The organism is Deferribacter autotrophicus, assembly GCF_008362905.1.
Lineage (GTDB): Bacteria > Chrysiogenota > Deferribacteres > Deferribacterales > Deferribacteraceae > Deferribacter > Deferribacter autotrophicus.
In genome coordinates this window covers 57,672-115,342 of record NZ_VFJB01000001.1, presented here as the reverse complement: position 1 = coordinate 115,342, position 57,671 = coordinate 57,672, and the positions used below count along the sequence as shown (strand labels likewise).

General features: G+C 30.9%; 56 protein-coding genes and 3 tRNA genes (2 of these 59 cut by a window edge). 38 read left to right on the top strand and 21 right to left on the bottom strand.

Going from position 1 to position 57,671, the window contains the following annotated elements; all coding sequences use genetic code 11:
* A protein-coding gene (locus FHQ18_RS00530) for a biotin transporter BioY (protein WP_149265217.1) crosses the window boundary here: on the top strand, positions 1-258 show its 3' end. It extends 273 nt beyond the left edge of the window; only the last 258 of its 531 coding nucleotides appear in the window; its start codon lies beyond the left edge, outside the window; it ends in the stop codon at positions 256-258.
* Between the two features lie 213 nt (positions 259-471).
* Here FHQ18_RS00530 and FHQ18_RS00525 read toward each other — a convergent pair whose 3' ends face one another.
* A complete protein-coding gene (locus FHQ18_RS00525; protein ID WP_149265216.1) occupies positions 472-3,906 on the bottom strand; it encodes a pyruvate carboxylase in 3,435 nt (1,144 codons plus the stop codon).
* Positions 3,907-4,251: 345 nt separating this feature from the next.
* On the bottom strand, positions 4,252-5,124 hold the full coding sequence (locus tag FHQ18_RS00520; RefSeq protein ID WP_149265215.1) for an Mrp/NBP35 family ATP-binding protein: 873 nt from the start codon (positions 5,122-5,124) through the stop codon (positions 4,252-4,254).
* 135 nt (positions 5,125-5,259) lie between these two features.
* Between FHQ18_RS00520 and surE the strand changes: the two genes are divergently transcribed.
* The 13 genes from surE (at position 5,260) to rarD (ending at position 21,355) form a co-directional block, all read left to right on the top strand.
* Positions 5,260-6,024: a 5'/3'-nucleotidase SurE gene (gene surE, locus FHQ18_RS00515; RefSeq protein ID WP_149265214.1), complete on the top strand. Its 765-nt coding sequence runs from the start codon at positions 5,260-5,262 to the stop codon at positions 6,022-6,024.
* Positions 6,012-6,140 (top strand): hypothetical protein, encoded by a 129-nt coding sequence (locus FHQ18_RS12805; RefSeq protein WP_281285434.1) that lies wholly within the window; start codon positions 6,012-6,014, stop codon positions 6,138-6,140. The genes surE and FHQ18_RS12805 overlap by 13 nt, the downstream gene beginning before the upstream one ends.
* On the top strand, positions 6,137-8,761 hold the full coding sequence (locus tag FHQ18_RS00510; protein WP_149265213.1) for a tetratricopeptide repeat protein: 2,625 nt from the start codon (positions 6,137-6,139) through the stop codon (positions 8,759-8,761). The genes FHQ18_RS12805 and FHQ18_RS00510 overlap by 4 nt, the downstream gene beginning before the upstream one ends.
* Positions 8,762-9,367: a MotA/TolQ/ExbB proton channel family protein gene (locus tag FHQ18_RS00505; protein WP_149265212.1), complete on the top strand. Its 606-nt coding sequence runs from the start codon at positions 8,762-8,764 to the stop codon at positions 9,365-9,367.
* Between the two features lies 1 nt (position 9,368).
* The gene (locus FHQ18_RS00500; protein WP_149265211.1) at positions 9,369-9,770 is read left to right on the top strand and encodes an ExbD/TolR family protein; all 402 of its coding nucleotides are present in this window, start codon (positions 9,369-9,371) and stop codon (positions 9,768-9,770) included.
* A 65-nt stretch (positions 9,771-9,835) separates the two neighbouring features.
* Positions 9,836-10,507 carry a hypothetical protein gene (locus tag FHQ18_RS00495; protein ID WP_149265210.1) on the top strand — a complete coding sequence of 224 codons (672 nt, stop codon included), beginning with the start codon at positions 9,836-9,838 and terminating at the stop codon, positions 10,505-10,507.
* A 2-nt stretch (positions 10,508-10,509) separates the two neighbouring features.
* The gene (locus tag FHQ18_RS00490; protein ID WP_149265209.1) at positions 10,510-11,637 is read left to right on the top strand and encodes a class I SAM-dependent methyltransferase; all 1,128 of its coding nucleotides are present in this window, start codon (positions 10,510-10,512) and stop codon (positions 11,635-11,637) included.
* Positions 11,638-11,671: 34 nt separating this feature from the next.
* Positions 11,672-12,628, top strand: coding sequence for a cytochrome-c peroxidase (locus tag FHQ18_RS00485; RefSeq protein ID WP_149265208.1), 957 nt, complete (start codon positions 11,672-11,674; stop codon positions 12,626-12,628).
* On the top strand, positions 12,625-14,664 hold the full coding sequence (locus FHQ18_RS00480) for an EAL domain-containing protein (RefSeq protein ID WP_149265207.1): 2,040 nt from the start codon (positions 12,625-12,627) through the stop codon (positions 14,662-14,664). Before FHQ18_RS00485 ends, FHQ18_RS00480 begins: the two co-directional genes overlap by 4 nt.
* 111 nt (positions 14,665-14,775) lie before the next feature.
* Positions 14,776-16,032: a TolC family protein gene (locus FHQ18_RS00475; protein WP_149265206.1), complete on the top strand. Its 1,257-nt coding sequence runs from the start codon at positions 14,776-14,778 to the stop codon at positions 16,030-16,032.
* Positions 16,029-17,174, top strand: a complete 1,146-nt coding sequence (locus FHQ18_RS00470) for an efflux RND transporter periplasmic adaptor subunit (RefSeq protein WP_149265205.1) — start codon at positions 16,029-16,031, stop codon at positions 17,172-17,174. Before FHQ18_RS00475 ends, FHQ18_RS00470 begins: the two co-directional genes overlap by 4 nt.
* Complete coding sequence (locus tag FHQ18_RS00465) at positions 17,167-20,253, top strand: efflux RND transporter permease subunit (protein WP_149265204.1); 3,087 nt, start codon at positions 17,167-17,169, stop codon at positions 20,251-20,253. Before FHQ18_RS00470 ends, FHQ18_RS00465 begins: the two co-directional genes overlap by 8 nt.
* A gap of 250 nt (positions 20,254-20,503) precedes the next feature.
* Complete coding sequence (gene rarD, locus FHQ18_RS00460; protein WP_149265203.1) at positions 20,504-21,355, top strand: EamA family transporter RarD; 852 nt, start codon at positions 20,504-20,506, stop codon at positions 21,353-21,355.
* Between the two features lie 397 nt (positions 21,356-21,752).
* Here rarD and FHQ18_RS00455 read toward each other — a convergent pair whose 3' ends face one another.
* Both FHQ18_RS00455 and FHQ18_RS00450 read right to left on the bottom strand, forming a co-directional pair.
* Positions 21,753-23,267 (bottom strand): B12-binding domain-containing radical SAM protein, encoded by a 1,515-nt coding sequence (locus tag FHQ18_RS00455; RefSeq protein ID WP_149265202.1) that lies wholly within the window; start codon positions 23,265-23,267, stop codon positions 21,753-21,755.
* Between the two features lie 225 nt (positions 23,268-23,492).
* A complete protein-coding gene (locus FHQ18_RS00450) occupies positions 23,493-24,536 on the bottom strand; it encodes a metallophosphoesterase family protein (protein ID WP_149265201.1) in 1,044 nt (347 codons plus the stop codon).
* A 98-nt stretch (positions 24,537-24,634) separates the two neighbouring features.
* On the opposite strand from FHQ18_RS00450, the gene FHQ18_RS12560 reads away from it, so the two are divergent.
* Both FHQ18_RS12560 and FHQ18_RS00445 read left to right on the top strand, forming a co-directional pair.
* Complete coding sequence (locus FHQ18_RS12560) at positions 24,635-24,784, top strand: hypothetical protein (RefSeq protein ID WP_188020301.1); 150 nt, start codon at positions 24,635-24,637, stop codon at positions 24,782-24,784.
* A gap of 625 nt (positions 24,785-25,409) precedes the next feature.
* Positions 25,410-26,198 carry a tetratricopeptide repeat protein gene (locus FHQ18_RS00445; protein ID WP_149265200.1) on the top strand — a complete coding sequence of 263 codons (789 nt, stop codon included), beginning with the start codon at positions 25,410-25,412 and terminating at the stop codon, positions 26,196-26,198.
* A gap of 15 nt (positions 26,199-26,213) precedes the next feature.
* On the opposite strand, the gene FHQ18_RS00440 is transcribed toward FHQ18_RS00445, so the two are convergent.
* The 3 genes from FHQ18_RS00440 to FHQ18_RS00430 are packed head-to-tail and all read right to left on the bottom strand — an operon-like array spanning position 26,214 to position 27,548.
* A complete protein-coding gene (locus FHQ18_RS00440; RefSeq protein WP_149265199.1) occupies positions 26,214-26,633 on the bottom strand; it encodes a protein-export chaperone SecB in 420 nt (139 codons plus the stop codon).
* Entirely contained in the window at positions 26,633-26,971 is a 339-nt protein-coding gene (locus FHQ18_RS00435) for a hypothetical protein (RefSeq protein WP_149265198.1), read from the bottom strand. Before FHQ18_RS00435 ends, FHQ18_RS00440 begins: the two co-directional genes overlap by 1 nt.
* Position 26,972: 1 nt before the next feature.
* On the bottom strand, positions 26,973-27,548 hold the full coding sequence (locus FHQ18_RS00430) for a hypothetical protein (RefSeq protein WP_149265197.1): 576 nt from the start codon (positions 27,546-27,548) through the stop codon (positions 26,973-26,975).
* Positions 27,549-27,762: 214 nt separating this feature from the next.
* Here FHQ18_RS00430 and FHQ18_RS12800 point away from each other — a divergent pair, with 214 nt between their 5' ends.
* From FHQ18_RS12800 to FHQ18_RS12555, 3 genes are all read left to right on the top strand, one after another.
* Positions 27,763-27,894, top strand: coding sequence for a hypothetical protein (locus FHQ18_RS12800; protein ID WP_281285433.1), 132 nt, complete (start codon positions 27,763-27,765; stop codon positions 27,892-27,894).
* 245 nt (positions 27,895-28,139) lie between these two features.
* A complete protein-coding gene (locus tag FHQ18_RS00425; RefSeq protein WP_149265196.1) occupies positions 28,140-28,376 on the top strand; it encodes a hypothetical protein in 237 nt (78 codons plus the stop codon).
* A gap of 62 nt (positions 28,377-28,438) precedes the next feature.
* On the top strand, positions 28,439-28,591 hold the full coding sequence (locus FHQ18_RS12555; protein WP_188020300.1) for a hypothetical protein: 153 nt from the start codon (positions 28,439-28,441) through the stop codon (positions 28,589-28,591).
* A 28-nt stretch (positions 28,592-28,619) separates the two neighbouring features.
* On the opposite strand, the gene FHQ18_RS00420 is transcribed toward FHQ18_RS12555, so the two are convergent.
* Positions 28,620-28,711 (bottom strand) — tRNA-Ala (locus FHQ18_RS00420).
* Positions 28,712-28,765: 54 nt separating this feature from the next.
* On the opposite strand from FHQ18_RS00420, the gene FHQ18_RS00415 reads away from it, so the two are divergent.
* A complete protein-coding gene (locus tag FHQ18_RS00415) occupies positions 28,766-29,788 on the top strand; it encodes a phage integrase (RefSeq protein ID WP_149265195.1) in 1,023 nt (340 codons plus the stop codon).
* Positions 29,789-29,795: 7 nt separating this feature from the next.
* Here the strand turns inward: FHQ18_RS00415 and FHQ18_RS00410 are convergent, their stop codons facing one another.
* The 6 genes from FHQ18_RS00410 to FHQ18_RS00385 all read right to left on the bottom strand — a co-directional run bounded on the left by FHQ18_RS00410 (position 29,796) and on the right by FHQ18_RS00385 (position 34,426).
* Positions 29,796-30,347 carry a hypothetical protein gene (locus tag FHQ18_RS00410; RefSeq protein ID WP_149265194.1) on the bottom strand — a complete coding sequence of 184 codons (552 nt, stop codon included), beginning with the start codon at positions 30,345-30,347 and terminating at the stop codon, positions 29,796-29,798.
* Positions 30,348-30,616: 269 nt separating this feature from the next.
* Positions 30,617-31,147, bottom strand: a complete 531-nt coding sequence (locus FHQ18_RS00405) for a hypothetical protein (RefSeq protein ID WP_149265193.1) — start codon at positions 31,145-31,147, stop codon at positions 30,617-30,619.
* 963 nt (positions 31,148-32,110) lie between these two features.
* The gene (locus FHQ18_RS00400) at positions 32,111-33,259 is read right to left on the bottom strand and encodes a hypothetical protein (RefSeq protein WP_149265192.1); all 1,149 of its coding nucleotides are present in this window, start codon (positions 33,257-33,259) and stop codon (positions 32,111-32,113) included.
* Between the two features lie 36 nt (positions 33,260-33,295).
* Positions 33,296-33,598, bottom strand: coding sequence for a hypothetical protein (locus tag FHQ18_RS00395; RefSeq protein WP_149265191.1), 303 nt, complete (start codon positions 33,596-33,598; stop codon positions 33,296-33,298).
* Between the two features lie 225 nt (positions 33,599-33,823).
* Positions 33,824-34,210, bottom strand: coding sequence for a hypothetical protein (locus FHQ18_RS00390; RefSeq protein ID WP_149265190.1), 387 nt, complete (start codon positions 34,208-34,210; stop codon positions 33,824-33,826).
* A 15-nt stretch (positions 34,211-34,225) separates the two neighbouring features.
* Positions 34,226-34,426: a hypothetical protein gene (locus FHQ18_RS00385; protein ID WP_149265189.1), complete on the bottom strand. Its 201-nt coding sequence runs from the start codon at positions 34,424-34,426 to the stop codon at positions 34,226-34,228.
* Positions 34,427-34,575: 149 nt separating this feature from the next.
* Here FHQ18_RS00385 and FHQ18_RS00380 point away from each other — a divergent pair, with 149 nt between their 5' ends.
* The gene (locus FHQ18_RS00380; RefSeq protein WP_188020299.1) at positions 34,576-35,649 is read left to right on the top strand and encodes a helix-turn-helix transcriptional regulator; all 1,074 of its coding nucleotides are present in this window, start codon (positions 34,576-34,578) and stop codon (positions 35,647-35,649) included.
* A 235-nt stretch (positions 35,650-35,884) separates the two neighbouring features.
* Here the strand turns inward: FHQ18_RS00380 and FHQ18_RS00375 are convergent.
* The 4 genes from FHQ18_RS00375 to glpK all read right to left on the bottom strand — a co-directional run bounded on the left by FHQ18_RS00375 (position 35,885) and on the right by glpK (position 39,601).
* Positions 35,885-35,957 (bottom strand) — tRNA-Ala (locus tag FHQ18_RS00375).
* Between the two features lie 40 nt (positions 35,958-35,997).
* Positions 35,998-37,107, bottom strand: coding sequence for an NADH:flavin oxidoreductase (locus FHQ18_RS00370; protein ID WP_149265187.1), 1,110 nt, complete (start codon positions 37,105-37,107; stop codon positions 35,998-36,000).
* A gap of 30 nt (positions 37,108-37,137) precedes the next feature.
* Positions 37,138-37,824 carry a haloacid dehalogenase type II gene (locus tag FHQ18_RS00365; RefSeq protein WP_149265186.1) on the bottom strand — a complete coding sequence of 229 codons (687 nt, stop codon included), beginning with the start codon at positions 37,822-37,824 and terminating at the stop codon, positions 37,138-37,140.
* A gap of 295 nt (positions 37,825-38,119) precedes the next feature.
* Positions 38,120-39,601: a glycerol kinase GlpK gene (glpK, locus tag FHQ18_RS00360; RefSeq protein ID WP_149265185.1), complete on the bottom strand. Its 1,482-nt coding sequence runs from the start codon at positions 39,599-39,601 to the stop codon at positions 38,120-38,122.
* A gap of 147 nt (positions 39,602-39,748) precedes the next feature.
* Between glpK and FHQ18_RS00355 the strand changes: the two genes are divergently transcribed.
* From FHQ18_RS00355 to FHQ18_RS00295, 13 genes are all read left to right on the top strand, one after another.
* Entirely contained in the window at positions 39,749-40,969 is a 1,221-nt protein-coding gene (locus FHQ18_RS00355; protein ID WP_149265184.1) for an ABC transporter substrate-binding protein, read from the top strand.
* 36 nt (positions 40,970-41,005) lie between these two features.
* Positions 41,006-41,866 (top strand): branched-chain amino acid ABC transporter permease, encoded by an 861-nt coding sequence (locus FHQ18_RS00350; protein WP_149265183.1) that lies wholly within the window; start codon positions 41,006-41,008, stop codon positions 41,864-41,866.
* Positions 41,866-42,801 carry a branched-chain amino acid ABC transporter permease gene (locus FHQ18_RS00345; protein ID WP_149265182.1) on the top strand — a complete coding sequence of 312 codons (936 nt, stop codon included), beginning with the start codon at positions 41,866-41,868 and terminating at the stop codon, positions 42,799-42,801. Before FHQ18_RS00350 ends, FHQ18_RS00345 begins: the two co-directional genes overlap by 1 nt.
* On the top strand, positions 42,779-43,558 hold the full coding sequence (locus FHQ18_RS00340; RefSeq protein ID WP_149265181.1) for an ABC transporter ATP-binding protein: 780 nt from the start codon (positions 42,779-42,781) through the stop codon (positions 43,556-43,558). The genes FHQ18_RS00345 and FHQ18_RS00340 overlap by 23 nt, the downstream gene beginning before the upstream one ends.
* On the top strand, positions 43,545-44,243 hold the full coding sequence (locus FHQ18_RS00335; RefSeq protein WP_149265180.1) for an ABC transporter ATP-binding protein: 699 nt from the start codon (positions 43,545-43,547) through the stop codon (positions 44,241-44,243). The genes FHQ18_RS00340 and FHQ18_RS00335 overlap by 14 nt, the downstream gene beginning before the upstream one ends.
* Before the next feature lie 213 nt (positions 44,244-44,456).
* Positions 44,457-44,633 carry a DDE-type integrase/transposase/recombinase gene (locus tag FHQ18_RS12905; protein ID WP_342788472.1) on the top strand — a complete coding sequence of 59 codons (177 nt, stop codon included), beginning with the start codon at positions 44,457-44,459 and terminating at the stop codon, positions 44,631-44,633.
* Between the two features lie 39 nt (positions 44,634-44,672).
* A complete protein-coding gene (locus tag FHQ18_RS00330; RefSeq protein WP_149265179.1) occupies positions 44,673-44,897 on the top strand; it encodes an integrase core domain-containing protein in 225 nt (74 codons plus the stop codon).
* A gap of 78 nt (positions 44,898-44,975) precedes the next feature.
* Positions 44,976-47,564 carry a calcium-translocating P-type ATPase, PMCA-type gene (locus FHQ18_RS00325; protein WP_149265178.1) on the top strand — a complete coding sequence of 863 codons (2,589 nt, stop codon included), beginning with the start codon at positions 44,976-44,978 and terminating at the stop codon, positions 47,562-47,564.
* 400 nt (positions 47,565-47,964) lie between these two features.
* On the top strand, positions 47,965-48,546 hold the full coding sequence (locus FHQ18_RS00315; protein ID WP_149265176.1) for a tyrosine-type recombinase/integrase: 582 nt from the start codon (positions 47,965-47,967) through the stop codon (positions 48,544-48,546).
* A gap of 82 nt (positions 48,547-48,628) precedes the next feature.
* Positions 48,629-49,813 (top strand): ATP-binding protein, encoded by a 1,185-nt coding sequence (locus FHQ18_RS00310; RefSeq protein ID WP_149265175.1) that lies wholly within the window; start codon positions 48,629-48,631, stop codon positions 49,811-49,813.
* A 143-nt stretch (positions 49,814-49,956) separates the two neighbouring features.
* Positions 49,957-50,202: an AbrB/MazE/SpoVT family DNA-binding domain-containing protein gene (locus FHQ18_RS00305; RefSeq protein ID WP_149265174.1), complete on the top strand. Its 246-nt coding sequence runs from the start codon at positions 49,957-49,959 to the stop codon at positions 50,200-50,202.
* The gene (locus tag FHQ18_RS00300; protein WP_149265173.1) at positions 50,196-50,540 is read left to right on the top strand and encodes a type II toxin-antitoxin system PemK/MazF family toxin; all 345 of its coding nucleotides are present in this window, start codon (positions 50,196-50,198) and stop codon (positions 50,538-50,540) included. The genes FHQ18_RS00305 and FHQ18_RS00300 overlap by 7 nt, the downstream gene beginning before the upstream one ends.
* 451 nt (positions 50,541-50,991) lie before the next feature.
* Positions 50,992-51,489: a hypothetical protein gene (locus tag FHQ18_RS00295; protein ID WP_149265172.1), complete on the top strand. Its 498-nt coding sequence runs from the start codon at positions 50,992-50,994 to the stop codon at positions 51,487-51,489.
* Between the two features lie 435 nt (positions 51,490-51,924).
* Here FHQ18_RS00295 and istB read toward each other — a convergent pair whose 3' ends face one another.
* From istB to FHQ18_RS00280, 3 genes are all read right to left on the bottom strand, one after another.
* Positions 51,925-52,671 carry an IS21-like element helper ATPase IstB gene (istB, locus tag FHQ18_RS00290; RefSeq protein WP_223144558.1) on the bottom strand — a complete coding sequence of 249 codons (747 nt, stop codon included), beginning with the start codon at positions 52,669-52,671 and terminating at the stop codon, positions 51,925-51,927.
* A 1-nt stretch (position 52,672) separates the two neighbouring features.
* Entirely contained in the window at positions 52,673-54,103 is a 1,431-nt protein-coding gene (istA, locus tag FHQ18_RS00285) for an IS21 family transposase (RefSeq protein ID WP_149265170.1), read from the bottom strand.
* A 356-nt stretch (positions 54,104-54,459) separates the two neighbouring features.
* Positions 54,460-54,533, bottom strand: a tRNA-Arg gene (locus FHQ18_RS00280).
* Positions 54,534-54,884: 351 nt separating this feature from the next.
* On the opposite strand from FHQ18_RS00280, the gene FHQ18_RS00275 reads away from it, so the two are divergent.
* The 4 genes in view from FHQ18_RS00275 to FHQ18_RS00260 are tightly spaced (at most 2 nt apart) and all read left to right on the top strand, a layout consistent with a single transcriptional unit that may run on beyond the window.
* A complete protein-coding gene (locus tag FHQ18_RS00275) occupies positions 54,885-55,238 on the top strand; it encodes a type II secretion system protein (RefSeq protein ID WP_149265169.1) in 354 nt (117 codons plus the stop codon).
* Positions 55,238-56,122, top strand: a complete 885-nt coding sequence (locus FHQ18_RS00270) for a PilW family protein (RefSeq protein WP_149265168.1) — start codon at positions 55,238-55,240, stop codon at positions 56,120-56,122. The genes FHQ18_RS00275 and FHQ18_RS00270 overlap by 1 nt, the downstream gene beginning before the upstream one ends.
* Complete coding sequence (locus FHQ18_RS00265) at positions 56,115-56,663, top strand: hypothetical protein (protein WP_223144557.1); 549 nt, start codon at positions 56,115-56,117, stop codon at positions 56,661-56,663. The genes FHQ18_RS00270 and FHQ18_RS00265 overlap by 8 nt, the downstream gene beginning before the upstream one ends.
* 2 nt (positions 56,664-56,665) lie before the next feature.
* Positions 56,666-57,671, top strand: the 5' portion of a protein-coding gene (locus FHQ18_RS00260; RefSeq protein ID WP_149265166.1) for a pilus assembly protein. Its footprint extends 2,474 nt past the window's final position; the window shows 1,006 of its 3,480 coding nt (coding positions 1-1,006); the start codon lies at positions 56,666-56,668; its stop codon lies beyond the right edge, outside the window.

The window sequence follows — 57,671 nt, the reverse complement described above, 5'->3', positions numbered from 1 at the left end:
TCTGCAATTCCTACTGGTTATTTTGCAAAATTTAAAAAGTTTGCTTTTTATTTGTTAGGTGGTGCATTTGGGCTTGTGGTTATCTATGGGCTTGGAGTAAGCTACTTGTATATAAATTTAAATTTTATTCAGCACAAAGCTATCGGCTTTAATAAAGTGTTGTATATTGGAATGTTATTGCCTTTGCCATTTGATGTCATAAAACTTGTTATTGCGTCAGTAATTGCAACTAAATTAAAAAATATTATTAATAGTTGATTTATATTATGGTTATTAAGTAGTTATTTATAGTTATTAGGTAGTTTTTTGTTATTAAGTAGTTAGTTACGGGTTAGTTATTGTTAGTTGTGATTAATAATACTTTAGCATCACTCATTACGCATTACGCATTACGCATCACGCATCACGTGTTATGCATTACGTGTTACGCATCACTTATCACTGTTAATAGGGGGAGCTGTCCCGATAAAATCAGGACAGCTTCAGAATTAAATCGCCAGCTTCTATTTTATCCCCTTCGTGCAGGAGGATTGCCTCCACTGTTCCATCACAGTTTGCATTGATTTTAGTCTCAATTTTCATTGCTTCTGTGATTACAAGAAGATCACCTTTTTTTACAGAATCCCCTTCTTTTACAAATATTTTTACAATTTTACTGGGCATTGTAGCACACACGTGTTTTGGATTTGTTAAATCACCTTTTTCATTTGATTTGATAATGTCTGTTATCTTTTCATCTTTCACAGTGACAGTTCTTGGTTGTCCATTTAATTCAAATAAAAGTCGTCTATACCCCTTTTCGTCTACATCACTGATACCTAAATATTTGATTATAAGTGTCTTACCTTCCTCGATATCCACACTTATTTCATCGTTTGGATTGAGTGGGTAGAAAAATGATCTTGTATCAAATACAGAACCATCTCCATATTCTTCAGTAAATTTCAGATACTCTTCAAAAACCTTTGGATATAATGCATAAGAGATTAAATCTTCTTCTGTGAAGTGGTGTTTTTTAAATTTGTTTTGCAACTCTTCTTTTGTTTTTTCAAAATCGAAAGGTTCTAAAAGTTCACCTGGTCTAACAGTAATAGGTTTCTCATCTTTTAATACGATTTTTTGAAGCTTTTCATTGAATCCACCATAAGGTTGTCCAAGATAGCCTTTGAAAAAACTTACCACTGAATCAGGGAAGGATAGGGTATCGCCTTTTTCATATAAATCATTTATTGTAAGGTTGTTCCTTACCAAAAACAGGGCAAGGTCCCCTACAACTTTTGAAGATGGGGTGACTTTAATTATGTCACCGAGAGCGTCGTTAACCTCTTTATACATTTTTCGCACTTCTTCCCACCTATCTAGTAACCCCATAGCTTCAAGCTGAACCATAAGATTAGAATATTGTCCTCCTGGTATTTCATGTTCATAAACTTCTGCAGTGGCAGCTTTTAAACCACTTTCAAAGGGGAAATAGTACCTGCGCACACGTTCAAAATAATCAGATATTTTTTGTGCCCATTTTTTATCAATGGAAGATTTTTTATCTGTGTGTTCCAAAGCTGCAATGATTGAATTTAAATTTGGTTGACTTGTGAGACCACTCATTGAACTGATGGCGCAATCTACAATATCTGCACCAGATTCTATTGCCATCAGTATGGTTGCTTCACCATTTCCACTTGTGTCGTGTGTATGAAAATGAATCGGTAAACCTGTTTCTTCTTTGATTGCTTTTACAAGTTTTTTTGCTGCATAAGGTTTTACAAGGCCAGCCATATCTTTAATTGTCAGAATATCTGTGCCGGCCTCAGCAAGCTCTTTTGCAAGATCAACGTAATACTTTAAAGTATATTTATCCTTTTTTTCATCTAAAATATCACCTGTATAACAGATAGCAGCTTCTGCAATTTTTTCGTTTTTTTTGACTTCTTCAATTATAGGTATAATTTGTTCTGTCCAGTTAAAACAGTCAAAAATTCTGAAAATATCAATACCATTTTTAGCTGATAGATGTATAAATTTTTTGACAACGTTATCAGGATAGTTTGTATATCCTACGGCATTTGATGCTCTGAGCAGCATTTGAAATAGTATGTTAGGTATTTTTTCCCTCAAAAGTCGTAATCTTTCCCATGGAGATTCTTTTAAAAACCTGAACGCTACATCAAATGTAGCTCCTCCCCACATCTCCAAAGAAAACAGTTGATGCATATGATGAGCATAGGCATCTGCAATTTGAAGCATATCGTAGGTACGTAGCCTTGTAGCTAAAAGGGACTGATGAGCATCACGAAATGTGGTATCGGTAAAAAGGGCTTCTCTACTCTGCTGAATATAATTTAGAATGCCTTTGACCCCTTTTCTGAGAAGAATATCTCTTGTGCCTGCAGGAATTTTTTCTCCATATTTAACTACGGGTGGTTTTATTTCTGGAAGAACTGTATTTTCACTTATTTTTGCATTTGATGGGTTATTTACAATATTATTGCCCAGAAATTTTAATGCTTTCGTAGCCCTATCTTTCCTTTTTTTAAACACAAAAAGTTCTTTTGTTTTGTCCACAAATGTAGTATCAAAATCACCTTTTAAGAATTTTGGATGTGTTATGACATTCTCAAGAAATTGAATATTTGTTTTAACGCCGCGAACTCTAAACTCACTTAGTGCTCTGTGCATTTTCTTGGCAGCCTGTTCAAAAGATAAAGCCCAAGAAGAAACCTTTACTAACAATGAGTCATAATATGGAGTGATTTTTGCATTTGTGTAAGCATTCCCTACGTCTAATCTGATACCAAACCCTGAGGCGGATCTGTAGGCCTCTAATACCCCAGTATCAGGTAAAAAGTTGTTTTCAGGATCCTCTGTAGTAACTCTACATTGAATAGCGTAACCATGTTTTATGATGGATGACTGATCTTGTATGTTTATTTCTTTGTTAGAAAGCTTTTTGCCCGCAGCTATATATATTTGAGATTGAACAATATCGATACCCGTAATCATTTCAGTAATTGTGTGCTCTACCTGTATTCTGGGGTTTACCTCAAGAAAGTAGAAGTTGTTTTCATTGTCTAACAGAAATTCTACTGTTGCTGCACTTATAAGATGTGATTTTTTTCCAATTTCTACGGCTGCTTCATAGATTTGTTTTAATACTTTTTCTGGAACATTTAACGAGGGGGCTATTTCTATAAGTTTTTGATGCCTTCGTTGTATGGAACAATCTCTCTCAAAAAGATGAACAATATTTCCAAACTTATCAGCAAGTAACTGGATTTCAAGATGCTTAGGTTTTTCGATATATTTTTCAAGAATAATATCATCATTTGCAAAAGATTTTAAAGCCTCAGATTTTGCAGAATAAAAATTTTCTTCAAGCTCTGTTTCGCTTCTAACAATTCTTATACCTCTTCCACCGCCTCCTGCAGTGGCTTTAATCATTAAAGGGTACCCAATGATTTTTGCAACTTGTTTTGCATCTTTGAGAGACTTTATTTTATCAGAGCCTTCAATAACTGGGACACCACATTCTTTTGCAAGATCTTTTGCGATTTTTTTATCTCCAAAAATTTTAATTGTCTCTGGTGATGGGCCTATAAAAATTATACCTGCTTTGTTGCATTTATCAGCAAATTCGTATGATTCGGCAAGGAATCCATATCCAGGATGGATTGCATCAATATTTTTTTTTATACATAAATCAATAATTTCATCTGCGTTCAGATATGCTGAGACTGGATCAAGACCTTTGCCAATGAGATATGCTTCATCAGCTTTGTATTTGTGAAGTGAATATTTGTCCTCTTCAGAATAGATTGCTACAGTTCTAATCCCAAGTTCAGTTGCAGCTCTAAATATCCTTATGGCTATTTCGCCTCTGTTAGCTGCAAGTATTTTTCTTATTCTCATTACATCCTCCCATTGTCGTCGGTGTTTACTATAGAAAAATAGAATTGTCAATAAATATTTTAAAATCAAGCTATTATGAGCTAGATTATATAAGTTAAGCGCTTTTGATAGATTTAATATTGCAAATCAATATCGACAGTATGATAAAATTAAACAAAGTTTATTATAATTTTTATTAGCTTAAAAATCGATAGAGAATATCTATGATAATAATTTAATATGACGCAAAAATAGTATAAGATAGCAGTGTAAGCTATAAATTTAACGATATTTGTTATATGATTTTGTAATGTTTGTGAAAGATAGGGTAGGGTGTTTTCAAGCACCCTACCTAATAAGATTGTTTTATTTGATTGTTTTTGAAATTACTTTTTCAGCTATTTCTTTATATGCTTTTGATACTTCAGATGTTGGATGGCTGAGAATATAAGGTTTTCCTTCATCTCCATGTGCTACAACGAGTGGATCAATAGGGATTCTCCCTAAGAAGTCAACATCTAACTCTTTTGCTGCTTTTTCACCACCACCTACTTTAAATAGATCTATTCTTTCACCACAATTTGGACAAACAAATCCACTCATGTTTTCAACAATTCCAATAACTGGTATGTTTAATTTTCTACTGAAAGTTACAGATTTTCTTGAATCTAGTAGGGCAACTTCCTGAGGAGTAGTAACGATGATACTACCATCAACGTTTTCAATGACATGAGCAACGCTTAATGGTTCATCACCCGTACCAGGAGGCAAGTCAATTATCAAGAAATCCAGTTCACCCCAATTTACATCACTGATAAATTGCTCTATTAAGCTGTGTTTTAAAGGTGCTCTCCATATGACAGCATCATCATCACTCTTTAAAAGGAATGCTACAGACATAGTTTTTAGATTTTCAATAGGTTCAAAGGGGATGATTCCTTCAGCGGATGATAATACACCTTTTTCGTTTATTCCTAACATTTTTGGGATATTTGGTCCATGTATATCCGCATCAAGGATACCTACTTTGTGCCCTAGCATATTAAGCATTGCAGCGAGATTTGTACTTACAGTTGATTTACCCACACCACCTTTGCCACTCATTACCATTAATGTACATTTGATTTTTGAAAGTCTTTGTTTTAAAAGCTCTTTTGTATGTTTTTCTTTTTCAGAAACATCGCAACTGTTTTGAGATGAACAACTGCTACATGAGCTGTTTGAATTGCATGAAGACATTTAAAACCTCCTTTTTGTGTTTATAAACAAATGCTAATATAGTTAGAAATATGAAATTTTCAATAAAAATAAAATATAAAAAGGGATGGTTGAAAGTGTCTTAAAAATGATGTAAAAAGATTTAAGGAGTTTAATATGAAGATTTTATTAACAAATGATGATGGTATATATTCAAAAGGAATTTATGCTCTTTATGAGAAGCTTACTGAAATAGCTGAAGTTGTAGTTGTTGCACCTATCACAGAGCAGAGTGCTGTGGGGCATGCTATAACCATATCTGATCCTTTGAGGATCTATGAAGTTACGAGAAAAAACAAATTTTTTGGATATGGTGTAAAAGGGACACCAGCAGATTGTGTTAAGCTTGCATTTGATGATATTTTGACAACAAAACCTGACCTGGTAGTTTCAGGTATTAACCATGGGGCAAATTTATCTTCAAATGTGATTTATTCAGGTACCATTTCAGCAGCCACAGAAGGTGCCATGATGGGAGTTAAATCTTTTGCAATAAGTCTTGCTTCTGTGGAATATAGTGATTTTTCTGTGGCGGCGCAGTTTGGAAAATTTTTTGCAAAATATTTACATGAACTTGATGTAGGAGAAAATCTTCTATTCAATATAAATGTTCCACCACTGAAGCGTGAGGAGATTAAAGGCTGGAAATTTACTGTACAGGGTAGGACAAAATATCTTGATACTTTTGAAAAAAGGGTTGATCCAAGAGGTAATACATATTACTGGTTGACAGGGGAGAAAATTGAAGTTGAATCTGTTGATGAAAGTGATGATAAGGCGATAAATAATGGTTATATAAGTGTTACACCATTAAAATATGATATGACAAATTATAATTTTTTTAATAAGGTGAAAATGGAGGTTCAAGAATGGGAAGAATAAAATTTATTATTTTTCTGATTTTATTTGCTATCTCATTGACAGTATTTGTTGGTTGTGAAGGATGTTCAAATTCTACACCTACATCACCTGAGCAGACAAATACTCAAAATCAATGAAAAGATTACTATTTATTTTATTATTTTTTACGACTGTATCTTTTGCTGCCGTTGAGGTTCCTAATTTTTCTTTTGTAGGGAAAGAAGTATCTTCTTTTGACGTTAAACCTTCTTTTACCAGTATAGAGATTAATTTTTCAGATGTATCTCAGTTTAATAGCTATTTACAGTCTGCAAAGATAAAAATTGAGGAACCTGAAAAAAAAGAATTCAAAGCTAAAGAGCCTGGAAATATATATTCATCAAAATTTGGTACAGCACTGTCAGCAATTTTTGTGGGAGAGAAAGCTTATAGAAATTATCTTTTAAAAAATTTTTTAAAAGGGGATTACATCAATGTAATTGAGAACTACAAAAAGTATTATGAAAAGTTAAAGGACGAAGAAATTAAAGATGAAGTGGATTTTATTTATGCCGTTTCCCTTTTCAAAGCAAACTTCAAAAGTGAAGCATTTGAAAAATTAAATAAGATAATTTATAGCGAAAATATTTTCAGAGATTCGGCTCTTGATTTTTATTTTGACGTTTTGTATGGGATTGATAATAAAAAATTGATAAATATTTATCAAAGTATTGATTATAAAACACCTTATTCTACATATGTTTACCTTTCTATTTTGAAACAAAACAAGAAGTATGATGAAATCCTAAAATTTATTTCTGAAAAACAGTTAACCTATTCTTTTATAAAAGATTTTTATGTGCTGTCTCTTTATTTTAAGGGCGATTTTGAAAAAATTATATCTATTCAAGATGTATCAGATGTTGTTTTACCTTTTGTGGTGGATGCTAAAATTTCTTTAAATGAGTTATCTGGTATTCAGGATGAAATAAATAAAATTGGTGATGAGTACACAAAACGTTATTTCTTTGCCAAATTGAAAATATTAGATGATGTAGTTGATAAAAAATTGTTTTCTAATTTTAAAGATATAGACAAATTATCATTAATGCTTTTTTATATTTCAAAATGGTTTCCTGAAATAAATGTAGAGATTTTAAAAAGTTTAGATTTTTATGATAACAAGTTAAATGATTATAAAAATTTCTATCTAGGTATTTATTATTTAGAAAATAGAGAATATGAAAAGACATCATATTATTTAAATAAAATAATTTTTAATGATAAGTTGTATAAAGAAGCTCTGTTTTATAGAGGTATTGCAGAGGTATATGACAGTCCTGAGATGGCTGAGAAATTGTTAATTGATTATATAAATAACTCGTTCGATGAAGCAAAGGTTGATGTAGCAAGATTTGTTGTTGCTCAAATCAGACTTTTAAATGATAGAGTGGATGATGCCTTTTTGATTGTGGCTGATTGTTCGTCAAACCTGTGTAAAAGGATAAAAGGGGAAGTTTTTTTCAAAAAGGGCAAATTTAAGGAAGTATTGGGAATTACTGAAGGGATTAAGAGTGACAGGGTTTATTTTTTAAGAGCCGCAGCTTATTACAATTTGAAAATTTATGATGAAGCTTACAATGAATTACAAAAAGTAAGTAATGTTTCCAAGGAAGTAGATTATTTAAAAATGCTTTTATCATTTAAAAATGATAAAATTAAAAATGCTATCAATATTATGAAAAAGTATAAAAATGATGAAAAATTTATAAAAGAAGGGGTAAAATATTTATTTTTAGCTGGAGATTACAATGATACTCTTTACTTTATAAATAAGAGTGGGTTAGAAGATGATTATCTGACACTTATAAAGGCAAAAGCACTGTATTCTCTTAAAAGATATGATGAGGCTGAAAAACATTTTCAAGAGCTTTTAGATAAGAAGAAATATCTTTTTGATACTATATTTGGTTTGATTTCTATTAAGAAAGAAAAGAATGAAAAAAATTTTATAAATAATATTTTTGAAATTACATCCAAGTTGTCATTTAAAAATAAAGATTTTGTGATATTGCAGCTTACAAAAATTGCTTATGAAAACCAGGATAAAGAAAGTTACATGAAGCTCATTAATTACTTTTTTAAAAATTTTCCAAAATCAAAGTATAAAAAAGACGCATATATTTTGAGAGGAAATTTTTATAAATCAAATAAAATGTATCAAGAGTGTATCTACGATGCCAATGCTGCACTTGCAATTTCTAAGGATTATGAAGCTTTGTTTTTAAAAGCAGAGTGTACTAAAAATATTGATGTCAAAAAAGCATATCCTTTATTTAAAGAACTGGTACAAGAAAAAAGCGGATATGAATTTTTAAGTAAAAAGGAATTGATTTTTATTTCTGATAATAGTTCAGAAGTTTTGAATTACGCTCTTTATTTTAAAGATAAAAACATGGAAATTTATTTGGCAGGTATTGAGAGGTATTTGAATTTTCAGAGTAATTTTTCTGATGAAGTATACCAATATGTTGAAGAGTTGTTAAATAGTGGGGATGAGAAATTTATTCCGGCAGGTTTATATTTTAAAGGGAAATATTTATTTGAGAAAAAAGAGTATATGTATGCTTTAAAACATTTTCTAAAAGTATATTATTTATTTAAGGATAGTGATTATGTTAAAAGAAGTTTGGTTGAAGCTAAGAAGTGTTATGAATTGTTAAATAAAAAGAATGAAGCAGAAAAAATTGAAAAAATATTAAAAAAACTGGAGGGATAAATGTTTGAGGTTATTCAAAAGGGTGGAATTTTGATGTATCCCATCATTGCTTTATCTGTGATATCACTTGCTGTTTTTCTTGAAAGGTTGTTTACGCTTAGAAAGAGTAATTTTGTTCCAGATACATTTTTAGAAAAACTTTCTGTTTATCTTGAGAAAAAAGATTTTGAAGATGCTAAGAATTTGTGCGAATTGCAAAAGAGCCCAATAAGTGAAATTGCAAGAGAAATACTGAGTAATCTTGATTTACCGGTAACAAGGCTTATGGAGCTTGCAGAAGATGTGGGAAGATTTCAGGCTACAAAATTGGATAGATTTTTACCAACACTACAAACAATTGGGAATATTGCCCCTTTACTTGGTTTATTAGGAACGGTTTTGGGGATGATAAAAACTTTTATTGTGATATCTGAGCAAGGTGTTGGTAATGCACAGGCTCTTGCTGGAGGTATATCTGAAGCTCTTTTGACAACTGCAGCTGGCTTATCAGTGGCTATCCCTACAGTTATATTTTATCATATTATTAGGCATAGGTCTGAAAAGTTAACTATTGAGCTTGAAAAAGCTACTGCTAAAATAATTAACCTAATTTTTAAAGAGGGTTAAAATGAAATTTTCGAACAAAAGAAATGATAGAGGGTTGGAGATTAATCTAACCCCGTTGATAGATGTGGTTTTTTTGTTACTGATATTTTTTATGGTATCAACAACCTTTATTTATACAAACGCCTTGAAGGTAGATTTACCAAAAGCAAAAGGGGATGAACAAACGGTAAATAAAAATATTGTGGTTGTGGTGGATAGCAATAATCAGATTTTTGTAGGCAAAAAGAAAGTTCCGAAATTTGCACTTTACAGGGTAATGAAGGACTTGAAAGAGAAGAATCCCAATATACCCATTATACTTCAAGCTGATAAGAATGCAAAACACGGTACTGTGGTTTTTGTGATGGATCAATGTAAAAAAGCCGGATTTGACAGGTTTACCATCGCAGTAGAAGAAGAATGATAAACTATCCTAGATTAAGTCTATTTTTTGTTCTATCGATTGTTTTGCATATATTGCTCTTGAAAATGATTCCAGAGTATAATCTTGACTTTAAAAATATCAAACCGAAGACTGTGAAAATAGAAATTTTAAAGCAATCAATAAAAAAGGAAAAAGACAAGACAAAAGAAAAAGAGAAACCTCTCTTTAGTAACAAAAAAATCGAAAATTTAAAAGAAAAGTTAAGGAAAAAATTTAATAAAAGTGATAGCGGTAATAAAGAAGTGGTAGAAGTACCTACTATGACTACGGAGGAAAAAGTATTAATACCTGATTTAAACAATATGCAAATTTTGGAAAATAGACACATTGAAAAGCAGGATGAAAAACCTGTTTTAAGTGAGCTTGAAAGGGTAAAAAGTGAGATAGAAAAGACAAATAATGATAAGGCTCTTATAAATGAACAGCAGAGTTTTGCTAAAAACGACTTTTATGAAATAAAAAGCATTACTAATCTCAAGCGTAAAATTGTTTATGAACCACCAAAACCCAGCTTTTCCCTTGAAAGAGGGACAAAAATTACTTTAAGTTTTAAAGTGGATAGATATGGAAGGCCTTTTGACATAAATCTTTTAACTCGTAGTAGTAGTAATGTGGAAAAAATTGCTATAGATTTTGTAAAGGGGTTGCGATTTGATGCGGTTGATTATAATAAGCCAGATTTTGTGGAAATAACACTATTTTTTAGGGTGAGATGATTATGGACGTATTAAAAGAATTTGTAATTCAATTGGTGAAAGAAAAGGGGAAAATAACTTTTGCGGAGTTTATGGAAATTGCACTTTATCATCCAGAATATGGATATTATCAGAAAGAAAACCCTTTTGGGATGCAGGGTAGTTTTTACACTTCAGTAGATGCATCTGAATCTTTTGGTAGGACTCTTGCAAAAGGGTTTGAAGAAACTATCAAAGAGCTAAATCTGGCTCCTATACTATGTGAGATGGGAGCTGGTAGTGGTATGCTTGCAAATGATATATTAAATTATTATAAAGCCGAGTCCAATAAATTTTACAGTGAAGTGAAGTATATAATTATTGAAAAGAGCAAATATTTAATTGATAGACAAAAAGAATTGTTAAAAGAGCATATTGATAAAGTAGAATGGATTTCCTTTGATGGGTTGAACGATTTTGAAGGAGTATTTTTTTCCAATGAGTTGGTAGACGCATTCCCTGTACATCGCATTATAAATATTAATGGAGATTTAAAAGAGCTGTATGTGATCTATCATGATGAAAAGCTGCAGTTTTACCCTGATGAATTTTCCACAGTTAATTTAAAAGAGTATATTGGAAAATTAGGGGTTAAGCTTGTTGATAAGCAGATTGCAGATATAAATCTTGATGCTGTCAAATGGATTAAGGATGTTGGAGAAAAAATTAATAAAGGAATAGTTGTAACCATTGATTATGGTTTTGATGCTAAAAATCTTTATGCTCCGTTTAGAATGGATGGAACTGTAACATGTTATTTTAAACATACACAAAATAATGATTTCTTTGAAAGAATAGGTTATCAGGATATTACGGCATTTGTGGACTTTTCCGCTTTGATGGAATATGGCAAGGAATCCGGATTGAATGTGGTAAATTTTGAGCCACAATGGGTGTTTTTATTACAGAGTGGTATTCTTGATGAAATTAGAAATGCGAAAACGGATCTTCATAGAACCAGAATAAAATCATTAATCATTCCTGAAGGTGGATTTGGTACAAATTTCAATGTATTAATTCAGAGTAAGGGTGTGTATATCCCAGATACCTTTTTGTATAATAAAAAACCTTACGATATTTTTGAACAGCTTAGTGAAATGTATGCAGAATGATAGGTTTTGAGCTATTTGAGGTGATTATTTAGTTATGAAAGAATGTAATTTGAGGATTATTTTTTTTGTTTTATCATTGGTGTTTTTAAGTTTCAATTTATGTGCCGCTAGACTGATTACACCTATTCCTCAAAAGATTGAATATAATGAAGCTAAGGCATTGCTTGGTAAGAAGTTATTTTATGAGAAGATGCTATCAAAGGATAAAAAGATTTCATGTGCATCATGTCATGATTTATATTCAGGAGGTACTGACCACAGAAAGTTTTCTATAGGTGTTTTTAACAGGGTGCATTCGATTAATAGTCCTACCGTATATAATGCCATATTTAATTTTAGACAAAACTGGAATGGTAGCGCAAAGGATTTAAAAGAGCAAGCGGCTATGGCTATTAAAGGTTTTTCAGAAATGGATATGACAGAAAAAGAGGTTGAAGATAGATTAAATAAATCTTCTAAATACAGAGAGTTATTTTATAAAGTTTATGGTATAAATGAAATAAAGTTCAGTTATGTGATTGATGCTATTGCAGAATTTGAAAAGGCATTGATTACTCCAAACTGTAAGTTTGATAAATACTTAAGAGGTGAAATCGAATTGACAGAGGATGAGAAGGATGGATTTAGTCTTTTTAAAAGTTTGGGGTGTATCACTTGTCACAATGGAGTGAATCTTGGTGGAAATTCTTATCAAAAAATCGGGATTATTTTCCCTCATAAATGGAGTGAGAAAGTTCCTGATTTGTATCAAATAACAAAAGATCCTGAAGATAAAAATGTGTTTAAAGTTCCTACTTTGAGAAATATTGAGATTACATATCCATATTTTCATGATGGTAGTGCGAAAACTTTAAAAGAGGCTGTGGAAAAAATGGCTTTGCATAACTTAGGACTAGAACTTAATAAGGAAGAAATGAAAAAGATTCTAATGTTTTTGAAGACTTTAACGGGTGAATTGCCTGATATAATAAAAGAGAATAAGGAAAAATGAAGCGAAATCTTAGTATTTATTTAATTATTATTTTTGGGAGTTTATTGGCATTATTTTCAGGTTATTTGATTATTAATAGTGAAAGTGATTATAGAAAATATCTTAGCATTGTGAGTCATGTTGAGATGCTTGGTAGGTTGGAAAATGAACTGAACAGAAAAATTTTAGAGTGCAGCTTTTTGCTCTATTATAATTATGATGAAGTTATAGATGTTTATGACAGACTTCTAAAACATGCTGACGAGTTATTTGATGATTTAAATCAGCCAGAATCTAATTATTATAAAAAAAGTAAAGAGCTTGTGAGTGCTTATGAAGAGTTGTTGATAAAAAAAAATAAAGATTTACATAAATTTATAAGATATAATTCTACCATTAAAAATTCTTTAGTATATATTCCCACCTTGATTTTGAAGCATACTGAGTCAAGCCAGGTAAATGGGTATCATTACCTTCAGATGTTTACTAACATAGTTTCAACCTTGTTGTTGATAAGGAACAATTTGGATTTGGAGATGTTGGATATTTTGGAAGAAAATATAAAGTTCATAAAGAGTCATGAGCCTGATAGTGAACTCGATAAATTGATACATGATAAGATATTAAGACATCTTGAAGTTTTTAGTAAATATTATCCGTCTTATGTAATGCTTTTGAATAGATTAACTGATACACGATCATTAAGTTTATTAAAACAGATGAAGACTGTTTACCAAAAAGAAAATCAATATACTTTTAAGAAGCTCCTATTATTAGCAATCTTGTTTTCAGCTGGTATAATAATGGCAATTAGTTTTATTGTATATTATATTGTGCGGCTTAAAAAAGCTGCCACTATCGATCATCTCACGGGGCTTTACAATAGAAACCGTCTTATTCATGAATTAGATTACAGCAAACATCACATGCTGTTTATTGTTAATATTGACGATTTTAAGCATATTAACAACTTTTATGGAGTTAGAATAGGTGATGAATTTTTAAAAGTTTTTGGGAAAAAGCTGAAAGAGTTGGTAAAGGATTATTGCAGAGCAAAAGTTTACCGTCTTGGATCTGATGATTTTGGAGTTTTAGTCAGAAAGGAAAATGTTGATAATCCTGAGAAATTTGCGAATTATCTTGTTAATAAAATAGAAAATAATGAATTTAAAATCGATCAATGGGATATTTCTGTATCAGTTTCAATCGGTATTTCTATGGAAGAACCGTTATTGGAAAAGGCTGATATTGCTTTGAAATATGTAAAACGAGATAGTAGATTGAAATATGCTGTTTACAAAGAAGTATTGAACTTTGAAAAAGATGTCGAGATTAATATGAAAATTCTGAAGGCTTTGAAAATAGCCTTGGAATCTGATAAAATTGTTCCATATTATCAGCCTATTGTGGATAATAAAACTGGGGTTATCAGCAAATATGAATGTCTTGTAAGGATGTTTGATGAAAAAGGAGAAATGATTTCACCTGGTATTTTCTTGGAAGTGGCAAAAAAGGGCAAATTATATGGTGAGCTTACCAAACGTGTAGTAGAAAAAGCATTTAGTTATTTTAAAGATAAACCGTGTGAATTTTCTGTGAACATTTCAGTGGATGATATCATAGATTTTTCTACAAAATCATTCATTATTGATAAATTGAAAAAATATCCTGAGATTGCTAAAAAGGTGACGTTTGAAATTTTGGAGAGTGAAGGTATTGAAAACTTTGATATTGTTTCAGAATTTATAAAAGATGTTAAGCAGTATGGAGCAAGTATTGCTATTGATGATTTTGGTAGTGGGTATTCAAACTTTTCATACTTGTTACAATTAAATGTGGACTATATTAAAATTGATGGTTCTTTAATTAAAAATATACATATTGATGAAAACTCAGAACTTGTTGTTAGAACTATTGTGAGTTTTGCGAAAAAACTTAATATCAAAACGGTAGCTGAATATGTGCACAATGAAGAAGTACATAAGAAGGTGATAGAATTGGGAATAGATTATTCACAAGGCTTTTTTATAGGTAAACCTCTTGCTAGCTGCTATTAATTCTTCACTGAATTTTATAATCATCTTTTTAACAAATGCTCAAAAATTGATTCCAATCAATTTTTTTAACAAATCATATGTTATAATTATAAAAAAGAAATGGTGGCTTAAATGTTTAAAAATTTTCTATTAATTTTTTTTCTTTTTACTGCTGTCGTGATAGTTCCTTTGTATGCAATTACTTTGGATGAAGCGATAGAGATTGCCCTGAAAAATAGTCCTGAATTTCTGATACAAAAACAAAGACTTCTTGAAGCAAAAGAGGAAAAAAAAGCAAAAAAAGCCATAAATTATGGGAAAATCAGTGCCTTAGGAAGTTATACCAGATATAATTTACCTCGTACTTTAGCGCCTATTGTACCTCCTATAAGTCCTGATGTAATTACGAGTAAAGATATAACTAGTGCAGGGATAGTTTATGATGTACTTCTTTTTAATGGTTTTGCAGATATAACAGCAGTAAAAATTGCCGATTTGAGTGAGAATACGTCTAAAATAAAACTTAATATTACAAAAGAGCAGTTAATTTTTAATGTGAAATCTCTTTATTTTAAGATTTTGGCTATGGAAAGTCAAAAGGAAGCAGCTTTGACTTATTATAAAGCATTAAAAATCTTATATGACAATGTTGCGAAAGAAGTGGCTCTTGGGAAAAAAGCAAAAATCGATCTTTTAAAAGTCGCTGCCGATCTTGAAAATGCTTCATTTAATATGGAGAATATTAAAAACTCCATTGACTCTTTGAAAGCAATGCTTGCTGCATTGATTGGTGTTGATGAGATAGAAGATGTTGCCCCTGTGAACGATGATGAGAAAATTAATAATTTTATAGATGTAAAAGATACTTATAAATACAAACTTTCTGAGATTGAAGTTAGAAAATCGAAAAAGGCATTAAAGAAGTCAAAATCTCTCTATTATCCTAAGATTGGGTTTAGTGCTTATTATGGAAACAATTATGCAAAAGGTGAAAAAGAAGAATTATGGCAAGCAGGAATTACTGTAAATTGGTTATTATTTGATTTTGGTAGCAGAAAATCTCAACTACAAAAAGCGAAAATCTCTCATATGAATGCCATACTTCAGCTTAAAAAAACAGAATTAGAACTTAAAAGCTTTATAATTGATGCACAAAATAAAATTGCTACAGCAGTTGAAAAAGTGAAATCTGTTAAACGGCAACTGGAATTTTTATCAAAAGTCAAAGAAGCAGAAAAAATCAAATATGAAAAGGGTGCTTCAAATATGTATGACCTTTTATTCGCTTATGCAAAATATCAGGATGCAAAAAGTAATTATATTGATGCGTTGTATAATCTTAGGATACAGAAAGCTTATCTTAATTATTTGTTGGCGGGTGAAAAATGAAAAAAATTCTTTCTCTGATTATTATTATTTTGATTGTTGCAGGTGGTGTATTTCTTATCAAGAAAAGAAAGCAGCAGTTGGCATCTCTACAGCCTCCTCCAGCTAAAACGATTACTGTGGAAACTGTTCATCCTAAAAATATGCATATTGAGGAGATAAGGCAATTTTTGGGAAATTATTATTCCATCCAGCATCCTGTAATTGCTTCAAAAGTAAGTGGATTTATTAAAAAATTATATGTGGTGGATGGAGAAAAGGTTAAAAAAGGACAACTTCTTGTCAAAATTGATGATAAAGAGATTGTAGAATCTATAAATGCACAAAAAGCTGCAATAAGAGCTTTAATCCAGTCAATAGAATCTTTAAAAGTAAATTTAAAGGCTCTTGAAAGTGATTTTTTATATGCCAGAGATGCTTATGAAAGAAATAAGGAACTTTATAAAGTAGATGCACTTTCCAAAGAGAAGCTCGATTTTTCACGTGTGGCGATGGAATTGAAGCTTGCTAAATTGAAATCAACTCAAAAAAGTATAGAAGCGAAAAAAGAGGAATTAAAGTCCTTAAAAGCACAGCTTTTGTCTAAGGAAAATCAGTTGAAATATACATCCATCAAATCCCCTATAGATGGAGTTGTGGGCAGAGTTGTATTGAGAGAGGGGGATTTGGCCGTACCTGGCAAACAGATTTTGACATTGTATGGTATGAAAAAAAGAGTAGAGTTTTCGTTTTCTCAAAATATGCTTGGAAAAATAAAAAAAGGGAAGAAAGCCTATCTTTTAGGTAAGCAGGCTGAGATAACAAAAGTTTTACCTGTTGCATTTAAATTTTTGGCGGTTGCTTACATTGATCTGGATACAACTTTACCATTGCCTGAAAATAGCAATATAAAAATTGGAGTTGTTATTAAAGAAGCTACGGGGAGTACGGTTCCTGTAAATGCATTACTTGAAAAGGAAGATGGAGTTTATCTTTTTGTTTATAATGGTGGAAGATTTACTCCCACAAAAGTACAAATTCTTTCTCAAAATGACAAATATGCAGTGGTGTCTCCGGATATAAATAAACCGGTGGCAATTGGAAGTAGTGATAAATTATCCAGACTTTTTGTGATTACAAATGCAAAGGCTGTAAACAATGAGTAACAGCTGGATCGAAAAAATATTAAAACGACCTTATTATATTATTTCCTTATTAGGTTTTTTTGTTTTTCTCGGTTTATATGGGTATAATTCTATCGATAGAAAGTTATTCCCTGATTCAAATCGCCCTGAAATTGCTGTTGTAGTTGTTTGGCCAGGAGCTGGAGCCAAAGATATTGCTTCCAATATATCAGTACCTGTGGAAGAAGAGCTGTATACTTTAGATAAGGTACGTAGGGTTTATTCGACGACTATAGATGAAGTGAGTGTAATTAGAGCAGAATTTGAGTATGAAAAAGATATAGACAGTGCTGCCTCAGATGTTGCAAATGCTATTTCTAAAATACGATCTTTGTTGCCTCCAGATATTAAAGAACCACAGATTCATAAAATAACTGCTGCTACAGCTCCTGTTGTAACTATTGGTGTTTCCTCTAATAAAGTATCATTGGAAGATGTCAGAGAAATAGCCGAAAATGAAATAAAGAATATTTTGATAAAGATAAAAGGTGTTGCAAATGTAGATGTATTTGGTGGTTACAAAAAAGAGGTATTGGTAGAAGTCAATAAATCTCTTGTAGATAGATATGGAATAACTCTTTATCAAGTTTTAGCAGCATTATCGAAGAATGATCGGGATTATGCTATAGGTTTTATTGATGTACCTCGAGGAAGATTTTTGCTTAAATCCAGAGGTAAAAGGGAAACATTGCAAGCGATTAAACAACTTCCTATTACTGAAAATATCCGTTTAAAAGATGTGGCAAAAGTTTATTATGGGCATTATGATAATACGGCTCTTTACTATGGAAATGGTAAACCTGCTATTGCTTTGGCAGTGCAACGTTCAATTGATGCCGATGTCATCAAAACAATCGAAAACGTGGAGAAAAAATTAAAAAGTATAAAAGCATCTTATCAAGGACTCACTTTTGAGATAACCGATACTCAAAAAGATACGATTAAGCAGAGTATTACAAATATGTTTGAATCGCTTCGTGATGCCATTATTATGTCCACCATTGTAGCATTTTTCTTTTTGGCTTCTTTCAGGCAGGTCCTGGTAGTACTTTTTACAATTCCTCTTGTCTATGCTGCAACAATTGCAATGATGTATCTGTTTGGTATTGAATTTAGTGTGGTTACACTTACAGCAATCATCCTTGCTTTGGGGCTTTTACTTGATGACGCTGTTGTGGTTATGGAAAATATTGAGCGCCATTACAAAGAGCTTAAAAAGCCAATAAATAAAGCGGTCTTGGAAGGTACTAAAGAGATAATGTTTGCTGATCTTTCAGGGACTATTACCACTATGGCTGCATTATTTCCAATCATGTTTGTAGGGGATTATCCACAGACTATTTTCAGACCGCTGGTATCAACTCTGCTCATAGCACTTGCGGCTTCTTATGTTATATCTATTACAACCGTTCCACTTTTGAGCCTAAAATTTTTGGCTATAAAATCATCCTGGGTATTAAAAGCAGAAGCACTGTTTTCTAAAATAACAGATGGCTTTAATAATTCTGCTAAAAGTTTTTTTGCTAAATTAGCTAAATCAGCCATGGGAAGTAAACCGCTAACCGTTATTTATTTTGTAGTACTGATAGGACTTTTTTTTGTAAGTGTCAGGCTGGTCATGCCTCTGGTTGGGCAGGAATTGATGCCTCCAATGGATACGGGAATCGTAAAAATTGATATTACCGTTGATCCCAATCTTTCCATTCAAAAAAGTGAAGAAATTTTGAAAAAGGTTGATAAAGCTATCTATGATAGTGGAAAAGTATTTCGGATTTCAGCGAGTGTTGGTAGTGAACCTGGAGTACTTAGTGTTGGAAGTGGAAGCGGGATAGACCATATTTCCATTACAGCCACTTATGTAAATAGATTTGAAAGAAAAGAAGATATTTGGGATATTGAAAAGAGGTTGAGAGAAAAAATCGAACAAATCCCAAATATAAAATATTTTACTGTTTTTGATTATGGAGCAACAGCACTTTCCAGTATTAGAGGGAATGTTGATGTAATGTTAAGCAGCGATAGCTTTGAGAAACTTCAAGAGGCTTCAAATATTCTTCTAAAAGTGCTTGCAAACACCAAAGGACTAGTCAATGTGGCAAAAACTTGGGATTTGGACAAGACGGTTTACAAGCTTGTTATTGACGAACAGCAATCTGCATTTTACGGGGTAAATGCAGATGATATTACAAATCAGATTAGTATGATTTTGAAAGGTATTCCTGCTGCCTCCAGAACCGTTCAAAACTCACGGGATATGAATGTACGTATCTGGAGTAGTGACAGGGATAACATGTTAGAATTATTGAAAACTGTACTTATTGATACCCCAAAAGGGAAAATTCCTCTATTAACATTAGCAAAGTTTGAAAAAGTTAAAGAGCCTAGTCAGATTACAAGAGAAGGGCTTGAATATACAGTTGATGTTTACGGATTTAGAGAAAAAGCTGCAATTTCACATATTATGCAAAATTTTAATAAAGCTTTTAATGGAGTAAGATTACCTGACAATGTTAAATTAACTCAAACTGGAGATATAGCTCAATTCAAAGATTCTGCAAAAAGGATGATAAAAGCGGTGTTTTTTGGTATATGTTTAATTTTTTTAACTCTTGTGCCAATGTTCAATTCATTTCGATCACCTCTCTTAATAATTTTTTCAATACCTTTGACAATTGTTGGGGCAAGTTGGATACTTCTAATGCTCGGTTATCATACTTCCATGCCGGCGATGATGGGGTTTATCCTTTTAAGTGGTATTATTGTAAACAATGCAATACTTCTCATAGAATTTGCACTGTTAGGTATGAAAAAAGGTTTAAGTGCCAAAGAGGCAATGTTAGAAAGTATCAAAATCAGGACAAGACCTGTTCTTATGACTGCATTTGCCACTACGGCAGGTATGCTTCCTGTTGCGCTTGGTTGGGCGATAGGTCTTGAACGCCTTGCACCTCTTGGAGCAGTTGCTATAGGTGGACTTATGGTTGGGACCTTTTTAACTCTTGTATTTATACCTATAGTTTTTGTTTGGATTTATAGAAAAAAAACAACCATTAATTTTTAAAAAGATGAAACGGAGTAGAATAGAAAAAAGACTATTATCTAAAATCATATTTATTAACAAAAAATTGCATTACTATTGTCTGACATGTCTAAACTAAGTTTTACTTTTTTTTGTCTTCAAAATATCTACGATAACGCTATCTGGAAGATAGAAGATAAAAGATTTTATCACTAAGCAACAAAAACAATTGCTATTTTTTTATTATACTAAAATTAATTGACTATTTTTTAATTTATTTTAATATTCATGGATGACTGAACGCACAAAAGGGTTTCTTGCATCAATTTCAGCATTCATAATTTGGGGAATACTTCCGTTTTATTGGAAAAAACTTATTGAAATACCTGCCTTGGAAATTCTTGCCTATAGAATTTCCATGACATTTATCCTGCTTGCAATATACGTTACTTTTAAACAAGGAAAAAAGATAACGTATTTATTTGATAAAAAAATTATTCTTACTTCAGCATATAGTGCTTTATTTCTAGCGTTAAACTGGCTTATTTATGTTTGGGGAGTAAACAGTAATAAAATTATCGAATGCAGCTTAGGATATTATATCACACCACTTGTTAGTGTTTTATTTGGCAGAATATTCTTTAAAGAGGATTTTACAAAATTACAAATAATCTCCATTCTGTTTGCCACTGTTTCCGTCTTATTACTCACTATTAAGTATGGAAAATTTCCTTATGTGGCAGTGAGTCTTGCAATTACTTTTAGTTTTTATTCAGTATTTCGTAAGAAATCTTCAGTAAAATCAGTTAATGGATTGTTTCTTGAAACTGCTATTTTAACCCCTGTTTCCATTGCATATATTGTTATGTACGGACATAATCTTTTTCATTTAAAAACTACAATAACTTCTTTACTCATTTTTAGTGGTTTTGTTACTGCGACACCTTTGCTTATGTACGTTTATGGTATCAGGACGTTGCGTTTATCAACAGTGGGGATGCTTCAGTATATTGGTCCCACTTTAATGTTCATCATAGGACTGTTTGTATATAAAGAAACATTTACAACCACTCATTTAATTAGCTTTCTTTTTATATGGATAGCTATTGCCATTTTCATCTTTGAACCCAATAAAAAAAGATAACTGATATTAAAAAAGATTTAATGCAAAAATGTACTTAAAATATTTATAAATTTTTAAGACCTTTGCACGGTAGTAGTGTTTTAAGATTTTAATAATTCATTGTTATCTCAATATAAATATAGGTGTTTTTAGAGAATGGGGGGGTGTATTTTTAGGGAAGAATACTATTGCCTGAAGACCGTAAAGAGCCGGAAAAATCAGAATGGTCTGATAAACCAAAAGTTAGTTACAGCAAGTATCCGGATGGGAGAGGGGGGAAGATTGAAAAAATAAGCTGTAGAAATTCTTTGCAAATATTCATCTAAAACACCTAAAGAACTATAAGCATATATATTGGAAAACACAATAAATTTTCGAGGAAATACTAAACAAAGAGGTGAAATAACTATGGTTATTATTAAAACTTATTACCTTTATTGAAATAATCCTCTGTTACTTCTTCAAAAACCTTTCTGAAATGGTATCCGCAGATTGATAAATATATAGCCATTGGCAAACATTTAAACTTTCTAAGAGACACCCAAAATAACAGTTTATAAAAATAATATCTTTCCTTTTCAAAAATTCCTAATTTGTACAATGACTTAAAAAATGCCTTTAATCTTTTAAATGAAAACTTTACATTGCTAAAATCTGGTGGATTATAATCCTTTAAAAATGTCTTTAAACGTTCATAAAATTTTTTAGGAGAATAAATAGTGTTCACAATTTTAAGATAACCTTCAACCAGTTTTTCCTTATCAATTTTTGGTATAAAGTTAATAAAAATGTCGGTATTATTGCCTCCAAATATATCTAAAAGTCTGTTTTCAGATTTTAATCTTTCATAAAGCTTTGTGCCTGGAGGAGCATTCAAAAGCCCAACCATTGCTGTAATAATACCACTTTTCTGAATGAAATTAATTTGACGGTCAAAAATATCTAAAGGATCACTATCAAAACCAACAATAAATCCACCCTGAACCTGAAGCCCTTTTCTATGCAATTTTCTAACTGAATCCATTAAATTCCTGTTAATATTTTGATATTTCTTACTTTCATTTAAGCTAGCTTCATTTGGTGTTTCTATACCAATAAAAACAGTGTCAAAACCAGCTTGTACCATCAAATCAATCATTTCATCATCGTCTGCCAAATTTATTGATACCTGTGTGAAAAACTCAAAAGGATACTTCCTTTTCTTCATCCATTTAATTAATGTCGGCAAAAGCTCATCTTTTACCCTTTTTTTATGAGCAATAAAATTATCATCCACAAAAAATACTCCGCCTCGCCAACCGAGATTGTACATATTGTCAAGCTCGGTTATTACCTGTTTTACTGTTTTGGTTCTTACTCTGTTTCCCAACATTGAAGTAACATTGCAGAAATCACAGTTAAAAGGGCAGCCTCTGGAATACTGAATGCTCAAAGATGCATATGCGTTTATATCATCAAGTGCTTCCCATTTCGGTGCAGGTGAATCAACCATATCAGCATAATCATCCGGCATATACACATTTTTGGGGACACCAGTTTTTAAGTCATTCAAAAACTTAGGAACAGTTATTTCACCTTCTCCCAAAATCAAGTAATCAACATTATCAAATTTATCAGATTCTACTGTAAACAGGGGGCCACCACCTGCCACTTTAACATTATATTTATGACACCTATCAATGATTTCTAAGGCTGAATCTTTCTGAATAGACATTGCACTGATTATCACAAGATCAGCCCATAATATATGTTCATCGGTTAATCTGCTTACATTTAAATCTACCAGTTTAAGAGACCAGTCTTCAGGTAACATTGAAGCAATTGTCAGTAAACCAAGGGGAGGAAGACTTGCTTTCTTGTTAATAAAATCTAAAGCGTATTTAAAACTCCAAAACGTGTTTGGATATTCTGGATATACTAGCAATGCTTTCATATTACATTTTACACCTTATTTTTTTTTATTTCAAATCAAATTAAAAAAAATTTTAAAAAATTTATCAAAGTATGATAAAATTACCCACAATCGCAGAAAATAATATCAGAATCATAATTAAAATAACCTAAGAGCTTCCATAGAGTAACATCAATTGTATCTACATTTTCACTGAGCCATAGTTTTGGTCTAATCAGAGATTTATTATCTTGAGTTATCAATTCTTCATTTAAGACGCTTTCTGTATGTAAGGTAATCTAAAAGTCCATCCAGTAGTAAGATAAAAATAAAAAATCCCAGCAATATTTGTTTGAAATAGATTTTCCCAAATCTTGAAATATAAAGCTTTGCTGTGTGCCAGTACTTTTCCAGTCCTATAAATGTTGTAGTTTTGTCAAGTTTTACAACTTCTGTTTTTACACCTTTGTCACTTACATTCACCCTTACATAATGATAAAAATTAGTTTCAGGAGTTGTACCCTTTAATTCAGCTCCAGCACCACCAGTAATTATGTGTTTTAAGCCTCTTTTCTCAAAAGCATAATAGCCATGAATGTGTGACTCAAAAAGAATTGTTACATTGTATTTAATAAATAAATCCTCTAATTTTCTCGCAAAATCAGAGTCTTTTAATGCATGTGCAAACTTTACTCCGCTATCTACAAAATCCCTAGGGTCCCAAAGTGGAACATGCATAAACACAAACCTGTATTTAAGGTTTTGCGAATTTTTTAGTTCATTTTCCAGCCAATAGAACTGCTCATCAGAAATATTATTTTCATTACTGTTATCTAACAGTATAAATTTTGTATCCCCTAAAGTGAAACTATAATAAAAGCTGTCAAAAATTTTGTGATAAAAATAACAGTTTCGAAAAGCTACATCATGATTACCAGGTAATACCAGTGTTGGAATTTCTATATGCTGTCTTTGTTTCAAAAAAGCTTGATAAGTCTCTTTAGTAGGATAAAGAACAAGATCACCTCCAATTATAGCAAAGAGTAGCTTTTTGTCTTGGTTCAACTTATTGATAATATAGTTAAAAATAGATGAATTTTTATTATCACCCAAAACTGCAAATGTAAAACCTCCACCTTTATACCTAGCCTTAATTTCCTGCAATGATTTAAAATTCAGATCATGTTCTTTGATAGGGATAAGATCGCCATATTCACTCCAACCCCAAAAGCCTATTACCAATATAATTAGGATAATTCTAAAATATTTTCTTTTACTAAGATAGTAAGCAGTGAATTCTAATAGTTTCATCTTTTACCTCACAAACTATTTACAACTTTTATAATGTCTCTCGCTGCAAAAGTTTTTTTAATCTTTTTTATTTAAATTCTAGTAGTGTTACTTTAATTGTGTTTGTAGTTGAGATAAAAAGAGCTTCCTGTGAGCCTGTAAGAAAAATACAGGAAGTTCTTATGGAAAAACACTCTATAAATATTTTAGAGTTGTTAAAGCCATTAATCAAGTCAGTTTTGGAAGAAATGATGTTAGAAGAGAGATAATATTATTTGCAAGAACATTCGGATACAAAGGGAATGCTTTTTATAAAAGAGATTTAAAAACAATTTTGAGAGTATTAGTAGGTATATCTGTTCCAAGAACATGAGATAGCAATTTTTCAGGTAAATTCATTCCATATCGTAAAAACAACACTATAGATTTAGGCGAACTTAAAATATCAAATTAACTATCTGATACTTAATAAAATATTCCGTTTTTATAATTAATTTAAATTGATTAATTTTTATGAATTTTGTCGAATTTTTTGAATAAAATTTAATTTACAATTAACATTCTTTAGTCTTGCAGTTGTATATAGAAGAGGTGCAGGTCAATCTTATAATTTTGATATAATAAAAGACGGATATGCTTGTATCTATAGAAAGCTAAATATCCTAAAATATTAGATGATTTACTTAAACGAGCAAAAAGAAATAAAAAAGGTTTATGGGCTGTTGATTATCAAGTAATGATGTGATTAATACCTTATTTAATTTTTAAATTATCCTTAAATTTGTAAGCAGGTTTTAAGTTAAAATTTTTTAATTATTATTAAAAGTAAAATTGAAAATATTATTTTGAATGATATAATAATTTATTAACATTTATGCTATCAAGGAGTTATTAATGAAAAAATTATGTATTTTTAGCTTATTAGTTATATTATTAATAAGTAACACTGTATTAAGTTATGATAATTCTACCAATCAAAATGAAATAGATATGAAGAAATATAAAGATAATTTAATGTTAGTTACTAAGATGTTTTTTGATTCTTATACAAAAAATTGTAAAGAAGGTGATGGATATGCATGCTTGAATTTAGCTATGATGTATGAAAAAGGTAATATAATTGTAAAAAAAGATGTTAAAAAAGCATTAGAGTTTGGAGAAAAATCTTGTAATTTAGGTTATGGTAAGGGGTGCGGTTTTTTAGGATATAAATATTTTTTTGGGAAAAATGTAAAACAAGATATGAAAAAAGCTTTGAAGTATTATGATAAAGCCTGTAAATTAGATGATTTTTTATTTTGCCATAAGCTTGGAATATTTTACGAAAAAGGTTTGAGTGTAAATAAAGATTATTTTAAAGCATTTGATTATTATAAGAAAGCATGTGATAATAATTTTTATGATAGTTGTGTTTCTTTAAGTGATTTATATGCTAATGGTTATGGTGTAAGACAGGACTATTCAAAAGCTATTGAATATTCTAAAAAAGCTTGTGATCATAAGAATGCTGTTGGATGTTATTTTACAGGATATTATTACTTTATCAGATCATCAAAACCAAAAAAAGAATATATAATAAAAGCAAAAGAGTACTTTGGTAAGGCTTGTGATTTGAAATTTCAAGAAGGATGTAATACATATCGTGTAGTAAACGAATTGGAAATGAAATTATTTAAAAAATAAAATTAATGAATTATTTTATTCTTTTTCTTCTTTTGTAACTTCTTTTGCAGCAGCAAAATTAAAAGCTGGTAAAATAATAGGTTTTATTCCAGCATTAGTGGTAAATGTATTAATAAAACTTCTTAAAAAAGGAAATGCTATCGCAGGAGAGTTAGTTTGTACAAAATTAGATATTTTAAAGTCTTTGTCTATTGGTTTTGACGTTTCAAATAATGCTACTGCTTTACATTCTAACACAAATTCCTGCTCTATATTTTCTATTAATAAATGAAATATAACTGAATATCTTTTATTACTTGACTCATTAAATTCAACTTTATATTTTAAACCAATAGTGAGTTCTTTAAGTTTACTATTAATATTATAGTTGTAGTTTAGTTCAGTAATTTTAAAATCTTTAAGCTTTATTATTTTTGTTTTCTTGGGTTCTTTCATTATGCTGCTAAATCTCCTTTATTGTTAGTTATATTACTATAATGAATACTTAATTTTTCATCCTCTTTAAAATTAAATATAATTGGACTTTCTTCATGAAGTTTGATATTTGTAATTTCTTCACCAAATAAACAATCATCATTTTCATCTTCAGCTATTTCAACAAATTTAAAATTACCAGCAAATAAATTAAAATATTCATCTACTGGTATGCTTTCTATGTTAAGTTTTTCTACTTCTTCTAATTCTTTTATTAATTCATCTTCTGGAGTGTTATCTAAAAAATCATTTAGTAGTTTTAGTGATTTTTCGTAAATTTCTTCCATATTGTATCTCATATCATCTCTCCTCGATAAGTTTTTTATTTAATATAATATCATCATTTTTTTCTACAAAGCAAATCATAATTCGAGGATCTAAAAAAATATAATCCTTATTAGAAAAATTATATTTTTCCTTTCCTCTTTTCAATCTCCTTATTCTATCACTATCGTTAACTGCTCTTATAACTTTAAAAGGAAATATACCATTACATTTATTATTTAATCTCTTTAAAAATTCTATTGCCTTACCTACAGTCCATTTTTTATCTCTAAATTTTTTTTCTAATATTTTTATTAATTTTCTAAAATATATCATGTCGGCTCTATTACCTACTAAATCAAAAAAATCAGGTTTTTTCAATATAAGTTTCGCTTCTATTATATAATAACCATTTTTATAATGCCATTTCCCCCAGAGTCTTGCCATTTCTATATTATTATCCCAAAAGTAATAACCTGTTCCTAAAAAAGGAGTTTTATTATCATCTTCATTATATTCAGACAAAAAAGGTGCGTTTTTTAATACCTTTTCTTTTGTTCCATCTTTTTCACACGTATGATGTCCTATAGTTTCTAAATAATGTACACACATTTTTATTTTATATTGAAATCTTTATGTTAAAGTTAATTAAAAATTTTTATTTTTGCAAGAAAAAATAATAAACTTTGCGTAAGCAAAGTAGTCTAAATTTGATTGCAAGTTTTACTTGCAGATAGTTTCAATTATTTACAAAGATGAGTATTTAACTTAATATAAACAATTAAGATTAGTAATAAAGGGATTAAAAGAGAATAACTTATGGGAAATGAATTTAATAGAGATAAAAAAGTATTATGTAGAAGATTTTATTCTGAGTATAAAACAAGGAAGATCAGCTAAAACAGTCAATAATTTCTTAATACCTTTTAGAAGAATTTTTGAAGATGCTTTTGATTAAGAAATTATAAATTCAAACATAATGCTTAAAATTAAGAATTTAAAGGAAAAAAAACTGATATTGAACCGTTTTCAAAAGAAGAAATGTTGATGATCTTAGATTATATTCAAAAAAATATCCTGAAATGTATGCTTTTTTTTTTTTTGCCGTAGGATTCATGACAGGGATGAGAACAGGTGAGTTATTAGCAATGAAAATGGGAAAATTTTGATTTTAATTGTTGGATATATAGAGTTAAAGAAAGTATGACAGACGGTAAGTTACTTAAACCTAAAACTATAGATAGTATTAGAGATGTCGTAATAATAGAACCATTACAAAAGATAGTACTTAATCATAAACAATACACTTTTATGAAATCAAAGTTTGTATTTTTAACTAAATGGGGAACTAATTATACTCAATCTTCGAATATAGTTAAAAATATCTGGAGACCGACACTTAAAGTATTAGGTATAAGATTTAGAAAATTTATCAAATAAGACATACGTATGCTATATTATCATTAATTGCAGGCATTTCACCGAATTTTGTAGCCAAACAAATGGGACACTCAGGAGTGAGAACACTTTTTGAAAAGTATTCAAAATTTATTAAAGAAAATGATCACAAAGAAGCAGAAAAATTGTCAGATTTCTTTTTTAATTCAAACAAAATTGTCAGAAAACTGTCAGAATTTAATTTTGATAATTTGTAAGTTATTGATTTTATTGGATAAAATAGAGTGGAGCGGAGGGGAGTCGAACCCCCGACCCCTACAATGCCATTGTAGTGCTCTCCCAGCATTATCCCAATATTACCAAAGAGTAACCAACCCGTCCACAAAACTTGTCAAGATTTTTGTCAACTTTTCTAAGTGGAGGTTTTGGTTATGGCTCTTAAAGTTGGACTTTACAAAGGTGTTGAAACTTGGTTTTACGATTTCACTTATCACGGTAAACGTTACAGGGGTTGGTTACTTCCTGTATCGAAAATGACCAGAAAGGAAGCTACGGAGAAAATAAAAGAGATAAAAGCCCAAGTGGCTTTGGGGTTGTATCAGAAACAGACTGTAAAAAGAGAAGCATCTTTCAAGGAAGTGTTAACCATGTTTCTGGAATACCTGAAAACCCACAAGGTTAGTACTTACCACACATGCAAACATCAGTTTGCCAAACTTATTGAGTTTTTTAACAACAAGAAAATTACTCCCCAGCTTATCTACAAATGGCAACAGTTAAGATTAGCTCAAGGTGTATCTGGTGCAACCATCAACAGAGAACTAAACTTTGTCAAATCAGCTTACAACAAAGCAATTAAACAAGGCTTGGTTAAAGAAAACCCATTTCAACACTTCCTAAAGTTTGAGGAATATCCACGTATGAGATACCTCTCTAAAGATGAGTTGAACAGGCTATTAAAAGCCACAGATGGTTATCTAAAAGAAATAATAATTACAGCAATTTTAACGGGTATGAGAAAACGTGAAATATTAGATTTGCACGTAAATGAAATAAACTTCGAGCTAATGATTATCACCAAGAAAGCAGAAAACACTAAGAACAATGATTATAAAATCATTCCAATAAACGACACTTTGGCGGGAATATTTAAGAAAAGGCTTGAGAAATCCCCTTTTGGCTATGTGTTTTATAACCCTAAAACAGGAAAGCCATTTACAGACATCAAAAAAGGGTTTACCAATGCATTAAAAAGAGCTGGTATAGCTGATTTTAGATTTCATGACTTACGCCACACGTTTGGCACTTATGCCCTATTAATGACTAAAGACCTTAGGACTGTTCAAGAACTTCTTGGGCATAAGGATATTAAGATGACACAAAGATACACTCATATTTTAAACCAACAAAAGAAAAATATTATTGATAGTATCAATAGTATTTTTAACCTGTAATTTAAATTTAATTAAGTTTTATAACTAACTTGCCTTGTTTTGAATATTTCAAAAGTTTTTCTCTAAATTTGTTAAAGAGTATATCGCCTTCTGTTATTAAATAAGTATTTCCAGATTCGTATCCCTCAACATATTTTTTTAAGGCTGGTTTATAATATTTCTCCACGTCAATTACAAAATCATAATTAGATTTCTTTGCTAACTCAAAATTTACTTGATTAATCATATTGTAAGCTTGTTTTAACTTAAATAAGCTTTGTTCTATGTTTTGCTGGTTTATAAGCAAACTTATTGCTTCTTTATAATATGTTAAAGAACCGAATATTTTATCTAACTCTTTTGAGATTTGTTTATTGTAGTATCTTTGATACTCAAAATAAGGAAAAGCTAATGCTTTTATAGTTGGAACAATTTGTCCTAAAAGTAACCATTTAATAAATCCATTTTGTTTAGCATATTCATAGTTATAAAAAGGAGCAAAAATAGAAAACGATACTAAAAAATAAGCTACAAAAACATAACTTGCTAATTTTACAATAAAATTAGATAATTTTTTCATAATCCCTCCCATTAACAAATTTTTAACTTCTTATTAAATTTTATCATATAACTATAAGGTTGCAAATAAACTTGCTATTTTTTTTTATTCTTGTTTTATGGTGTAGTCAGTAATACTGTCAGTGTTAACTATCTTACCTATACCCACCCCATCAAAAATTTTTAGGGGAGGGGGCATATATAAAAAAGCCACTCAGATTTGCGAGGTGGATAAAAAGGTTGGTGAATACTTATGGGTAATATTTATCTTCTAAACACAATGATAACTGTTTAAATTTCATTATTTTCTTTGTTGGCTACTTCATGGGTAAGAGAACCAAGAATATATATTATTAAGAAAAAAATATCAAAAAGCTCAAACAATTCATTTATAAATATTCTTCCAACAAAACCAGTATAATGAATTCCTACAAAAAAATTTAATATCCTCGCAAAATTTTTAATTTTACTATCAATTTTTTCTTTATTATTTTGAATCCAAATATGAGACGGCAATATATATAACCATAAAACGCTTATTGGTATAACCAGTATAGGGTATAACTTATCAAAGATATTTTTATTGCTTAAGAGATAATTTTTTACGAAACTAAAACTAAACTCTAAATCTCCTAAAGAAAAGTCTCTTAGTGCAAGAGGAAGTAATACAAACAAAAATAAACACCATAATGGAGAAGTGATAAAGCTTATAAATTTAGCTTTGGGGATTTGTATATAAGGCTCTATTAACAATCTAACGGAAGCTAATAAGACAAAAACAGTAATCAAAATCAAGATAAACGAAATAATTAAGTTTAACATTAGGCATCACCTGTTAAACATTATATTACTTAACTTTACACTACTTGGAAACTAATTTAATTTCCAATTAAATTTTATCATAAGAATACTTCTTTGCAAGTAAACCTAAAAAATCATTTCAACGTATATTCTCACACCAATTCTCTAAGATTCCCTTACTCTTACAATCCCAGAATTAAGCCTTAGCCAACCAAAAACAATAAACCTTTAATTTTTGGCTAATACTTTGGTATTGTTAAAGAAAGGCTTAACCATATCAAGTATGTATTTCAAGTATGTATTCTCAAGTATGTAACTCAAGTATGTGTTATCAAGTATGCATATCAAATGCTTATCAAGTGTATATCAAGTGGCTTAAATAATAAAAAATAATAAAATAAAGCATAGTTAGTTTATTTTATTTTATTTTATTTTATTTTTCTTAAGCCAATCAAAACTATTTCTTTTATCTTGGCTATTACTAAGTATTAGTTTAGTTAAACTAAGTATTATACTAAATGATAACCAAGCTTATTACACATTAATCTAAGCTTAGTTATATTATACTAAGCTAAATATAGCTAAGCTATACTATACTAAACCAAGTTATATTAATCTAAGCTAAGCTAAGCTAAGTTATAACTTAGATAATATAATAATCTTGGCTAAAAATTAAGTATGACTGAGTAATTATTACCAAGTATAACAGTTTGGCTTAAATTAAGTAATATACTCTTGTTATACTCTGGTATAAGTAAGCTTAGTTAAATAATAGCCTATAACTTGGCTTAAGTAGTGTATAACTAAGTTTAATTATACTTGGATATTATAAAACTGGGTATATAAAACCTAATATTTACCTAAATGGGATATATTTAAGTAAGCTTAGGTTATGTTTAGTATATCGGGATATAAGTGGGTATAATTCAGGTTAGATAAGAAAGCAGGGTGGCTAAATTAATCAACCACCCTGTTGGATTGAAATTACCAGACAACTTCTTCTGTTTTGCGTGGCTTGAACCATTTAAGAACACAATTAGCGTAATATTTTATGTTTGATTTCATATTCTTATAAGCTTGGTATACTGCTTCAGTATCAGGTCTATATAATAGCCTGTAATTACTAACAACCCAAATATTGTTATAGGGTTTGTAAACAGTTAAGACTTCGTTGTCATCCCAATCACGTAGTGAGAGTATTTTCTTGGGTATATTATAACCCTCTGCCTCGTGTTTTTCTTTTAGCATATCATACAAACAAGGGTCTTGGCTGGATTTATTTTCTAACCCTTTGTTTCTTGGCACAAACAAATCATAAAGCCATTCTGCGTTATCAAAATCAAACACATCATTATCACACTCGTAAACAGAAACCACCTCATAGATGAGTTTATGGTTGATTAGAAATTGCAAGGGATTCCAGATGATTTCGGTGGTAATGATATTTTTGTCAGTATTAAGTTTTTGTAACTCATCTATGCTGTAATCTTTATATTCTGGTAAATACTGGGTTATTTTTTGGACATGTTTCCATAGGATAGTATTACTATCACTACAGGTATATTGTGTGAGAATACTGCCTTCACTTGGATGTATTTCCATCCACTTCTTAAAGCAAAACTTAACTATCCCTCCTCCCACCATCCAGTTGGTTTGGATATATGAACAGAGCAGAAAGATTATGTTGTATTTTGGGGTATTGACAAAATGCTTGAAAGTATTAATTATCATATTAGGCATGTAAATATATTCATCATTTTCAAGTTCACCAATTGGCAAAATATCGTAAACTTTGCTGGTCTTCTTGTAGCGGGTAGGGGAAAGACGCCTACCCGCAAATTGTTTTTTAGTGTAAAAACTATATGCAGATTTTCCAGTTACTTCCCTAATGATGTCATTTTCCAAAAGTTTTTTGATACATCTTCTGGCTACTGTTCGTGGTAATCCTAGATATCTGTGTAAACTTTCTGCTCCCCATTCAGTAAACCTGTTATTGGGTAATCCATCAATCCCCAAATCACTTGTGCCTGCTGTAAACACAAGATAAGCCAGAATTTCGTTAGTATCCATCTTAAATAACTTGTAGAATTTTCTTGTGTTGACTTTGAAAAATCCTTGCCTGTTCTCTTTCATGTAATACCCCGTGGTGGTGTTGTCATATATGCTGTTTTACTCTCCCAGATAGCACCAGAACTCTGTCTCTTTGTTGAGGTCTTTAATGATAACCAGAGCATTTCTGATTAAGGAAGCACATTGATGGATATAATAATCTGAAAGGCTTATAGTTCCACGTGTGTCAAGAGGGATAACCATATTTTCAACATCATAGATTAAGTTGGCTAAATCAGAGCTAACTTGCTTCAAGTTTGACTCATCAGTTTGACTTGCAATTTTTTCAATAGCACTTTTAACCGCATTGGCTACTCCTAATACTTTCACAAGATTCAAAATGGCTGAATTATTTGTTTTCATATTAACCTCCCTCGATGTTTATTTAACCTTTCTCTAAAAATTGTCTTCTTAATTATCAAATAGTTACAACCTTAAAATTGAGTTAAGCCCATTTTCGGGGTTAAATGAAGCGAGTTAAGGGGTATTTTTAGGGGGGTTGGGCTTGACTAAGGTAAAACCCTTAGTCAAATTTTTTTACCCCTGTTGGACACGCTTAACTCGCTCATTTTGACTCAAAAAACACGTCTAACTCGCTTGTTTTGAAACTGCTTCAAGCCGTGATTTACCCTTGTATTTTTTGAACCACATTTGCAATTCTGAGTCAGTGTTCTTGTCTGGGTCTAATCCAATAATGCCACGTTGAACTCTAAAACTGTGATTTAACATTTGAAAATTAAAATAACCGAATACAGGCTTTTGGTGTTTATGTATGTGCTGTATCTTTTGTTGTTTCTTTACCCAATATGGCTGTTTAATTTTAAGCTTACAAATATCCTCATCAGCATACCAAAGCCCTAATGAATTGACATCGTCAGAAAGTAACGGGCATAATGGAGCATTACAGGACTCAAAATATTTACATTCTTTCTTAAGCTCTGTTTCTTTTACTACTTTGTTAGTTAACTCCCCCATAGCTCATCCTCCCATTTACTTGTTTAACTCGCTTGGATTCATTTCCAATACATGTCTTTGGTAGGCTTCAAGGTCGATGTAAAGCCTACCACCAATCTTGCGGAAGATTTCAGGATACTTGCCTTTAGATTTCCACGTCCTTAGCGTGGTGGCTGTGTGTAAAACACCAGCCTGTTGCAACAAAGTGTCTTTGTTGGGGATTAGTTTGGTTGACATATTAACCTCCTTTAGTTGTTTTGGTAAAAACTATGCAATTTTTGGTCAATCATAATTTTAAAATAAATTGCTATTGTTTTTTGTCAATAGTTTTCTTTTTACTTGAATATCTTATTTTTTGTGATATATTTACTAAAAAAGGTGAAATAATGAGTGATTTAGAAAGTTTGGGTAATTTTCTTCGACAAATAAGGATAAATCATAAAATAACACAAAAAGATTTAGCCAAAATACTTGGTTTGTCTCCAACATTTGTAAATAATATTGAAAACGGAAAAAAAAGACCTACTGCAGAAACAGTTTTTAAAATTTTCCAAATATTTAATCTTTCATATTCTGATATTACTTTTATTCTTAACTCTTATTTAAAATTAGCAAATAGTAAAAACAAAGCAAAACTTATTGAATCTTTATTAAGTCATAATATCTTTTTGTTGTTCATTGATAGCTTTAACTTTTACGATGACTTTAAACAGTTATTTACCACTACAAGCCAACGATATTCATTAGCACAAAGCTTTCTTGATACTGTTACAGCAATAACCAAAATCAAAGCTGGTGTATCTAAAACTTTAACAAATGGAACGGATGACTTTTTAGCTACTATTACCAAATTGAAAGAAAACAACGACTTTCTTGTGTTTAACAAGGTTAAGCTTACAGATGAGCATTACAAGTTTTTGAGCACTTTTAACACGTATCTTGACCCAAGTGACGAATTTTGGGATATTGATAATCACAACATATTGATTCAAGAGTTTACTGAAGCATTAAAACAACACTGTGGCATTGATATAGAAAATCTAACACCACAAGATGTTAAAACTATACTGTTAAACAGGTATAACAATAAACTATATACGATTGAAGATAGTCTAATCACCAGAGCAATTAAGGGAGAGTTCTTTAAAGGAAAAATACCTTACGATTTGTTTAAACGGTCTGAGAAGCTAATACAAGCAAATGGTGATTTCTATGTTACTTGGTTTCACTCAACCATACCAGAAATTGAAATAAAGCTAATATTTTACTCATCATTACAGCTAATAGAAAACAAGCTTAAACCGTTTCTTTCGATGTTGGAACAACACGATAAAGAGTTTGCTAATAGGTTCACATCCCACATACTCGACTATATTGACTTGTTAGAGAATGCATACTACACGGACAACAAAGGAGTGGGGTTTAGAATACTTAAGAGTGGTAAGAAAGAAGATGACTAACAGGTTACAACCTTACAGCAACATTGACTGCCTTGACAGAAACCTAACCAAACCTAACTGGTTTGTTTTGTTTATAATGAATGGTTATTCAAGATTTTGCAAGGGTTTTGGTGGGGGAAATTTGTCAAGTTTCTTGACAACTTTCTTGACAAAAAAAGGGTTTTTGAAGAGTTATTCAAGAGTTATAAAACACGGGTTGGTTGCGTTTTTCTTTATTTATCAGAGAGTCGTTGAGTGGAGCGGAGGGGAGTCGAACCCCCGACCCCTACAATGCCATTGTAGTGCTCTCCCAGCTGAGCTACCGCCCCAAATCTCAAATTTTTAAATTTAACTTCAAGTAAATTTACATCATTTTTGCTGATCTTTCAACCTTTTTTCAACCACACAGTAAATTCCACCCTCTTTTATCCCTGGCATAAAACATCCATTACAGGAAATACATTTTGCTTTTGTTTTATCAGATTCTTTCCATCTTTTAATTAGATGTGGCTCTCTTATCAAAGGTCTTGAAAATGAAACAGCATCAGCAAAACCATTATCAATAATCTCAGTAGCAACTTCGAAGCTTCTAATTCCGCCAACCACAGCTACAGGAATATTAACCACTTGTTTTATCCTATTAGATAACTCTTTATGGTAAGCTTCTTTCTCAGCACTATCAATTTTTGATCTTGCTGGAGAGGTGTCCTTTGATGCTGGAGAACCACCGGAAACCTCAATAGCATCTATACCCCATTCTTCAAGCATTTTAGCTACTTTTACAGCCTCATCAATTGTAAATCCTCCATCTAAAAAATCATCACAATTTAGCTTGATAAATACAGGATAATCGTTACCTACTTTATTTCTAACTTCAGCTACAACTTCTTTTAAAAACCTTACTCTGTTTTTAAGGCTTCCGCCATACTCATCAGTCCTCTTATTTGTAAGTGGAGATAAAAACTGATTAATCAAATATCCGTGTGCTCCGTGCAACTGAATTGCATCAAATCCTGCTTCTTTTACCCTTCTTGCAGCTTTGCCAAAGTCAGCGATTACTCTTTTTATATCATCTATGGTCATTTCCTTTGGCACTTCTGAATAGCTTGGAAACTCCACTGCAGATGGAGCAATAGGCTGGAGTCCAGAAGATTTTCTGTTTGCCTGTCCACCAGCATGAACAAGTTGTACTGCTATCTTGCCGCCTTTTTCATGCACCTTATCAACAAGTTCCTTTAAAGCAGAAATGTTGTTATCATCATGAACACCGAGCATACCAGGTAGTTGAATACCATCCTGGCTTACATAAGCATAACCAGTGATTATAAGTGCAACCTCATTTTCAGCAAGCTGTTCATACAAATTAATTAAACGCTCAGTCGGTTTACCATCACTATCGCACATACCCTCCCACGTTGCAGACCTTATGGTTCTGTTTTTCAGATTAAGATTACCAATTTTAAAATTGCTAAAAATCATTTACTCCTCCACTTAAAAATATTTTTAAAACTAACAGCTATAATTATCTTTCAATAATATTGGCAGTTCTCTCAAAGAATTGATTGTAAAAGTTGGTTTAAGTTCCCACGGATCAAATATAATCTTCCCGCCTCTATTCACCCATACTGCTGACATCCCAGCAGAAATTGCACCTATAACATCAAAAGGATTAGCAGAAATCATGAAAGCCTTTTCTCTTTCAGCTTTTGAGCTTCTTAAAAAATGAGCATAGACAGCAGGATTTGGTTTAAAAGATTTTATATCATCAACGCTTATAATTCCTTCGAAATAATCAATAATCCCAGCATTATTAAGGAGAATATTCAAATCTTCAGGTTTACCGTTTGAGAAAGCATACATTTTGACTTCAAGATTCATTAATTCATTTAACGAACTAATCACATCATCAAATGGTGGAAGATTTTTATATTTCTCAAGCAGTATTTTCATTTCATCTTCACTTATATTCAAATTAAAGTAATTGTTTACATACTCGAGAGCCTGTTTTGTGCAGACAGAAAAATCGACGTAGTTTTGCATTAACGCTCTTCTAAATGAATACTCAAGTTGTTTTTGTCTCCACAAATCGGTGACATGTAAAGCAAGCTTTTCATCTTTTACAATAGAGACAATCTCATCAAAAACTCCTTTCGTATCAATTAGCGTGCCATAGACATCAAAAGATAAAACCACCATTTTATCCTCCTTAAATGGTATACTTTAATTATATCAAGTTTAAAATATTGGTCAAATAATTCTAAAATGTAACTTTTTGTAAGTATGTCTCCTTTTACTTATTATTCCTGTATTTGAGTGTCTTAAATTTGGTATATATTTTAAGTAATTTAACTCTAAACATACTTTCTAGTATGTATAAATAGTGCTAATGTTTACGATGAGAAATTTAATAAGTGTAAAAAAATAAAGAAAAAAGTTAAATTCTGATATAAGAATATTCATTATAGTATTCTAGGCTGAGCTACCATTTTTATTAATCTTTAGCCCAATTTAAACTTCTTTGTAATGCATTTAGCCATTTGTTATATATTTTTTTACGTGTTTTATTATCCATTTTCGGTTTAAATTCTTTTTCAATTTCTCTTATTTTGAGGATATTATTTTTGTCCCAGAAACCTGTGGATATGGCAGCCATAGCAGCAGCACCCAATGCAGTGGATTCGGTAATATAGGGTCTTTCTATATCAATTCCTAAGATATCAGCTTGAAATTGCATTAAAAAATTGTTTTTGGAAGCACCACCATCCACTGCAAGTGTTGAAAAATCTATTTCATTTTTTGTTGTTTTGACAAATTCTTCAAATACGTCACGAGTTTGAAATGCTATTCCTTCAAGAGCAGCTCTTGCTATATGTTCTTTAGTGGTTCCCCTTGTAATTCCAATTATCAACCCTCTTGCAGATGGATCCCAGTAGGGTGCACCAAGTCCGGTTAATGCAGGTACAAAAACAACGTTTTCAGAAGAATTAACTTTTTTGGCTAAATCTTCCACTTCTTTTGTGTCATTTATTATTCCTAGTCCATCTCTTAACCACTGAATTAATGATCCACCGACAAATATACTACCTTCCAGAGCATACTCTACATCTTTATCAATTTGCCAAGCTATTGTGCTAATAAGATTATCTGAGTAATAGATTTTGTTTTTAGTGGATGTCATCATAAATAGGCCAGTTCCATATGTATTTTTAATCAAACCGTTTCGCCATCCACCATGGGCGAATAGGGATGCCTGTTGATCGCCTATAATGCCTGCGATGGGTATTTCTTTGCCAAATAGTTTTTTGTCTGTATAACCAAATAAATGATTGCTAGGGAAAACCTGCGGTAGTAAATGTCTTGGAATTTCAAAGAGATTCAAAAGTTCTTCATCATATTCTAATGTCTTTATATTGAAAATCATTGTTCTTGATGCATTTGTAATATCGGTAGCATGGCATTTTCCTGCAGTTAGGTTATATAAAATCCAGGAATCCACTGTGCCAAAAAGTGCATCTTTTGATTTTACCTTTTTATTTACATCTTCTACATTATCAATAAGCCACTTTATTTTTGTGGCGCTAAAATATGGGTCTAAAAATAAACCTGTTTTTTCTTTAATTAATTTTTTGAGTTGAGAAAAATGTTTACATATGTTTTCGGTTCTTCTGCATTGCCAAACAATAGCGTTATATAAAGGTTTCCCTGTTTTTTTATCCCAGATTATAGTTGTTTCTCTTTGGTTGGTAATGCCAATGGCCTGAATATTTTCTGCACCAACTTTTTCAATGACAATAGCAATGACTTTTAGTGCAGTTTCCCATATATCGTTAGGGTTATGTTCTACCCAGCCTTCTTTAGGAAAAATTTGTGGAAATTCAGAATACTCAGATGCTATAGTATTCCCTTGTTTATCAAAAACAATAGCCTTATTTCCAGTTGTTCCTAAATCCAGTGCTAAAACATACTTAGACATTATGTCCCCCTTATTATAAATGAATCTATTTCATAATATCATTTTTATGAAAATATTTAAATAAAAAAAACTACTTGTGTTTTAAAATAAAAATATGTTATAAAATTTATTGTGGGGAGTTTTTAAAAATGCCTATGGGAGGATGTAATGAGTAAAGTAAGAAATGTACTTTTAATGACAATTATTTTCCTGCTTTCAGTTGCTGTCATGTCTTTTGCTGCAAAGCCAATTAAAATTGGATATGTTTACATTATGTCAGGTCCGTTTTCTACATATGGGCAATTTGCAAAACAAGGTGCTGAACTTGCAATAGAAGAAATAAATAAAAATGGTGGAATCCTTGGTAGACCTGTTAAAGGTTATTTTGAAGATTCTACTGGAAAGCCTGATGTTGCTTTAAGGGCAATTAGAAAGTTGGTTTATCAAGAGAAAGTTGATATTTTGATAGGGTTGGATTCTAGTGGTGTGGCAAAGACAGTAGTTCCTTCCATACCTAAAATGAAAACGCCTCTTATTATTACACATGCTGCAACACCTGATGTTACAGGTAAGTTGTGTAATAAATATGTATTTCGTATCTCATTAAATCTGGCTCAAAATGTTAAAGCTGCAGCAACATTAGCATCACAAATGGATGCTAAAAAGTGGACTACTGTAGGTCCAGATTATGCTTTTGGCCATCAGTCCTGGGAATATTTTAAAAAATATTTAAAGCAAATGAAGCCGGATGTTGAATTTTTTAGCGATTCAGAAGTAGCTTTTCCACCGTTTAAAACTACTGATTTTAGTTCTTATATCACTAAAATAATGAATTCTAATCCGGATGGAGTATTCATATCTTTATGGGGTGGTAATTTGATAGATTTTGTGAGACAGGCAAAGGAGATGGGATTCTTTAATGGTAAATACAAGGTGTTGATGTCTTTAGGGGCTGCAACAGAGGTATTGACCGCTCTTGGAGACAAGATGCCTGACGGCATCTGGGTTGGTACGAGATATTGGTTTTTGGCAAATAATAGTGAGTTAAATAGAAAGTTTGTGAAAAGTTATTATGATAAATATGGAGCTTATCCATCATACAATGCTCATGGGGCATATGCTGCAACTTATGCATTTAAAAAGGCAGCAGAAAAAGCTGGAACAACGAATAAAATGGCAGTTATCAAGGCACTTGAAGGTTTAAAGATAGAACTGCCTGCTGGTATGGTGGAAATCAGAGCTGAAGATCATCAAGCAATAACAGATGCTCACTGGGGACAAACATTTCACTTAAAAGAATTACCATTATCTATTTTAGCTCCAGTTAAAGTATTTGATGGAATAGGTGTTACAAGGCCGATTGAAGAAACTGAATGTAGGATGAAATAAGAGGCGGTATTTCCGCCTCTTGTTAAAAGGGGTTTTATGGAAACATTTGTTTTAAATTTATTTAACGGTTTAAGTTGGGGGATGCTCCTTTTCCTTATATCGATAGGGTTAACAATCATTTTCGGTGTATTAGGAGTGTTGAATTTTGCACATGGGTCCTTTTTTATGTTGGGTGCTTATTTGTGTATGCAATTTATGAATTTAGTTAAATCTTTTTGGATTGGAATTATTATTGGTCCTATTTTAGTAGCGATTTTAGGGTTGGTAGTTGAAAGGTTTTTATTAAGAAAGATTTATGACAGAGATATATCTTTTCAGTTGTTACTAACATTTGCAATACTGCTAGTACTGGATGATGCTGTAAGGCTGATTTGGGGGCCGGGGTATTATGTAGTTGAACCTCCTTTAATTTTATCCGGAGTAATTAATGTCTTTAATCATACTTATCCTGTTTATCGATTGTTTTTAATAATTATAGGGCCATTAATTGGTTTAAGTCTACTGATGTTTTTTAAGTTTACAAAATATGGAAAAATGATAAGGGCTTCTGCTTTAGACAAGGAGATGGCTGAGGGTGTGGGGATTAATGTTTCATTTGTATTTACATCGGTTTTTGCGTTTGGCACATGGTTGTCAGCGTTAGGTGGTGCTTTGGCTGCTCCTCATCAGAGTTTGGCTCCATCTATGGGTGAGAGGATAATAATAGAAAGTTTTATAGTGGTCGTAGTAGGTGGCTTTGGCAGTTTTACAGGTGCATTTGTAGGTGCTATGTTTATTGGGTTATTGGAATCCTTTGGGACCGTTTTTGCGGGAAGGCTTCAGATGGCTTTACCATACATTTTATTGATTTTGATATTGATTGTAAGACCAACAGGTTTATTTAAAAAGGGAACATAATGAAGAAAAAATATTTGATAATTTTATTTTTATTAGTAGTCGGAATATTGCCGGTATTTTTACCAACGTTTTGGGTAATGATATTTAGTGAAATATTAATTATGGGACTTTTTGCCATGAGTTTTAATTTATTGATGGGATATTCTGGACTTCTATCATTTGGCCATGCTGCATTTTTTGGTATTGGAGCATACACTACGGCATTCTTATTAAATAGTGATTTTTCTTCACTGCTAATGGTTTTATTAATATGTATGATTATATCTGCAGTTTTTGCTCTATTTTTTGGTTTGTTAAGTATCAGGCATGATGAAATATTTTTTGCAATGATAACTTTGGGCTTAGGTATGATGATTTTTACCTTCGCTCATAATTATAGAGAAATTACGGGTGGTAGTGATGGATTACCTATCATGAATATTCCTGATATTAAAATAATGAGTTATGAAATTACATTGTTTTCACCGGTAAATATGTATTTGTTCGTGTTATTTATTACTGTAATTTTTATTTTAATTATGTGGAAAGTGGTTAATTCTTCTTTTGGCTTACTTTTGAAAGGGATGAGAGAAAATAAGAATAGACTTTATTATGTTGGGGGAAATATTGCCAAAATTAGATTAATAATGTTTGTTATATCTGGGACAATTGCCGGGGCTTGCGGATTTTTATTTTCATTGTTTAGTAGTATGGCCACACCGGATTTTCTTCATTGGAGCTTTTCTGCAAAACCGGTAATCATGACAATTTTGGGCGGTTCTACGGTTTTTTTAGGACCGTTGGGCGGAGCAGCGTTGTTTTTTATTCTTGAACAGATTATTTTAAGATTTACTGAAAACTGGATGTTTTTTTTAGGAACAATATTAATCCCCATTGTTTTATTTTTTCCAAAGGGAGTTTTTGGGACGATTTATGAGTACATCACAAGAAAGTAAGATATTACAGGTAGAAAATTTGCATTTTTCTTATGGCAAATTTAAAGTGTTAAAAGGTATAAGTTTGTCCGTTGAAACAGGTAAAATTGCTGCATTAATAGGTCCCAACGGTGCAGGTAAAACTACATTTTACAATGTAATATCAGGTGGAGTAATTCCCAATATGGGAAAAATAATTTTTGATGGATTAGATATTACAAATTTTAAAGCAGATAAAGTGGTAAAAGCTGGTTTGTGCAGATCATTTCAAATAACAAATATTTTTGAAGATCTTACAGTAATTGAAAACATTTTTATCCCCCTTTTAATAAGGGATGGTAAGTATCTTAAATTTTGGGATAATCTCAAGAATAAAAAGGATCTATATGATGAGGCTAAGGAAATTTTAAATTTGGTAGGTCTTGAAGATTTTATTTTCAGTAAAGTTAATGAATTAGCCTATGGGGATAAAAGAAGGGTGGAAATTGCTATTACATTGGCCACAAACCCAAAAATGATATTGTTAGATGAACCGACTGCAGGAATGAACCCAAGTGAGACCGAAAGAATGGTAAAATTAATAAAAGATCTAAACGAAAAAACAAATACTACAATTTTAATAACAGAGCATGACATGAATGTGGTGTTTGGAATTTCCGATTATATATATGTGCTTCATCAGGGTGAGTTGTTAGCTTCCGGAACTCCTTATGAAATAAGGGAAAATGAACGTGTTCGAGAAGCTTATTTAGGTGGTGCGGATTATGTTATCAGTTAAGGATATTCATGTTTATTATGGCGAAAGTTATGTGATTCAGGGAGTTGATTTACATGTAAATGAGGGTGAGATCGTTTGCTTGCTTGGCAGAAATGGCGCCGGTAAATCTACAACTTTTAAAAGCATTGTGGGATATTTGCATCCGAGAAAAGGCAAAATTACTTTTGAAGATAAAGATATTACCAATAATAGGACGTTTAAAAACATTAGGTTGGGAATAGGTTATGTTCCTGAGGATAGGAGAGTTTTTGCCGATTTAACGGTTTTAGAAAATTTAGAAGTTGCATTTAGTGCTGTTAATAAAGCGGATATTAAGTGGCAAGTGGAAGATTTGTTTGAAATGTTTCCTCTTCTAAAAAAGTTGAGAAATAAAAAAGGTGGGGAGCTAAGTGGAGGAGAGCAGCAGATGGTAACAATAGCCAGAGCAATGGCTACAAATCCAAAACTATTGTTATTAGATGAACCTTGTGAGGGATTGGCACCTGTAATTGTGGAGCAATTGGCAGAGATAATAGTTAGATTAAAGGAAAATGTTACTATTTTGTTAGCTGAGCAAAATGCATATTTTGCATTAAGCATATCTGATAGGGGTTATGTGATAGATAAGGGAAAAATTGTCTACAGTGGTAGTGCAAGTATATTGAAAGAAAATGAAGAAATTCAAAAGAGATATTTAGCCGTATAAATTTATAATTTATAAAATTGAAAGGTTGAACGTTCCCGAGAGGACTTGAACCTAATTTTTTGAAAGTTTATTAGTATTTATGCTTACTTGTGAGTATAAATTTATCAGAATTTGATATATCTGAGCACAAGAAGTATCCTTATTTGTTGAAAGGCAAAGAGGATATAGGTTTTAATGAGGTATGGTGTGGGGATATAATATACTCATGATTGGATGGGGTGTGCGTATTTATCTGTTGTAATGGATTGGTTAAGTTGGTTGGTGTTGTCTTGGAAGTTGGATGCTGTAATGGATTCGAAGTTATCGGTATTCGCATTGGCGGCAGCTTTTGAAGAATATGAGCCACCAAAAATATTTAACTCTGACCAGGTGAGTCAATATGCAGCATAAAGAGCATATGGAGCTTTTACATTCAAGGGGTATCCTGATATCAATGAATGGCAAAAGTATAACGATGGACATATAATAGTAGAAAGGTTTTTCAGGACATTGAAATATGAGAGTGTATATTTGAAGAACTATAAGACATTGAGGGAAGCGAGGGCAGGTATAGGTGAATATATTGAGTTTTACAACAAGAGCCGATTACATTCATTACTGGAATACTGTACACCAGAAAAAGAATATAGCAAATCATTGAGGAAGATAGTTTGAAGAGAATAAGAGAAATGATAAATTTGGTTTTGATAACTGGGGACAGTTCAATTTTCCCAAATAATTGCGAGATAAACAATGAACTGGCATCAGTTTAAAATTGATGAGATTTTTACCAAATTGGAAACAAGTAGCTCAGGTATTAGTAATAATGAAGCTAAAATTAGATTAGCTAATTATGGCTACAATAAACTTGAAAAAATAAAAAAGAAGACAGCTCTCGGCATTTTTCTCTCTCAATTTAAAGATTTAATGATAATTATTCTTATCATATCAGCAATCATTGCTGGAATCATTGGAGAGGCAAAAGATACCATTGTCATTATTATAATTGTGTTATTAAATGCTATAATCAGTTTCATTCAGGAATATAGAGCTGAAAAATCAATCGAAGCATTAAAACAAATTGCATCACCTTCTGCTAAAGTAATAAGAGATGGAGTATTACATACAATATCTTCTACAGATTTAGTACCTGGAGATATTGTTATTATCGAAGCTGGCGACATTGTTCCTGCTGATATAAGACTATTTGAGACCAATTTTCTACAGGTGCAAGAATCCATTTTAACTGGTGAATCTACACCAGTAGAAAAAAAAGCTGAAACTATTTACCAAGAAAATGTGCCAATTTACAAATTGAAAAACATTGTATTTAAAGGAACTGTAGTAACATATGGTAATGCTAAAGGGGTAGTGGTTGCTACAGGAATGAATACTGAAATAGGGAAAATAGCTTCTTTGCTACAAGATCAGGTTGAACTAAGAACTCCACTTCAAATTAGATTAAACAAGTTAGCAAAATACATCACATTTGTAATTTTGATTTTATGTTTAATTATTTTTGTTTTTGGAATTTTGCGTGGACTCGATCCAGTTTATATGCTGTTTACATCCATTTCAGTTGCCGTAGCTGCAATTCCTGAAGCTTTACCTGCAGTTATTACTATTTCACTTGCTTTAGGCGCTAAAAAAATGCTCAAGCTGAATGCTTTAATCAGAAAATTACCTGCTGTTGAAACCTTAGGTTCTGTAACCTATATCTGCTCTGACAAAACTGGAACAATTACTTTAGATAAAATGACTGTAGAAAAAATTTTCGTATACGACGCTGATTTTACAAAAAATATTTTAACATTATGTATGGTGCTAAACAACAATGTACTACAAGATAATAAAGGAAACCCTGTTGGTGATCCAACAGAAGTTGCTTTAATGGGGTTTGGACAAAAGCATAATTTATCCAAGGAATCAGCAGAAGAACAATATTCGAGAGTTGCAGAAATCCCCTTTGATTCTGAAAGAAAACTCATGACCACAATTCACAAAATCAAGTTAAAAGATAAAATTTTTAATAAAAACTTTTTGACCATCTCCAAAGGAGCTATCGAAGAAGTTTTAAAAAGATCCAACTACGTACTACTAGAAAATAAGATAACTACCATTAATAAAGATAAAATTCTAAAAGATGCAAACAAGTTTGCTGAAAATGGGATGAGAGTTATAGCTTATGCTTTTAAATTACTTGATAAATTACCTGAGAATATCGATTCTTCACTGGAAGATGATCTAATTTTTGTGGGTTTTGTAGGGTTAATTGATCCCCCAAGAGAAGAAGTTTTTGAAGCAATAAAAGCATGTAAGCAAGCAGGTATAAAACCAGTTATGATTACAGGTGATCATCCCATTACTGCAAAGGCTATTGCTGAACAAATTGGAATTATTGATTCAAAAGACGACATGATAATCACTGGTGAAGAATTAAAAAAGTTAGATGTAAAAGAATTTGAACATATAATAGATAAAATAAAAGTATACGCTAGAGTAGATTCCGAACAGAAATTAAAAATTGTATTAACACTTCAAAATAAAGATGAATTTGTAGCTGTGACTGGTGACGGTGTAAATGATGCCCCTGCTTTAAAAAAAGCGGATATTGGAATTTCTATGGGTATTAACGGCACAGATGTAGCCAAAGAAGCATCTGATATGGTATTGTTAGATGATAATTTCAGTACCATAGTTAAAACCATAAAAGAAGGACGCAGAATTTATGATAATATTAAAAAATTTATTACTTACACTCTCACAACTAATGCAGCTGAATTGCTTGTAATCTTATTTGCACCGATTTTCGGACTACCTATCCCTTTTGCTCCTATTCAAATACTCTATATAAATCTGATAACAGACGGACTTCCAGGATTGGCGTTTACCACAGAACCAGCTGAAAAGGATGTCATGTTAAGACCTCCTAAAAAGCCTCAAGAAGGGATTTTTACCTCTGATCTCGTTGTCCATATAATAATTTTAGGACTCTTAATGACATCTATAACGTTATTAACGCAATATATTTCCACAATTAACAATATGCACTGGCAAACTATTACATTTACGGTTTTAGTTTTTAGCCAACTAGGAAATGTCTTAGGATTAAGATCAAAAACTGAACCAATATTCAAACTTGGCTTACTGTCAAACAAATTTATGTTATATTCAATAATTTTTACAGCTTTATTGCAACTTTTTGTTATTTACTCTCCTATTATGAATTCAATATTTAAAACATCATCACTAACAATTAAAGAGCTTATATTTACCATTTTAATGTCAACAATAGTTTTCATATTTATAGAAGCTAGAAAAATCCTAAAAAAACAACCATAATTATTTATTTTTATTTAGACTAACTTTTCGTAACATATTATTAAAGCTAAATAATTTCGAATTTTGATTAAAAAGTGTCTTAATTTTTTCATTACTAAAATGATTGATTAGCTCAAAACTTTTCTGCTCCTCTGATTGTTTGTAAAAACAATTTAATGCAAAATAATAATTTAAACCATCACTTTTCATCTAATAATCAACTAACAATGCGCCATTCGGTTCTAGGTTTAATATAAGATGTGTTTGAGTGTATATAACTTGTTGGTAAATAATGGAATTAAAAAACGCCCCCGAGAGGACTCGAACCTCTGACACCGAATTCGCTCATTTTTAAAACAATGCAAAAACGCACAATTACATAGAAGAAAAATTATATACTCATGTTTATGAAAATATTAAAATGTCAAATAAATATAAATCTCGTATAATTTATTTAGAAGCAGATGAAATACATAAGTTAATTGCATACTTAAAATTGTCTGGGGGTGAAGAAGTTTATATCAAGACACTCATAGCTATTGAGACAGGATGGCGTAGAGGTGATATCAATAAATTAACGGTTAAAGACATTGATTTTGTAAATAAGATTATAACAACAACAATACGCAAAAATGGTGACAAACTGGATTCTAAACCGATTACAGAATTTACTTTAAATGAAATAAAAGAATACATTACAAAAAATGATATAACAGATCGATTGTTTAAAACCAGAAACAACTCAAAGGCGTTAAAAACTGCAACAATAAATGCTGGAATTGATAAAAAAGTTACAATGCACGTTTTTAGACATACGTTAGCTACTTTATTAGCTCTAAGTAAAAATTTTTACCAAAAAGAAATTCAAGAATATATGAATCATAGCAAACCTGAGATTATTAATAATTATATTAAGATAGCTCAGGCAAAATTTGATAATAAAATAGATAGCTTTAAAAAAAGTTTATTTCAGCCATTGCTTAAATCCAATAATAATGAATAGAACAAGCAAAAAATGTTGATTATATTAACCAATTGTAATATACTTTTGTTTAATCCATTAAACAAAAGTGTGAGAGCTATCCATGTTAAATTTTCTTACAGAACGATTTGTATTATTACTTACCAGTTTAAACATTCAATACAAACGGTATTTTTTTCATGAAATTGATTTTAATGATAAGTTAATCGGTATTTTAGGTGCAAGAGGGGTAGGGAAAACCACTTTTCTTTTACAATATTTAAAAGAGATTGATATCCCTCTGAATAAAAAACTTTACATTTCTGCCGATTCGATAGAGATGAGTAATTTGTCGTTATTTGAGCTGGCAAAAGAGTTTGCAGCAAAAGGTGGTAAGGTCTTAGCAATAGATGAAATTCATAAATATTCCGATTTTGCCGGGCATTTAAAAGAAATTTATGATCTTCTTGATATAAAAGTTCTTTTTTCAGGTTTAAGTGCTTTGAGGTTAGAACATGCAAAAGCTGATTTGAGCAGACGGGCAGTTCTATACAGAATAAACGGACTATCATTTAGAGAATTTTTGGAATTAAAAACGGGTAAACAATTTAGAAGCTTTTCATTAAAAGATGTTTTAGAAAATCATATGGAAATTGCATATGAAATATTGAAGTCTATAAAGCCGTTGGAATACTTTAAAGAGTATTTACAGTATGGATTTTATCCCTTTTATTTTGAAAATCCTAACACATATTATAAAAAGTTGGAAGAAACAATAAATGTAGTTATAGAATCTGATTTGCCGCTACTGTTTAAGATCGATCCTAAAAATATCGTCAAGCTCAAAAAACTTGTTAAATTAATCTGTTTTTCAAAACCTTATGAGCTTAACCTTTCAAAGCTTGCACAGAAAATTGAAATTAATAGACACACCTTATACCGTTATATTGAATATTTAAATTCTGGCAACATTCTGACGTCATTAAAACCAAAAGTAAAGGGTGATGCTATTTTTACAAAACCTGAAAAAATATATCTGAACAATACAAACTTAAACTACTGTTATTGCAAAGAACAAAAAATTGGTACAATCAGAGAAACTTTTGTGGTTTCACAATTAAGGAATTTCTATGATTTAAGCTATCCTAAAAAAGGAGATATACTGATAAATAATCAATATCTGGTTGAAATTGGCGGTAAGAATAAGGATTTTTCACAAATTGAGGGTAGTGGCTACCTTTTTGTTGATGATATTGAAGTGGGATACGGTAGAAAAGTTCCTTTATGGTTGATCGGATTTTTGTATTAAATTGTTTTTAATTATACAGGGTACGGTTTGTTTATTTGATTGCTTCTATTTGCGAAAGAATATTATCATAATATTATTTATTGCAAAAATCGAAATCTAAGTATATACTATGTATATACAATATATAAAAAAGAGGTAATGATATGGCAATAATCCAAAAATGGGGAAATTCTCAAGGAATCAGAATACCTAAAAGATATTTAAGAAAAATCGGGCTTGATGTGGGAGACACTATTGAAATTGAAATAAAAGGTAACAATTTAATTCTCAAACCGGTAAAATTCAGTAAAAAACCTAAAATCAATATTTATGATCTTTTTGAAAAAGACAAAGATTACCAAACTGAAGAATATGACTGGCAAAAACCGCAAGGAAAAGAAGTATGGTAAAAAGATATGTTCCTGAAAAAGGTGATATCGTTCACCTTGATTTTAATCCTACCTTAGGGCATGAACAAAAGGGAAAAAGATATGCTGTTGTGGTCAGCCATTCTTATTTTAACTTAAAAACAGGGATGAGTTTTGTGATACCGATTACTTCAAAAATTAAGAATTATCCAACTCATGTTATTATTGAGGAAGGCAAGATAAATGGAGCTGCAATGGTGGATCAAATGAGAAGTATAGATTACAAAGCAAGAAATACACAGTTTGTACAAAAGCTATCCGACAGCAAAATGGAAGAAATCTTAGACATAATCGAATCAATAGTTTTTACGGAAGAATAGATACCTGTCATACTAACTGGTTAATAGTTCATTTATATCAGATGTAATAAGTTTAACTTTTTGTATGTAAAATATCTACTAACACAATTACATTTCTTGCCAACGATGATCTTTCAATATATTCCATGTTCCGGAATACGGAATGTTAACAGAATATTTTTATAAAAGCATGGTTTAGGAGTTATATCTGAAAATATTAATCAAGGTATTAAAAGGTGGGTCAATTTTTGTGAAAAAAAAACAGAATAGTTTTATTTGAAAATTTAAGGGGATAAAATATCCGAATTTTTCCGATTATCTAAAACAGTTCTTATTTTTAATACAATAAAATTATCTTTAGGCTGAGAGTTTATTTAAATTGTGTGTTATACTTCTAAAAATTTTAAATTTATATACGACAAGATATGACGTAAAACATATTTATATGCTAATATATAGAAAGGAGGATATCATGAAGCAAGGTATAAAAATTATTAATTTTAAGGAAATGTATGAATTTTTAGTTTTCTTGTTAGTAAAAGCTTATCCAGAGATTCATAAAGACAAAATTATAGATGAATTGAATGATTATACAATTATAGGAATTTGTAACTGCATATCTAATGAAAATGATTATCTTTACGATAATATTTGTGGTTCTTTTTATTTAAAATCACTTTCAGATAAAAAAGGAGTATTTGAAAGTGATGACTGTGTCTTGTTTAATTCTAATATCGGACTTTTCATTTTTCATACTAATGAAAAAGGGCACTTAAAAGAATGTGAATTTTTTTACAGAGCCGAGTATTATCCAGTATTTTTTCTAGATATTGTTAAAAAATTTACAAGTAAATCATATTTTGAGATTATCCTAAAATGTTTAGGTTATAATAATGTAAAATATAGGAATTTAGATTATTTAAAAAATGAATTTCGTATTTCTGATATAGATGTGATAGATGTTGAATAAATTATTCAGTATTTTAGGGGTTTGATGAAGCATAACTTATCATATTTAAATACCGAAAGATTAAATTTTATTTTTTAAGATGTGTACGATTTTGAATTTTACAAAAAAATTGATTTAGAAGAGTTTCAAAACAACCGTCTTTTACATTTAAAGCATACTCTTAAAACAATACAATTATTCAATTACTATCATAGATGGGAAGATTACCACCGCTTGTTTCCGATTATGGAGCCCATTTATAATTTTGAAAGGAATTCTGAGGGAACTTATTTATGGTTAGCTTTAATCTTGGCAATAAAAGATTTGTATGGATTTTCGAATAAAAAGTTAGTTGAGGTTATGAATCAAATAACCATTAGAAAGTAAACAATGCTTTTATAAAAACTGTTAATGTCCTTTAAAAATCCCCACCTTATGGCCCTTAAAAATCCCCAGTTATATTTTACTATTTTTAACAGTTTGTAAATCTTTAATTCTATAACTATTACCTTCAATTTTAAAAATGTAAGAATGATGTACAAGCCTGTCTATAATAGCAGAAGCCAATACAACATCACCAAATATGTTGCCCCATTCTTCAAAGTTCCTGTTAGTTGTGATTATGATTGATTTGCTTTCATACCTTCGTCTAATTATTACAAAGAATTCATCTACATAATTAAGGGCTATTTTCTTAAAACCAACCTCATCAATGATCAACAAATCCACACTTAATAATTCTTTGAGCAAAGTAAAATAACTACCGTCACCTTTTGAAGATATAAGTTTATTAACCATATCATTAGAATGTATAAATAAGACCTTGTATCCTTTTTTTAAAGCCTCCAAACCTATCGCATTAGCAAGATGAGTTTTGTCTACTCCAGGATTGCCCATAAAGATTATATTCTTCTTCTCTTGAATAAACCTGCAACTGCTTAAATCAAGTATTTCTTTTTTATTCAATTTAGGCTGATAACTAAAGTCATATTCCATAAGAGTCTTAGAAGAATCCAGCTTTGATTTAGAGTATCTTTTTTTAAATGAGTTGCTCTGTCTGTTTGATTCTTCATCTTCAAGAAGGAGTGAAAGAAAATCAAGATAGCTTAATTGATTCTCTATGGCATATTGATTCCTGGATTCTAAAGATTTAACCATACCGGATAACTTAAAATTCTTTAATTTATTTATAATTTCTTGCATTTTAATTGATCCTCCCATTTAATATCTCATCATAGATTTGCAAATTATGACCATACCCTGAACATTTTACTGATTCCTCAGGTTCAGAAATAGAATATATCCCTGATTCACATATTTTTTTAACCGATAAATAACTTATTGAATTGTGCTTATTAGCTCTCTTGCAAGCCAAATCGATTATTTCTCTGTCATAAACTTTTAAAAGACTGAATATTCCCTGCATCATTCTGTGATAATGACGAGGTTTTTCTCCCTTTAACCTTTCATAAAATTCTAAAGTGTTAAGGCCTATTTCAAGAGATTTTCTTTTATAGTCACTTTGTGTCAATTTCGGATTATGGGCTTTATTTGTTATAAATTCTCCAGTTAATTTAGATACTGTGTGAACCGCTATTTCCTCAAATTTTTCATTGTAGATTTTCAGTATGCTGCCATTACTGCGAATATTTACCTTACTACCCACATATTTATAAGGCACGGAATAATAATTGTACTTGTAAGTGATATGAGAATATCTGTTTACAATTCTTTCTGAAACTTCATAAACCTCATATCTCTTACCTGGAATGCTTAATAGACAGGATTTCTCTTTTTCCATAAATTGTTCATATGGAACTTTTCTAGTTGTGCCGTGGATTTTCTTATTGCAAATATTTTCCTGCCAATCTCTTAAAATAATTTTTACTTTATCTAAATCTCTTTCTTTGATAGATTTGAAGAAGTTATTCTTAACATATTTAATTCCGCTTTCTACTTTCCCTTTTTCCTGCGGATATCTGACCTTACAGGCAAAAGAACTGCTGCCGTAATACTCAAGCATTGCAGCATACTCTTTCTGAATTACAGGTTCATAAAAATTTGCTTTCAATACTCCAGATTTTAAGTTGTCTATCTTGATTACTCTTGGAATTCCTCCAAAATATTCAAATGCATTAATGTGGCATCTTAAAAAAGTTTCTACGTCCTGACTTCTAACTATCTCATAATATTTATATCTGCTATGAGATAGCACCATGCAGAATATCCAGCACTTTACTTTTTTCTTAACTGACTTATCATAAAAATAACCTATGTAACCGAAATCTACTTGGGCTTCTTCGCCTGGTGGGGAAATTAAAGGGACATAAATTCCATCGGGGCCTTTTAATTTCCTAACATACTTTTTCACACAACTGTAGCTTACGGATAAATCATGGTCTCTTGTTAGTTTCTGATGGATTAATACTGCTGTTAAACCTTCTGAGAGGTATTCAATTATTTCTTCTTTGTAAGCCTCTAAAACACTTACTCTTGAAAATTTGGGTGTTTCTACTTTACCGTCTTTCACTTTGTCCCTTATCTTACGGACTGTCTTACGGTCAATACCCAGTTCCCTGGATATTTCAGAAATATTTTTGCCTTGTGATAGTAAGGTCTTTACTGTGTAATACATTTCTACCCCCAACACTTGTATTCTTACCTCCAAGCTTTTTGGAGGTAAGTTAACATTTTTAGGTGGGGATTTTTAAGGGCCTTTTACTGGGGATTTTTCGGGACTTTAACAGGTATTAACAGCAAAAATAGATAATCTTTTTAAATGGATTTGAAAGAAAGAACAGGCCAAGGTATTATAAAAACTCAAAATATTCTTTTCCAAAATACTCTGATGAACATAATATTTTTGTCTTTGGAAAATTAATATTTCTTCAATGCGATTTAATCGCCTAATTTCCAATCTATTCCCAAAGTGTAACCCAAAGTGTAACCCAGTTTGACTTATGAATTCTGTAACTATCTGATAATTAAGAACGCCCCCGAGAGGACTCGAACCTCTGACACCAGGATTAGGAATCCTGTGCTCTATCCTCCTGAGCTACGGGGGCAAGCTGCTATAATAAAACTTAAAAAACGTATTTTGTCAAGTTTTGTGTGATAATAAAAAGTATTATTTTTTTTATTTATTTAAAATCAATTTAAAAAAATATTATGACTTTTTTGAGAATATTGCAGAAGATATAATGATAGTAACACATTAAATTTTTTAAGATTCATAAATGAATTGAGCATTTTATTTAAACTATATTAGATTATTAAGGTAGAAAAATTGACAGTTAGTACTAATAGGGTTAAAATATAATAATAGTTGTTGATTGGTATAATTCATAAGTTATTTATTTTTGAATGAATTTGTTAGCTATATAAACATAATATAGCTAACAAATGGTACTGATATTATGAAAAAAAATGGATTTACTTTAATAGAACTAATTGTAGCTCTCACAATTTTCTTGATTGCTTTTCTCGGTTTAATTCCGCTTTTGATTAAACAAGTTGATGCTAATAAGATGAATCATCTTAGAAATGTAGCTGTGAATATCGCACAGGAAAAAATAGATAGTTTATCAGTTATAGATTTCAACAGTCTTGCTAATAGCATGGACAATGTTTCTGTTGATAATAATGTGTATCAGGTAACAACAGATGTGATTGATTTAAACACTTATCAGAAACAAATTAATGTAACTGTCAGTTGGAAATATAAATCGAAAGATTACAGGGTAAGTATGAGTTTGGTTAGGAGCAATTAGTGAATAAAAGTGGATATAGCCTAATTGAATTTCTAATTACGATATTTTTATTTGGGATTATTGGGTCCATTGTTTTTGCATTTTATATAAATTTTCAAAATAAAAGTATCAATGAGATTACAAACTCCGATTTATATGAAAGGGCAAATAGAATAATGCTTTATTTGACCAAAGAAATACGTACTGCTGGTTTTATGGTATCTTCTATTCCCAAATATTCTGATAACAGCAAATTAATTATAGAAGGTAAAACTTATGATTATTCTATTGTGCCTGAAAATTTTAGTGGTAATAACGGTAGTGATAATATAACTATTGTAAAGGCAGTATCAAATTTACCTGAAATACATGTTGTCCAAAATTATAAATCCAACAGTAATATTATACTTGTGGATAACGATTTTGGAAATTTTTTTAAAATAGACTCAAGTAAAAACCATCTAATATTTGAAAATCATAAAGTGGTTTATAAAATAACAAATATTACAGGTAAGACCATTACCTTGCAGCGACTCCTAAAAGAAAAGGTACCTAAGAATACAGCTGTTTTAGGAGTTAGGGCATTAAAATTTTATGTAGATGATGGAGCATTAAAACTTAACGATTTTAATGAAATATCTATTATCGACGATTCTATTGATGGCTTGCAGTTTCAATATATTTTGGAAGATGGAAGCATTGTAAACAATCCTTCAGGTTCAACTATAGAAAAGATAAGAGCTATAAAGGTTTTTTTACTTGTTAGAGCTCAGAGAATTTACAAAAACTATAAGGATAGCAAATCTTATATTTTAGCTGATACTGTTTATGGTCCATTTAACGATTCTTATAAGAGAGTTTATTTAGAAAATGTTATTGAGGTTAAAAATTATGCGTATGAATAACAAAGGGATGGCACTGATTGTAATGTTAGGTCTGCTGTTGGGGGTATTTATAATTTCTTCAATAGTGAGTTATAGGATTATAAGGACTACAAAAAGTTCTGGAGCAGTTATTGTTAAGAATAAAACATATTATGCTGCAAATAGTGGGATAGAAAATGCCAGAAAATATTTGAATGATAATTATGTATCCACCAATTATTGGTCATCTTTACTTGATAACAGCACAGATAAATATAATGAACTTTCTAATTTAGCTACTACGATTAATGATGTAAACGTTAAAATTTATATTAAAGATAACAACGATGGTGATAATGATTATGGTAGGGATAGTGATTTGAGGGTCTTTGTATTATCAGAAGCTGCTGCGAATGATGGTACAAAGACCATTATAGAGACAATTCTTTTTTATGATAGTTCTGCAAGCCAGAATTACAAGCAATACGGACAAAATGTCAAGAGGACCAATGTTTCCACGAAAAGTGGTTTGAGCGATATTGCAAATGTTACTCCTTCTTCATTTAATATTGGAGGATATTAGTTATGAGAAGAGTTAAGATATTAAATTTTGTCGTTTTATTTTTTATATTTGTTGTTTTTTCTTTTAATACTTTGGCTGGGCAGAAAACTTTTTCAAAAGGTTCTATAATTATTCCTATGGATCCTTGCTGGCAACCTAATAATGACCCGAATATAGATTCAACTTATGCGCCTGCTGGAGTTTGCGATGCAGATAAAAACGATGCTGGCCTTTTTCAAGCTTATGGTTTGGTTTATGAACTATTACAAAGTGGAGTGCCTATTTACTGGGTTATAAATCCTACTAAAAAACTTCGGAATGAAATTGATTTTACAATAGATGGTGTTAGCACAGCTCCTGTTAAAAAGATAAACGATGACAGTTTGATAGATCCACCTGCCAGGGTAATAGATAATGTTACGTTGAATGCTCATGTAATCGATTATAGAGGAGGTCCTTTTGTTATCGATTATAAAGATATTACACCGACAGTTATAGATATAATAAACAAATATACAAATGTAAAAAAACATGAAGCACTGGTAAATTTTACAGCTCCAGTTGAAAAAGTGCTTGCAAATTTACCTCCAAGAATTGCGGTACTTGGCCAGGGGGCAACCAATGTTTTAATAGATTATCTAATGGCTTCGGGATTGGGTTATAAAACAAATCTTGTTTATGACGTTTTGACGATAGATGATATTATTAATGGCAAGCTTGATGATTATCAGTTGTTTTGGGCACCTCACTGGATAATAGAAAAAGAAATTCCTGATGCTACACGCAGAGCTAATGTTTTATCAAAATTAAGATCATTTGTTAAAAGTGGTAAATCTGCATTTTTGGAGTGTGCTTCAATAGAAAGTATAGAAGGATCACCAAGTGGTGGAGTTAATAATGAAACTCAGCAATATGGTGGATGGTTGACTTCGGATAATTACACCATAAGCCGGATAGAAACTAATATGGGTAGCATGGATATAAATTATATGGCTTTTGAAGATCCTGCTTTCTATTTGAATCAATGTG

Bases quoted from the DNA above. Each gene is read 5' to 3' on its own strand.
- FHQ18_RS00525 (WP_149265216.1), bottom strand. From the start codon at position 3,906: ATGAGAATAAGAAAAATACTTGCAGCTAACAGAGGCGAAATAGCCATA.
- FHQ18_RS00520 (WP_149265215.1), bottom strand. From the start codon at position 5,124: ATGTCTTCATGCAATTCAAACAGCTCATGTAGCAGTTGTTCATCTCAA.
- surE (WP_149265214.1), top strand. From the start codon at position 5,260: ATGAAGATTTTATTAACAAATGATGATGGTATATATTCAAAAGGAATT.
- FHQ18_RS12805 (WP_281285434.1), top strand. From the start codon at position 6,012: ATGGGAAGAATAAAATTTATTATTTTTCTGATTTTATTTGCTATCTCA.
- FHQ18_RS00510 (WP_149265213.1), top strand. From the start codon at position 6,137: ATGAAAAGATTACTATTTATTTTATTATTTTTTACGACTGTATCTTTT.
- FHQ18_RS00505 (WP_149265212.1), top strand. From the start codon at position 8,762: ATGTTTGAGGTTATTCAAAAGGGTGGAATTTTGATGTATCCCATCATT.
- FHQ18_RS00500 (WP_149265211.1), top strand. From the start codon at position 9,369: ATGAAATTTTCGAACAAAAGAAATGATAGAGGGTTGGAGATTAATCTA.
- FHQ18_RS00495 (WP_149265210.1), top strand. From the start codon at position 9,836: ATGATTCCAGAGTATAATCTTGACTTTAAAAATATCAAACCGAAGACT.
- FHQ18_RS00490 (WP_149265209.1), top strand. From the start codon at position 10,510: ATGGACGTATTAAAAGAATTTGTAATTCAATTGGTGAAAGAAAAGGGG.
- FHQ18_RS00485 (WP_149265208.1), top strand. From the start codon at position 11,672: ATGAAAGAATGTAATTTGAGGATTATTTTTTTTGTTTTATCATTGGTG.
- FHQ18_RS00480 (WP_149265207.1), top strand. From the start codon at position 12,625: ATGAAGCGAAATCTTAGTATTTATTTAATTATTATTTTTGGGAGTTTA.
- FHQ18_RS00475 (WP_149265206.1), top strand. From the start codon at position 14,776: ATGTTTAAAAATTTTCTATTAATTTTTTTTCTTTTTACTGCTGTCGTG.
- FHQ18_RS00470 (WP_149265205.1), top strand. From the start codon at position 16,029: ATGAAAAAAATTCTTTCTCTGATTATTATTATTTTGATTGTTGCAGGT.
- FHQ18_RS00465 (WP_149265204.1), top strand. From the start codon at position 17,167: ATGAGTAACAGCTGGATCGAAAAAATATTAAAACGACCTTATTATATT.
- rarD (WP_149265203.1), top strand. From the start codon at position 20,504: ATGACTGAACGCACAAAAGGGTTTCTTGCATCAATTTCAGCATTCATA.
- FHQ18_RS00455 (WP_149265202.1), bottom strand. From the start codon at position 23,267: ATGAAAGCATTGCTAGTATATCCAGAATATCCAAACACGTTTTGGAGT.
- FHQ18_RS00450 (WP_149265201.1), bottom strand. From the start codon at position 24,536: ATGAAACTATTAGAATTCACTGCTTACTATCTTAGTAAAAGAAAATAT.
- FHQ18_RS00445 (WP_149265200.1), top strand. From the start codon at position 25,410: ATGAAAAAATTATGTATTTTTAGCTTATTAGTTATATTATTAATAAGT.
- FHQ18_RS00440 (WP_149265199.1), bottom strand. From the start codon at position 26,633: ATGAAAGAACCCAAGAAAACAAAAATAATAAAGCTTAAAGATTTTAAA.
- FHQ18_RS00435 (WP_149265198.1), bottom strand. From the start codon at position 26,971: ATGAGATACAATATGGAAGAAATTTACGAAAAATCACTAAAACTACTA.
- FHQ18_RS00430 (WP_149265197.1), bottom strand. From the start codon at position 27,548: ATGTGTGTACATTATTTAGAAACTATAGGACATCATACGTGTGAAAAA.
- FHQ18_RS12800 (WP_281285433.1), top strand. From the start codon at position 27,763: ATGAATTTAATAGAGATAAAAAAGTATTATGTAGAAGATTTTATTCTG.
- FHQ18_RS00425 (WP_149265196.1), top strand. From the start codon at position 28,140: ATGACAGACGGTAAGTTACTTAAACCTAAAACTATAGATAGTATTAGA.
- FHQ18_RS12555 (WP_188020300.1), top strand. From the start codon at position 28,439: ATGGGACACTCAGGAGTGAGAACACTTTTTGAAAAGTATTCAAAATTT.
- FHQ18_RS00415 (WP_149265195.1), top strand. From the start codon at position 28,766: ATGGCTCTTAAAGTTGGACTTTACAAAGGTGTTGAAACTTGGTTTTAC.
- FHQ18_RS00410 (WP_149265194.1), bottom strand. From the start codon at position 30,347: ATGAAAAAATTATCTAATTTTATTGTAAAATTAGCAAGTTATGTTTTT.
- FHQ18_RS00405 (WP_149265193.1), bottom strand. From the start codon at position 31,147: ATGTTAAACTTAATTATTTCGTTTATCTTGATTTTGATTACTGTTTTT.
- FHQ18_RS00400 (WP_149265192.1), bottom strand. From the start codon at position 33,259: ATGAAAGAGAACAGGCAAGGATTTTTCAAAGTCAACACAAGAAAATTC.
- FHQ18_RS00395 (WP_149265191.1), bottom strand. From the start codon at position 33,598: ATGAAAACAAATAATTCAGCCATTTTGAATCTTGTGAAAGTATTAGGA.
- FHQ18_RS00390 (WP_149265190.1), bottom strand. From the start codon at position 34,210: ATGGGGGAGTTAACTAACAAAGTAGTAAAAGAAACAGAGCTTAAGAAA.
- FHQ18_RS00385 (WP_149265189.1), bottom strand. From the start codon at position 34,426: ATGTCAACCAAACTAATCCCCAACAAAGACACTTTGTTGCAACAGGCT.
- FHQ18_RS00380 (WP_188020299.1), top strand. From the start codon at position 34,576: ATGAGTGATTTAGAAAGTTTGGGTAATTTTCTTCGACAAATAAGGATA.
- FHQ18_RS00370 (WP_149265187.1), bottom strand. From the start codon at position 37,107: ATGATTTTTAGCAATTTTAAAATTGGTAATCTTAATCTGAAAAACAGA.
- FHQ18_RS00365 (WP_149265186.1), bottom strand. From the start codon at position 37,824: ATGGTGGTTTTATCTTTTGATGTCTATGGCACGCTAATTGATACGAAA.
- glpK (WP_149265185.1), bottom strand. From the start codon at position 39,601: ATGTCTAAGTATGTTTTAGCACTGGATTTAGGAACAACTGGAAATAAG.
- FHQ18_RS00355 (WP_149265184.1), top strand. From the start codon at position 39,749: ATGAGTAAAGTAAGAAATGTACTTTTAATGACAATTATTTTCCTGCTT.
- FHQ18_RS00350 (WP_149265183.1), top strand. From the start codon at position 41,006: ATGGAAACATTTGTTTTAAATTTATTTAACGGTTTAAGTTGGGGGATG.
- FHQ18_RS00345 (WP_149265182.1), top strand. From the start codon at position 41,866: ATGAAGAAAAAATATTTGATAATTTTATTTTTATTAGTAGTCGGAATA.
- FHQ18_RS00340 (WP_149265181.1), top strand. From the start codon at position 42,779: ATGAGTACATCACAAGAAAGTAAGATATTACAGGTAGAAAATTTGCAT.
- FHQ18_RS00335 (WP_149265180.1), top strand. From the start codon at position 43,545: ATGTTATCAGTTAAGGATATTCATGTTTATTATGGCGAAAGTTATGTG.
- FHQ18_RS12905 (WP_342788472.1), top strand. From the start codon at position 44,457: ATGGGGTGTGCGTATTTATCTGTTGTAATGGATTGGTTAAGTTGGTTG.
- FHQ18_RS00325 (WP_149265178.1), top strand. From the start codon at position 44,976: ATGAACTGGCATCAGTTTAAAATTGATGAGATTTTTACCAAATTGGAA.
- FHQ18_RS00315 (WP_149265176.1), top strand. From the start codon at position 47,965: ATGTCAAATAAATATAAATCTCGTATAATTTATTTAGAAGCAGATGAA.
- FHQ18_RS00310 (WP_149265175.1), top strand. From the start codon at position 48,629: ATGTTAAATTTTCTTACAGAACGATTTGTATTATTACTTACCAGTTTA.
- FHQ18_RS00305 (WP_149265174.1), top strand. From the start codon at position 49,957: ATGGCAATAATCCAAAAATGGGGAAATTCTCAAGGAATCAGAATACCT.
- FHQ18_RS00300 (WP_149265173.1), top strand. From the start codon at position 50,196: ATGGTAAAAAGATATGTTCCTGAAAAAGGTGATATCGTTCACCTTGAT.
- FHQ18_RS00295 (WP_149265172.1), top strand. From the start codon at position 50,992: ATGAAGCAAGGTATAAAAATTATTAATTTTAAGGAAATGTATGAATTT.
- istB (WP_223144558.1), bottom strand. From the start codon at position 52,671: ATGCAAGAAATTATAAATAAATTAAAGAATTTTAAGTTATCCGGTATG.
- istA (WP_149265170.1), bottom strand. From the start codon at position 54,103: ATGTATTACACAGTAAAGACCTTACTATCACAAGGCAAAAATATTTCT.
- FHQ18_RS00275 (WP_149265169.1), top strand. From the start codon at position 54,885: ATGAAAAAAAATGGATTTACTTTAATAGAACTAATTGTAGCTCTCACA.
- FHQ18_RS00265 (WP_223144557.1), top strand. From the start codon at position 56,115: ATGAATAACAAAGGGATGGCACTGATTGTAATGTTAGGTCTGCTGTTG.